At 71.8% G+C, this 57,193-nt stretch carries 49 protein-coding genes, 2 pseudogenes and 1 riboswitch (1 of these 52 cut by a window edge); of the genes and pseudogenes, 28 read left to right on the top strand and 23 right to left on the bottom strand.

The annotated features are described in order from the left end of the window. Positions 1-97 precede the first annotated feature (97 nt). Entirely contained in the window at positions 98-1,651 is a 1,554-nt protein-coding gene (locus ACVV2G_RS29575; RefSeq protein WP_453845848.1) for an MmgE/PrpD family protein, read from the top strand. 87 nt (positions 1,652-1,738) lie between these two features. On the opposite strand, the gene ACVV2G_RS29580 is transcribed toward ACVV2G_RS29575, so the two are convergent. Continuing rightward, a complete protein-coding gene (locus ACVV2G_RS29580; RefSeq protein WP_453845849.1) occupies positions 1,739-2,398 on the bottom strand; it encodes a ScbR family autoregulator-binding transcription factor in 660 nt (219 codons plus the stop codon). A gap of 334 nt (positions 2,399-2,732) precedes the next feature. Between ACVV2G_RS29580 and ACVV2G_RS29585 the strand changes: the two genes are divergently transcribed. Continuing rightward, positions 2,733-3,698 (top strand): ScbA/BarX family gamma-butyrolactone biosynthesis protein, encoded by a 966-nt coding sequence (locus ACVV2G_RS29585; RefSeq protein WP_453845850.1) that lies wholly within the window; start codon positions 2,733-2,735, stop codon positions 3,696-3,698. A 46-nt stretch (positions 3,699-3,744) separates the two neighbouring features. Here ACVV2G_RS29585 and ACVV2G_RS29590 read toward each other — a convergent pair whose 3' ends face one another. Next, positions 3,745-4,338, bottom strand: a complete 594-nt coding sequence (locus ACVV2G_RS29590; protein WP_453845851.1) for a TetR family transcriptional regulator — start codon at positions 4,336-4,338, stop codon at positions 3,745-3,747. Between the two features lie 98 nt (positions 4,339-4,436). Here ACVV2G_RS29590 and ACVV2G_RS29595 point away from each other — a divergent pair, with 98 nt between their 5' ends. Both ACVV2G_RS29595 and ACVV2G_RS29600 read left to right on the top strand, forming a co-directional pair. Then, positions 4,437-5,684 carry an acyl-CoA dehydrogenase family protein gene (locus ACVV2G_RS29595; protein WP_453845852.1) on the top strand — a complete coding sequence of 416 codons (1,248 nt, stop codon included), beginning with the start codon at positions 4,437-4,439 and terminating at the stop codon, positions 5,682-5,684. 106 nt (positions 5,685-5,790) lie between these two features. Then, positions 5,791-6,429 (top strand): HAD family hydrolase, encoded by a 639-nt coding sequence (locus ACVV2G_RS29600; RefSeq protein ID WP_453845853.1) that lies wholly within the window; start codon positions 5,791-5,793, stop codon positions 6,427-6,429. Between the two features lie 346 nt (positions 6,430-6,775). Here ACVV2G_RS29600 and rpsR read toward each other — a convergent pair. From rpsR to ACVV2G_RS29650, 10 genes and pseudogenes are all read right to left on the bottom strand, one after another. Continuing rightward, positions 6,776-6,874: pseudogene (rpsR, locus tag ACVV2G_RS29605) on the bottom strand (bS18 family ribosomal protein); the annotation flags it as partial. A gap of 837 nt (positions 6,875-7,711) precedes the next feature. Continuing rightward, positions 7,712-8,386, bottom strand: coding sequence for a lysophospholipid acyltransferase family protein (locus tag ACVV2G_RS29610; protein WP_453845854.1), 675 nt, complete (start codon positions 8,384-8,386; stop codon positions 7,712-7,714). After that, positions 8,383-9,960, bottom strand: a complete 1,578-nt coding sequence (larAH, locus tag ACVV2G_RS29615) for an NPN-dependent hydroxyacid isomerase, LarAH14/15/16 family (protein ID WP_453845855.1) — start codon at positions 9,958-9,960, stop codon at positions 8,383-8,385. The genes ACVV2G_RS29610 and larAH overlap by 4 nt, the downstream gene beginning before the upstream one ends. Beyond that, the gene (locus ACVV2G_RS29620; protein ID WP_453845856.1) at positions 9,957-10,733 is read right to left on the bottom strand and encodes an HAD family hydrolase; all 777 of its coding nucleotides are present in this window, start codon (positions 10,731-10,733) and stop codon (positions 9,957-9,959) included. Before ACVV2G_RS29620 ends, larAH begins: the two co-directional genes overlap by 4 nt. Positions 10,734-10,908: 175 nt before the next feature. Beyond that, positions 10,909-12,171 carry a nickel pincer cofactor biosynthesis protein LarC gene (larC, locus tag ACVV2G_RS29625; protein WP_453845857.1) on the bottom strand — a complete coding sequence of 421 codons (1,263 nt, stop codon included), beginning with the start codon at positions 12,169-12,171 and terminating at the stop codon, positions 10,909-10,911. After that, positions 12,168-12,947: a nickel pincer cofactor biosynthesis protein LarB gene (gene larB, locus ACVV2G_RS29630; protein WP_453845858.1), complete on the bottom strand. Its 780-nt coding sequence runs from the start codon at positions 12,945-12,947 to the stop codon at positions 12,168-12,170. The genes larC and larB overlap by 4 nt, the downstream gene beginning before the upstream one ends. After that, positions 12,944-13,843 carry an ATP-dependent sacrificial sulfur transferase LarE gene (gene larE, locus ACVV2G_RS29635; RefSeq protein WP_453845859.1) on the bottom strand — a complete coding sequence of 300 codons (900 nt, stop codon included), beginning with the start codon at positions 13,841-13,843 and terminating at the stop codon, positions 12,944-12,946. Before larE ends, larB begins: the two co-directional genes overlap by 4 nt. A 39-nt stretch (positions 13,844-13,882) precedes the next feature. Beyond that, on the bottom strand, positions 13,883-21,310 hold the full coding sequence (locus ACVV2G_RS29640) for an SDR family NAD(P)-dependent oxidoreductase (protein WP_453845860.1): 7,428 nt from the start codon (positions 21,308-21,310) through the stop codon (positions 13,883-13,885). 50 nt (positions 21,311-21,360) lie between these two features. Continuing rightward, complete coding sequence (locus ACVV2G_RS29645; RefSeq protein WP_453845861.1) at positions 21,361-22,524, bottom strand: SDR family oxidoreductase; 1,164 nt, start codon at positions 22,522-22,524, stop codon at positions 21,361-21,363. A 279-nt stretch (positions 22,525-22,803) separates the two neighbouring features. Next, positions 22,804-23,016 (bottom strand): hypothetical protein, encoded by a 213-nt coding sequence (locus tag ACVV2G_RS29650; RefSeq protein WP_453845933.1) that lies wholly within the window; start codon positions 23,014-23,016, stop codon positions 22,804-22,806. On the opposite strand from ACVV2G_RS29650, the gene ACVV2G_RS29655 reads away from it, so the two are divergent. Next, positions 22,985-23,224 (top strand): MMPL family transporter, encoded by a 240-nt coding sequence (locus ACVV2G_RS29655; RefSeq protein ID WP_453845929.1) that lies wholly within the window; start codon positions 22,985-22,987, stop codon positions 23,222-23,224. The genes ACVV2G_RS29650 and ACVV2G_RS29655 overlap by 32 nt on opposite strands. Before the next feature lie 22 nt (positions 23,225-23,246). Beyond that, positions 23,247-24,152: an SDR family NAD(P)-dependent oxidoreductase gene (locus tag ACVV2G_RS29660; protein WP_453845862.1), complete on the top strand. Its 906-nt coding sequence runs from the start codon at positions 23,247-23,249 to the stop codon at positions 24,150-24,152. Positions 24,153-24,378: 226 nt separating this feature from the next. Here ACVV2G_RS29660 and ACVV2G_RS29665 read toward each other — a convergent pair whose 3' ends face one another. Both ACVV2G_RS29665 and ACVV2G_RS29670 read right to left on the bottom strand, forming a co-directional pair. Next, a complete protein-coding gene (locus ACVV2G_RS29665) occupies positions 24,379-25,602 on the bottom strand; it encodes a class I SAM-dependent methyltransferase (RefSeq protein ID WP_453845863.1) in 1,224 nt (407 codons plus the stop codon). A gap of 802 nt (positions 25,603-26,404) precedes the next feature. Beyond that, entirely contained in the window at positions 26,405-27,130 is a 726-nt protein-coding gene (locus ACVV2G_RS29670) for a hypothetical protein (RefSeq protein WP_453845864.1), read from the bottom strand. Positions 27,131-27,915: 785 nt separating this feature from the next. On the opposite strand from ACVV2G_RS29670, the gene ACVV2G_RS29675 reads away from it, so the two are divergent. The 10 genes from ACVV2G_RS29675 to ACVV2G_RS29720 all read left to right on the top strand — a co-directional run bounded on the left by ACVV2G_RS29675 (position 27,916) and on the right by ACVV2G_RS29720 (position 37,414). Beyond that, a complete protein-coding gene (locus ACVV2G_RS29675; protein ID WP_453845865.1) occupies positions 27,916-30,579 on the top strand; it encodes a sensor histidine kinase in 2,664 nt (887 codons plus the stop codon). 1 nt (position 30,580) lies between these two features. Beyond that, positions 30,581-30,982, top strand: a complete 402-nt coding sequence (locus ACVV2G_RS29680) for a roadblock/LC7 domain-containing protein (RefSeq protein ID WP_453845866.1) — start codon at positions 30,581-30,583, stop codon at positions 30,980-30,982. After that, positions 30,979-31,347, top strand: a complete 369-nt coding sequence (locus tag ACVV2G_RS29685) for a DUF742 domain-containing protein (protein WP_453845867.1) — start codon at positions 30,979-30,981, stop codon at positions 31,345-31,347. The genes ACVV2G_RS29680 and ACVV2G_RS29685 overlap by 4 nt, the downstream gene beginning before the upstream one ends. A 26-nt stretch (positions 31,348-31,373) precedes the next feature. After that, a complete protein-coding gene (locus tag ACVV2G_RS29690) occupies positions 31,374-31,958 on the top strand; it encodes a GTP-binding protein (protein ID WP_453845868.1) in 585 nt (194 codons plus the stop codon). Positions 31,959-32,158: 200 nt separating this feature from the next. Beyond that, positions 32,159-32,557, top strand: coding sequence for a hypothetical protein (locus ACVV2G_RS29695; protein WP_453845869.1), 399 nt, complete (start codon positions 32,159-32,161; stop codon positions 32,555-32,557). Between the two features lie 4 nt (positions 32,558-32,561). Then, positions 32,562-32,723, top strand: a complete 162-nt coding sequence (locus tag ACVV2G_RS29700; RefSeq protein WP_453845870.1) for a hypothetical protein — start codon at positions 32,562-32,564, stop codon at positions 32,721-32,723. 81 nt (positions 32,724-32,804) lie between these two features. Further along, on the top strand, positions 32,805-32,948 hold the full coding sequence (locus tag ACVV2G_RS29705; protein WP_453845871.1) for a hypothetical protein: 144 nt from the start codon (positions 32,805-32,807) through the stop codon (positions 32,946-32,948). A gap of 69 nt (positions 32,949-33,017) precedes the next feature. Further along, complete coding sequence (locus tag ACVV2G_RS29710) at positions 33,018-34,505, top strand: APC family permease (protein ID WP_453845872.1); 1,488 nt, start codon at positions 33,018-33,020, stop codon at positions 34,503-34,505. Positions 34,506-34,812: 307 nt separating this feature from the next. After that, positions 34,813-35,442, top strand: a complete 630-nt coding sequence (locus ACVV2G_RS29715) for a TetR/AcrR family transcriptional regulator (RefSeq protein ID WP_453845873.1) — start codon at positions 34,813-34,815, stop codon at positions 35,440-35,442. Positions 35,443-35,803: 361 nt separating this feature from the next. Beyond that, positions 35,804-37,414, top strand: coding sequence for an MFS transporter (locus tag ACVV2G_RS29720; protein ID WP_453845874.1), 1,611 nt, complete (start codon positions 35,804-35,806; stop codon positions 37,412-37,414). Positions 37,415-37,435: 21 nt separating this feature from the next. On the opposite strand, the gene ACVV2G_RS29725 is transcribed toward ACVV2G_RS29720, so the two are convergent. The 6 genes from ACVV2G_RS29725 to ACVV2G_RS29750 form a co-directional block, all read right to left on the bottom strand. Continuing rightward, positions 37,436-38,293 (bottom strand): ATP-binding cassette domain-containing protein, encoded by an 858-nt coding sequence (locus ACVV2G_RS29725; RefSeq protein ID WP_453845875.1) that lies wholly within the window; start codon positions 38,291-38,293, stop codon positions 37,436-37,438. Beyond that, on the bottom strand, positions 38,290-39,039 hold the full coding sequence (cbiQ, locus tag ACVV2G_RS29730) for a cobalt ECF transporter T component CbiQ (protein WP_453845876.1): 750 nt from the start codon (positions 39,037-39,039) through the stop codon (positions 38,290-38,292). The genes ACVV2G_RS29725 and cbiQ overlap by 4 nt, the downstream gene beginning before the upstream one ends. After that, the gene (locus ACVV2G_RS29735) at positions 39,040-39,381 is read right to left on the bottom strand and encodes an energy-coupling factor ABC transporter substrate-binding protein (protein ID WP_453845877.1); all 342 of its coding nucleotides are present in this window, start codon (positions 39,379-39,381) and stop codon (positions 39,040-39,042) included. Further along, entirely contained in the window at positions 39,378-40,100 is a 723-nt protein-coding gene (locus ACVV2G_RS29740) for an energy-coupling factor ABC transporter permease (protein WP_453845878.1), read from the bottom strand. The genes ACVV2G_RS29735 and ACVV2G_RS29740 overlap by 4 nt, the downstream gene beginning before the upstream one ends. Positions 40,101-40,130: 30 nt before the next feature. Then, a riboswitch (cobalamin riboswitch) is annotated at positions 40,131-40,315 on the bottom strand. 140 nt (positions 40,316-40,455) lie between these two features. Continuing rightward, complete coding sequence (locus ACVV2G_RS29745) at positions 40,456-41,001, bottom strand: potassium channel family protein (RefSeq protein ID WP_453845879.1); 546 nt, start codon at positions 40,999-41,001, stop codon at positions 40,456-40,458. Beyond that, positions 40,998-42,353, bottom strand: coding sequence for a chloride channel protein (locus ACVV2G_RS29750; protein WP_453845880.1), 1,356 nt, complete (start codon positions 42,351-42,353; stop codon positions 40,998-41,000). The genes ACVV2G_RS29745 and ACVV2G_RS29750 overlap by 4 nt, the downstream gene beginning before the upstream one ends. Before the next feature lie 280 nt (positions 42,354-42,633). On the opposite strand from ACVV2G_RS29750, the gene ACVV2G_RS29755 reads away from it, so the two are divergent. The 10 genes and pseudogenes from ACVV2G_RS29755 to ACVV2G_RS29800 all read left to right on the top strand — a co-directional run bounded on the left by ACVV2G_RS29755 (position 42,634) and on the right by ACVV2G_RS29800 (position 51,615). Beyond that, positions 42,634-43,083, top strand: a complete 450-nt coding sequence (locus tag ACVV2G_RS29755) for a DUF7144 family membrane protein (RefSeq protein ID WP_453845881.1) — start codon at positions 42,634-42,636, stop codon at positions 43,081-43,083. A 215-nt stretch (positions 43,084-43,298) separates the two neighbouring features. Next, entirely contained in the window at positions 43,299-43,691 is a 393-nt protein-coding gene (locus tag ACVV2G_RS29760; RefSeq protein WP_453845882.1) for a cell division protein SepF, read from the top strand. Positions 43,692-43,786: 95 nt separating this feature from the next. Continuing rightward, positions 43,787-44,941, top strand: a complete 1,155-nt coding sequence (locus tag ACVV2G_RS29765) for an AAA family ATPase (RefSeq protein WP_453845883.1) — start codon at positions 43,787-43,789, stop codon at positions 44,939-44,941. Further along, the gene (locus ACVV2G_RS29770; RefSeq protein WP_453845884.1) at positions 44,938-45,291 is read left to right on the top strand and encodes a nucleotide pyrophosphohydrolase; all 354 of its coding nucleotides are present in this window, start codon (positions 44,938-44,940) and stop codon (positions 45,289-45,291) included. Before ACVV2G_RS29765 ends, ACVV2G_RS29770 begins: the two co-directional genes overlap by 4 nt. A gap of 184 nt (positions 45,292-45,475) precedes the next feature. Next, the gene (locus tag ACVV2G_RS29775) at positions 45,476-45,946 is read left to right on the top strand and encodes a DUF6099 family protein (protein ID WP_453845885.1); all 471 of its coding nucleotides are present in this window, start codon (positions 45,476-45,478) and stop codon (positions 45,944-45,946) included. A 426-nt stretch (positions 45,947-46,372) separates the two neighbouring features. Then, a complete protein-coding gene (locus ACVV2G_RS29780; RefSeq protein ID WP_453845886.1) occupies positions 46,373-47,296 on the top strand; it encodes an LLM class F420-dependent oxidoreductase in 924 nt (307 codons plus the stop codon). A gap of 157 nt (positions 47,297-47,453) precedes the next feature. Beyond that, positions 47,454-47,633 (top strand): annotated as a pseudogene (locus tag ACVV2G_RS29785) (3' terminal RNA ribose 2'-O-methyltransferase Hen1); the annotation flags it as partial. A gap of 126 nt (positions 47,634-47,759) precedes the next feature. After that, a complete protein-coding gene (locus tag ACVV2G_RS29790) occupies positions 47,760-48,983 on the top strand; it encodes an arginine deiminase (protein ID WP_453845930.1) in 1,224 nt (407 codons plus the stop codon). A gap of 60 nt (positions 48,984-49,043) precedes the next feature. Beyond that, the gene (gene argF, locus ACVV2G_RS29795) at positions 49,044-50,051 is read left to right on the top strand and encodes an ornithine carbamoyltransferase (protein WP_453845887.1); all 1,008 of its coding nucleotides are present in this window, start codon (positions 49,044-49,046) and stop codon (positions 50,049-50,051) included. Between the two features lie 115 nt (positions 50,052-50,166). Next, on the top strand, positions 50,167-51,615 hold the full coding sequence (locus tag ACVV2G_RS29800; RefSeq protein ID WP_453845888.1) for an amino acid permease: 1,449 nt from the start codon (positions 50,167-50,169) through the stop codon (positions 51,613-51,615). On the opposite strand, the gene ACVV2G_RS29805 is transcribed toward ACVV2G_RS29800, so the two are convergent. Then, positions 51,572-52,054: an ATP-binding protein gene (locus ACVV2G_RS29805; protein ID WP_453845889.1), complete on the bottom strand. Its 483-nt coding sequence runs from the start codon at positions 52,052-52,054 to the stop codon at positions 51,572-51,574. The genes ACVV2G_RS29800 and ACVV2G_RS29805 overlap by 44 nt on opposite strands. 246 nt (positions 52,055-52,300) lie before the next feature. Here ACVV2G_RS29805 and ACVV2G_RS29810 point away from each other — a divergent pair, with 246 nt between their 5' ends. Next, positions 52,301-53,128 carry an enoyl-CoA hydratase family protein gene (locus ACVV2G_RS29810; RefSeq protein WP_453845890.1) on the top strand — a complete coding sequence of 276 codons (828 nt, stop codon included), beginning with the start codon at positions 52,301-52,303 and terminating at the stop codon, positions 53,126-53,128. Further along, the gene (locus ACVV2G_RS29815) at positions 53,113-55,536 is read left to right on the top strand and encodes a bifunctional salicylyl-CoA 5-hydroxylase/oxidoreductase (protein ID WP_453845891.1); all 2,424 of its coding nucleotides are present in this window, start codon (positions 53,113-53,115) and stop codon (positions 55,534-55,536) included. Before ACVV2G_RS29810 ends, ACVV2G_RS29815 begins: the two co-directional genes overlap by 16 nt. On the opposite strand, the gene ACVV2G_RS29820 is transcribed toward ACVV2G_RS29815, so the two are convergent. Together ACVV2G_RS29820 and ACVV2G_RS29825 are read right to left on the bottom strand one after the other, a co-directional pair. Then, positions 55,524-56,414, bottom strand: a complete 891-nt coding sequence (locus tag ACVV2G_RS29820; protein ID WP_453845892.1) for a sulfotransferase family protein — start codon at positions 56,412-56,414, stop codon at positions 55,524-55,526. The two genes, ACVV2G_RS29815 and ACVV2G_RS29820, sit on opposite strands and share 13 nt — an antisense overlap. 83 nt (positions 56,415-56,497) lie before the next feature. Beyond that, positions 56,498-57,193, bottom strand: the 3' portion of a protein-coding gene (locus ACVV2G_RS29825) for a PaaX family transcriptional regulator (protein WP_453845893.1). The gene runs 150 nt beyond the window's last position; 696 of the gene's 846 nt are visible here — the last part of the coding sequence; its start codon lies beyond the right edge, outside the window; it ends in the stop codon at positions 56,498-56,500.

Below are 57,193 nucleotides of genomic sequence, written 5' to 3' on the forward strand. Positions count from 1 at the left end.
TTTTCCCCCCCCCCCCCCGCTTCCACCCGCCCGGAGTGACCAGCCGCCGACCACGGCACGCCCCGGTCGGCGTACGGCAAGAGAGGTGCCTCGCGCCATGACGGCAGTACTCGGTGAGAGCGTGGCCAGGGCGCTGTGCGACGACTGGGGGAGCACGGCGCCCAGGCGTCCGCGCCGACCCACCGACACCCCGCTGCGTGAACTGTCCCAGTGGGCGGCGACGCTGCGCCCCGAGCACATCCCGTGCCGGGTACTGAAGCTCGCCGCCAGTCAGGTGCTCTCGCAGGCCGCATCCATCAGGGCCGGGCTCCAGCACCCGCTGGGACGGCGGCTGGTGGCGGCCTTCGGGCACCCGATGCAGCGCGACCCGCGCACCGCCGCGGGCGTCTTCGCCGCCCTCGGGTCCTGGCTCAACCTCGACGACACCGCCTACGCCGGACACCTGTCGAACTCCACCGTCGCGGTACCGCTCGCCTTCGCCTACACCCGCCGGCTCGACGGGCTGTCCCTGCTGACCGCCGTCGTCGCGGCCAACGAGTGCGCGGCCCGCATCACCGCCTCGGCCACCCTCGGCCCGCTGCGCGGCCAGAGCGCCGTGCACACGCACCTGGCGGGCGCGGTGGCCGGCCGGCTGCACTGCGACCGGGCCCCGGCCGCGCTCTTCGAGAACGCCTTCGGGCTGGCCTTCGCCATGCCCAACTGGCCCCTGATGCGCGCTTTCCTGGCCAGCGACGCCCGTCTGTTCAACACCTTCACGCCGGTGCGCACCGCCATGGACGCCTGCGACGCGGCGTACGCGGGGCTGCGCGGCGCTCCCGACATCGTCGAGCACGAGGACGGCTTCCTCGCCCGGTTCGCCACCGTGCCGCTGCCGCAGGCGGTGGCCAAGGGACTGGGTCGGCGCTGGCACACCGACACGCTTTCCTTCAAGATGCACCCCGGCGGGCCGGGCATCGACGCGGCTGTGGACTGCGCCGCCGAGATCCACCGGGAACTGGGCGGCCTGCGGCCCGAGGACGTGGCCGAGGTGGTCGTCGAGGCGTCCCTGTACACCCTCTTCGCCGGTGAGCGTGCAGCCCGGTACGTGAACGGTCCGGGCTCCCCTCTCGGCGCCCTGGTCCTCGACGTGCCCTACCCCGTCGCGACCACCCTGCTCACCGGCGAGTTCACCGTGGACGACTTCTCCTCCCCGCACCTGGACGACCCGGCCCGCTGGGCGCTGGCCCGGCGGGTGCGCCTGGAGCACGACACCGAGATGACGCGCGAACTGTTCCTGTCCGACGCCCCGTTCGGCGAGGCGGTACGGGAGGCGGGGGAGCGTGCCGTGCCGTGGCTGCGCGGCTTCGGCGGGGACGAACTGGTCGACCTGCTGGGCCCGCCGAGCGCCGACGACCGGGACTTCTCCCGCGCCGCGAAGGCCACCGGTGCCCGGGTCACCGTCCGGCTGACCGACGGCCGTACGGTGTCGCGGACCCGGCTGATTCCGGTCGGTGCGGCCGGCCCGGAGACCCGGGTCCGGCACGCGGACCTGGTGCGGGAGAAGTTCCTGTCGGTCGGCGGCCCGCACGAGGTGTCCGACAGCGTGGACCGGCTGCACCGCATGCGTCCGGGCGCCCTGCGTCGCTGGATAGAGGCCGCCTTCCTGGACTGAACCGTCCGGCCCGCCGCCGGACGGCGTGACGTTGCGGCGACCGGAGCGGTTCACCGGCTCCCGCCACACCTTCCCGGCCACACGGTCCTACCGCGCCGGCACCGACAGCAGGGCGAAGGCGTCGAGGATCTCCTCGACCCGCTCTACGATGTCGGCCCGGTCGTTCTGCACCCAGGAGATGTGCTGGGCGCCGAACAGGGCGGAGACCAGGACCCTGGCCAGGGCCTCGGGCACCGCGCTCTCCGGCAGCCGGCCCGCGGCCCGGCACTCCTCGAGGAGTTCGACGATCAGTGACGTGAAACCGACGTACGGGACCGGCATCTCCGCCTTGATGTAGGGACGTTCGATCTGCAGGCGCGCCCCCGCCTTGACGTAGACGTCGTCGCGGAACCCGCCCGCGGTGCGCAGCAGCACGTCCACCACCGTCGAGGGCGAGGAGTGGTCGCCATCGAGCGCGGGGGAGACGATCTCGTTGAGCCTGCGGTAGAACTCCTCCGTCACGGCGACCGCGAGGGCCTCCTTGTTGGAGAAGTGGAAGTACACCGCTCCCTTGGTCATCTCCGCGCCGTCGGCGATGTCCTTCATGGTGACGTTCGGGTAGCCGTGCCGGGCGAAGACCTCCGCGGCCGCGTCGAGGATGGTGCGCCGGGTGCGGATGGCGCGCTCCTGCTTGAGGTGCGAGGTGTCGTCGGCCGAGGTGCTGCCGGAGATGTGCGAGGTCTGTGTCGCGTCGCTGTGTTCGCTCATGACGTCCATTCGTGCCGTGCCGTCCGCTGCTCTGGGTGGCCGGTTCGTGGGGGGACCGGGCCGGGGCAGGTGCGGACGCTTCGCGGGTTTCACCCCTCTGACCAGCAGGGATGACCGATCATCCGCCGTGCTCTGCCCGAGCCTTGCAATATACCTTCCCGAAGGTATATTAATTTCGTGCCGAAGGGCGCCGCACGTCTGTTAGTTCGCATGGTCCTGGTTCTTCCAGTGCGGGGGAGGCGAATCCCAGATGTCAGTCGTGCTCAATCATCCCAGCAACCCTCAGGTGTCAGCAATGGCCCACGCGCGCGATTCGTTGAGCTTTGCACGTCCCGTGACACGTGAGCTGGTGCACCGCAGCTCCGTCGCGGAGGTCCTCGTCACCGACGGCGCCCGTGTCGGTGACCGCGAGTTCGTCGTCGCCGCCCAGTGGCCGCGCGACCACGCGCTCTACCACCCGGACGAGAACGGTCTGAGCGATCCCCTGCTGTTCGCGGAGTCCCTGCGTCAGGGGATGGTGTACGTCGCCCACCGGCACTGCGGTGTGCCGCTCGGCCGCCGCTTCGTCGGCCGTGACATCGACTTCGAGATCACCGACCCCGCCGCCCTGCGGGTCGAGGGCGTACCGCTCTCGGTGTTCCTGGTGGGCGAGTGGACCTGGGACGGCGACGACGCGCGGGGCAGGAGCGGGGCCCGGATGGACTTCCGGCTCTTCGTCGGCGACCGCGCGTGCGGCTGGGGCACCATCAGCATGCTGATGGTGGACGAGCGGCGCTACCGCCTGCTGCGCCGGCTCGGCGGCGGTGCCGTGAACGCGCTGGGCACCGCACCGGCGCGGACGGCCGCGTCCGGGGCCCCGCGCACGCCCCCGCACAGGGTGGGGCGGCTGCGCTGGCGGGACTGCGTCCTGGAAGAGGCCGCGGGGCCCGACGGGTGGCGGTTGAGCGTGGACCGCGACCACGCGGTGCTCTTCGACCACCCCACCGACCACATCCCGATGATGGTGATGCTGGAGGGCTTCCGCCAACTCGGCCACCTCAAGGTGCACGAGGCGTGCGACGGCCCGTTCGCCGACCTCTCCTTCGCGCTGGCCCGGACCACGGTGCAGTGCCTGGCCTTCGGCGAGTTCGACCGGCCCACCCGGCTCGTGATCGACGAGTGCGCGTCGGGCGCCCGTCCGCAGGAAACGTTTCAGCTGTCCGTCTCGGCGGTCCAGGGCGACACCGTACTGGCCCGCGCACGGACCGCCTGGGCCTGCGTGGGCACCCGCCCGGCGGCGGCCGTCCCGGCCTCCTGGTAGCGGCGGCCCGCCGGCCCGGGCCCCGGGGCCGCACGGTCGTCGGAGCTCAGACGGATGCACGTGTCCCCACAACGCGCGTCAGCACGCCCCACATCGCGGCGACGCTGGGCCCGGGCCGGTCCGGGCCCGCGCAGGCGCCGGTCCACAGCGCGGTGCAGAACGCCGCGACGATGAGATCGGCCAGGGCGTCGGCCGGCGGCGCCTCGTCACAGTGCCGTCCCCGCTGCACCTCGCCCACGAGTTCGAGCGCGATGCCATGGGTGTCGCTCAGGAGAGGAGCCACCATGTCGGCCGCCCGAGCCGCCTCCACCTCCAGCCGCAGGGCCGCCTGCGCCCTGTGGTCGGTCTCGAAGAGCTGGCCGAGTCCGAGCACCAGGGCCTCCAGCCGGCTCCTGGCCGGCTCGGGCGAGGTCCTGGCCCCGTCCAGCAGCGTCCGCACGCTCCGGGACAGATGTTCCGTCAGCGCGGCGGCCAGCTTCTCCTTGCTGGAGAAGTGCCCGTACAAGGCGCCCTTGGTCAACCCGATCCGGTCGGCGATGCGCTGCAGGTTCGCGTTCACGTAGCCGTAGCGTGCGAACTCGTACGCAGCGGCGTCGAGGACGCGATCGTGCGTCCGAAGGGCACGCGCCTGCTTGACCACGCTGATCACCTCCTTCACCCCGGCCCGGTGGTGAAGGGCCGGCCAAGAAAAATTCGTTCCCGAACGAATTCTAGTCGTGGAGTAAAGGAGAGCGATAGGTGAACCGGCGTCAAATCTGCACAGGCCAGGAGGCACAGGGTGGCGCGCCGCGGGCGCGCGTACAGCTGGCGGGCGCCGTGGCCTCCGCCGCTGCACACGCGTCGGCGGTGGACGCCACCGGCCGGCTGTCCGCGGAGACCGTCGCGCTGCTGACCCGCGCCGGCTTTGCCCGTCACTTCGTGCCCGGGGTCTGGCATGGTACCGAGGGAACCTTCAGCGACCTCCTCGCCGAGGTGGCGGCCGTCGGCGAGGGGTGTGCGTCCGCCGCGTGGTGCGCCGCTCTGTGGGCGACCCACGGCAGATACGCCGCCCACCTGCCCCTCGATGGGCAGCTCGACCTGTGGGGCCGATCGCCCGATGTGCGGATCGCCGCCGGACTACGGCCCTCCGGCTCGGCCGCCCGCTGCTCCGGAGGCTGGCTGCTCAGCGGCGCCTGGGAGTGCGTCAGCGGGATCGCGGACGCAGACTGGCTGCTGCTCGCGGCCCCGGAACCGGACGAACCGCGGTTACCCGGCGGTCGGTGCCGGCTCTTCGCCGTCCCCGCCGCCGAGATCCACGTACGGGAGACGTGGAGCAGCACCGGAATGCGCGGCACCGGCAGCCACACCGCGGTCCTCGACGGCCCGGTGGTGGTCCCCGACCACCGTACCTGCTCGCTGTCGGACGTGCTGGCGGGCTCTCCCGGGCCCGGACGGTCCCGCTGCCACACCGCCCCGGCGCACCTGGGGACGGGACTCCTGCTGTGCGCGCCCGCCCTCGGGGCGGCCCGCCACGCCCTACGGGAGTGGACCGCGTGGGCCGCGCGCAGGGGAGCCGGCCGGCCCTCGGAGCGCGCCACGCTCCAGCTGACGCTGGCGCAGTCGGCTGACGACATCGAGGCCGCCGAACTGCTGCTCGGGGACGCGGCGCGGCGGGCCGACTCGGGCACCCGCGCAGAGCGGGACGTGGCCCGCAACCGCCGGGTCGCGGCGGCCGCCGCACAGCACCTGGTCACCGCCGTCGAGCGGCTGTTCCGCGCGGCCGGAACCCACGCATGCGGCGGCCCCGGGCCGCTGGAGCGCACCTGGCGCGACGTCCACGTGCTGGCCGCGCACCAGGCCGTGCGCCGGGAGACCGCGGCGGCCCTGTACGCCGACTCGGTGTTCGCCGACTTCGAAGGCCGTCCCGAGCAGGCGGCCGGGCCGGCGGCCGCGCCCCGGTTCGTGGCGCACTCCGCGCCGGCGGAGGTGGTCGCCGGTGTCCACTGACACCCGCAGCGGGCGCAACCGGTCCCCGCGACCCGCGACGACGCCTCCCCGTCCCACACCCTCCCGGCCCGCTGCGCGGGCACGCCCCGAGGGCCCCCGTCGGCTGGTGTTCTTCGACGTGGACGAGACGCTGATCGGCTGCAAGAGCGGCCCGGACTTCCTCCGCGACCACTTCGCGCGGATGCATGGCGCGGACGGAGCGCGCCGGGCCGGCGAACTGCTCGGTGCACTGGCCGGTCTGCCCCGCGCGGAGGCCAACCGCCGTTTCCACCGGGCCTTCCGGGGCTGCCCGGCCGCGGAGGCCGAGGCCGCGGCCCGCCGGTGGTACCGGGAGCACAGCCGGGCCGACGGCTTCTATCTCCCCACCACACTGGCCGCGCTGCGCCGGCACCGGGCCGAGGGCGCGTCCGTCGCCCTGGTCTCCGGCACCTTCCCGCCGCTGCTGGCCGTCATCGCCGAGGCGGTTGGGGCGCAGTTCGCCCTCGGCGCGAGACTCGAACGCTGCGGGCCGCTGCTCACCGGCGAACTGATCGGCCCCCCGGCCATCGGCGCGGGCAAGCGCACCCTGGTGCGCCAGCTCCTCGCCCGCCACCCTGACATCGACCCGGCCGACTGCTGGGCCTACGGGGACCATCCCTCCGACCTGCCCATGCTGCACAGCGTGGGACACGCGGTGATGGTCGCCCCGGACGGGACCCACACCACCGTGCCACCGCACGCCGCCGGGACCGACGGAGGCGGGTGACCGCGGCGGACCGCCGGCTCCGGCCGGGACCGGTGCGGTTGTCGATGCGGATCACCGTGACCTGCCCGCACGACGGTCACGCGGATGAGTGCGAGGTCGGCGTGCACCGTCAGCACGCCGATCACGCCCACGTGCACGGCGGGGCTGCGGGCACGTGACGGTGCCCCACGATGACCACATGGACTACGTGCACGACAGCCACCGTCATGCGGCTCAGGAAGGCCACTGGGGCGATCTACTTGGAGCATGCTCCCGGAAACTCGAGATGCACTCCGGCGTCCGGGGTGCATCTCGTGTGCTTCCGCAGCCCGGAGGAATGGCTCGGTGGCAGATGAATGGTCGGTTCTCACCGGCTCGAGCAGGGCAGGAGCGCCATCTCGGGAGCGTTCTTGATCGCCCTGACGATCCGCCGTTGCTGCTGGGCCGTGACGCGGGTGACGCGGCGGCCGGGTGCTGATCGCGCTGATGCCGTGACGGCCGGGCGGGCTGCTCACCCCTGCTTGTCGGAAGTGGTAGCCGAGCAGGTCGTCCGATGGCGCCACGCTCTTACGGATCAGCAGGCCGGCGGCGGCAGGCCGGTCGAAGAACTCTTCCTCTCGCGCCGCGCCGGCCACCGCGCGCCGGTCCATCCCGCGCGGCTCCCCCCGCGCGATGCGCTCGCACTGCGCGGGCGCCGAAGTTTTGTGCCCGCAAACCGAGCCCTCGGTGGTTGCCGCGGCCTGGGTCGCGCTGAGCAGGCGGACTGCCTGTTGGTGACGCTCGTATGACGCTCTGGATGTGCGTGCGCAGGGGAATGAGCCGAAGGAGCGGCTCTGGCCTGGAGGTTTACGCTGCTTGTTCAGGCCGACATCTTTCCGATGACGCGTCATGTGGAGTGCGTCGCCATCCTCGAACCGGCCGTAAAGGGCTCCTGACCTGCGGTTTTGTCCGTGCGCATTATGTGCGGTGTGGGCGTTAGCTCACGCCCTTGCGCAGTACGTAGACGATGCCGCGCAGTGCGGCCCGTGCCCCGAGTTCGCCTGACAGCCCATCAGGACGAGCGTCAAATGAGCGTCACGAGCGTCATTTCAGCGTCAAGCCGGCGCCGGCGGACGAGGAGGGAGCAACGGGGGCATGCGGTCCCACAGGTCATCAGGCACTAGACCATCCGACACCCGCAGAAGTCTGCCGTTGACTCAGCCCACAGCCAAGCCCTCCGCCAGGTTCATTCTGAAACGATCAGTTAGACGCTCGGACTACGCTTGTATGGGGGGCGATCCACTCGACGCTTTGTTGGCCGGCGTTACAGCTCGCTGATCCGTTGTCTCATGTGATCCCGCAGCTCCTGCCACGTTTCGTCCGCCGTCGGCACGATGGGTTGCCCGATCCGGATGAGAACCCGCCTCCTGCAGGGAGCAGGGAGTCTTGTGCCGCGGGGTATTACGGCGTGGGCGCCGGACAGTGCGACGGGAACAGCGGGTACACCCGTGTCCAAGCAGAGTCTGGCGGCGCCGCTCTTGAATGTGCCGAGTCTTCCGTCGGTCGACCGGGTCCCTTCGGGATACAGGAGCACGTTCCAGCCCTGGTTCAAGAGGTCCATGGCTACGCTGCGCGCTGCGCGCTGCCTCCCGTGCCGCTGGACGGGAAACGCGTTGAACAGCAGAGCCGTGGTCACGCCGGTCAGGAACGAGGTGAAGAAGTAGTCGGCTGCCGCCCCGACCGCTGTGCGGGAGGCGATGCGGGGCGGCAGGGCGCCGAGGATCAGCGGCGTGTCGAGATGGCTGGTGTGGTTTGCCACCAACACCGCTGGGCCGTTGAGCGTGTGCAGATGTTCTCTGCCCTCGATCCGGGGGCGGGCGCAGGCCCGGACGTAGGGATTGACCACGGTGCGGCGCATGGTCTCGCGTACGAGCTTGGCCGGGGTGGTGCGAGCCCAGGCGGTGGGGAAAGGCATCGGTGTTTCAGTGGCGACCTTCACCGGACGTCCGCCATGGTGATGGGCGGGGTACGCAGGCAGTTGATGCTCGGGCTGGATCCCACGGTGTGTGAGGCGATCTCCAGAGCGGACGACAGGTCGGGCGCCGCGTGGAAGCCGAGGCGGGCGGCGGTCTTCGGATCGGCGCCGACGAAGATGATGTCGCCGAGATGCTGCATGGCGTGTGCGCCCCAGTACCACATGTAGAACGGGTGCACTCCGTGGAATGCGTGGCTGGTGCGGTACAGGTGGATGTACCACGGGTCGGTGGCGAATTTCTCCTCGAACTTGCTCTCCATCTCCGCTGGATCCGTGGTCACCGAGAGCACCTCTTCGAAGAAGTCGATGTAGCTCGGGTGATGCACCGGGTGGAATGCATGCGGCAGCGGGTGGTAGAAGATCCCGACGCCTCCCTGCCGCACGATGGGCTTGTTCAGGTAGAAGTTGAACAGGTATCCCAGGGCCATGCACATGGCCAGCACCGGGTTCATGATCGAGTTCACGTTGTACGGTCCCACGTAGGGAACTCCGAAGACACCGACGTCGGCTTGGCCGTCGACCCGGGTGACCTGCTGGCGGTGCACGTTGCCGAGGGTGATCGGGTGCACCGCGCTCGGGGTGCCGGCGTTGATTCCGGTGATGCCGTAGGGGGCTTTGATGGCGTTGAGCACGTGACGCCGTAGCGTGTTCGGCATGGCGCGAGTTCCGTGACGGACTCCCAGAAATCCCGTCTTGTCGGCCAGGTTCCATTCCCACTCGTGCTTGCTGAGGAAACCCATGGAGGAGGGAAAGGAGGCGCCGTTTACCGTCGTCTCGATGGTGAAGATCTTGAGGTGGCCGCCGATCACGTCGTGCATGCGGTGGAAGGAATGGTGTAGGGCGGACTTGGCGGGGTCGTTGAAAGAGCGGGAGTGCCGCAGGGTATGTGTGTTGTGGTGGTGGCGCAGGCTGCGGTAGCTGGCCAGCCCGACAGCGACCGACTTGGGACCGCCGTTCAGTGCGATCAGGTTGACGTTGACGTACACCAACAGATCGCTCTCGGCGGCCCTGCGATTGATTTCGACGTCCTCGGCGGCGCCGGTCATTCCCAGGTGTGTCAGGTTGTCGCGGTCCTCGGCGTCGTGGTTGCGCAGGCGATCGGGGAAGTACGTGCGGAAGACGCGCTCGCCCACGACGTGTTCGAGCTCTGTGGGAGTCATCCGGCGATGCAGCGCGTTGGCCGCGATCAGTTCGATGTCCTCCACGCCCAGTCGTGTTGCCATGTCGACGACTTGTTCGATGACGCGCCCGCGTACATCCGGGCGGCGCATGGAGGGAAGCGGGAGCGAGACGTCGTCGAAGACGATGGTCAGTCGCATACCAGGCTTGAGCAGGTGAGGAAGAGGCTCGATGCCGTGGGGGTGCAGCAACGCGTGGTTGATCGCCGCGTCGACGTCCTGGATACCGGGGAGAGAGGCCGGCGGGTAGATGACCCTGCTGCCCAGCGGCAGCCGCTCGGCGCGAATCCCCTCGCCCTCGAAGAGAACCACTGGCGGTGTACGTTCATCGACTTCCCGCACGATACCTGGCTTGTTCATGGTGTCCTCTTGTCGTCGTCCGTGGTGGTGCCGGCGGTCGTGATGCGGTGATGACGGGGAGGCGAGGCGGCTGCGGCGAGCGCTTCCCACTGGGTGGTGGTGTGAACGCCCCAGATGACAACGGGCCATCGGCGCTGCGAGGCATGGCGCCGCAGTCGGCGGTCGGGGTTGACGGCGCACGGGTGCCCGACCGTCGCCAGGAGGGCTCGGTCCGAGTAACTGTCCGCGTACGCGTAGGAGCGCTGCACGTCCAGGCCGCGGTCGGCGCAGTACTTCCGCACCCAGGAGCCGCGGATGTCACCCACGACGGGCGGCGAGGGGACGTGTCCGGTCATGATCCCCTCTTGGGAAGCCATGCGGCAGGCGACGATCTCGTCGAACAGAGGGCGCAGTGGCTCCACGAGAAGGTCGAGGCTGCCCGTGACGAGCACCGTGCGGTGTCCTGCCGAGCGGTGCGCCCGGATCTGTCGTACGGCTTCCGGTCTGACCCGGTGCAGCAGTGCGTTCCCGACGGCTTCACGCACCAGGGCCCGCAGAGTCTCCTCGCGTAGCCCCTTGTAACGACGCAGGAAGCAGTGGACGAATTCCGGCCTGCCCCGGTGTTCGGCCAGCGCGTAACGGGGGGCATTGGAGAGCAGGCTCAGCAGTTCCAGAGGCCAGCCCCGGCGGGGCAGCGCTGCCAGCCGTGTCCAGACATACGATTCGACGAGGTTGGAGGCGAGGATCGTGCCGTCGAGATCGAAGACGGCGGCGACTCGGCTGTCGGCCGTCAAGGGCTTGGGCGGTTGCTCGTCTGTCCGGGCTCGCAGGGGCCCTTCAGCGGTGATCGGCCCGGTGCGGTCGCGGGGCTCGGTCGCCCGCGCGACTCCTGCGGTCCAAAGCATTCTCCACCTCGGTGTGAACCGCTGCTCGACGGCAGCAGGTGACGGTACGGGGGCAGGCCGGCACTCACGCCCCAACGGGCTCCACCGGCATGGCATGGGTTTGGCGGCAGCCGCTCACCGCTGCTTCGCACACGGTGCGGAGCGGCCAGTCCAAGGCGAGTGCCGCGCGTTCCGCTTCGGATACTTCCGGCTGCAGAGTGAGGTGGCCGTACGGCCCTTCCGCGATCTTCACGGTCACCGGTTGTGCGTGGCCCGGAGGGCCGACGGGCACTGTGACGGAACGGCGCGGGAGTACCACGCGCTGATGAGCGGACCAGCGGACTCCGAGGGTGGGAGTGTGACGGAACAGCGTCTCGGTGACGGCTTGCCGTACCTGCTCGGAACAGAGCGCGGTGACGACCTGGCCCGGCCGACCATGGCGACCGATGATGCCGGTGGTCCAACAGTCCCAGGCGCCCGCCTCCCGCAATGCGCGCAGCACCGACGGCCACAGGCGGGGATCCATGTCGTCGACGGTGCTCTCCAGGGTCAGCACCTCGCCCTGAAGCGGTGCAGAGACCGCTGTGGACTCCCCGATCACGACTCTGGTGATGTTGGGGCGGTCCACTGTGTCCCGGGACCCGCCTCCGGTGCCCACGGCACGTACCGTCATGGGGGGCAGCGCGCCCGGCTCGGCCAGAGAGGCCACCAGCGCTGCCCCGGTGGGGGTGGTGCGTTCGCCCGTCAGCTCACCGGAGGTCAGTTGTAGTCCTGCGTGGGCGGTGATGTTCAGGACTGCGGGAACGGGCACGGGCATGCGTCCGTGCGCACATCCGACGGTTCCACTCCCCGCGGCCAACGGTGAGCACGTGATCACCGCGCCGTCGTCGAGCAGTCCCAGACCCTCCAAGGCTGCGGCACAGCCGACCACGTCGGCCAGCGCGTCATAGGCGCCCACTTCGTGGAAGTGCACCTTGTCAGGGGTCGTGCCGTGGGCCTCGGCTTCGGCCTGAGCGAGAAGTTCGAACACGCGGTGAGCCAGGGAGTTGGCCTTCTTCCCGAGGCTGGTAGCCCCGGCGCAGAGGTCCAGCACGTCATGCAGATGTCTCGCCCGGTCCGGCGTGTCCGGTGACGCGACGCTCACGCGGGTGCAGGCGAATCCACCACGCCTGGCCTGGCTGACGGAGACGTCGAGACCGACAACACCGAGAGAACGCACTGCTTCGCTCACTACGCCGATGTCCGCACCGGCCGCGACAAGGGCGCCCAGGAGCATGTCCCCCGCAACCCCGGCCGTGCAGTCCAGAAACGCGACACGGGAGCGGGGACCGCCTCCGGACGAGGTCATTGCGCACCCCTCGCGCCGACCGGATCACCTGGCGGCCGCCGTTCGCCCTTCTGGGCGTTGTCACGGTTGTAGATCGCGTTGACGATCCTCAGGGCGTGTGCGGCGGCCCCGAAACCGTTGTCGATGTTGACCACGGTCAGGCCGGGGGAGCAGGAGGCGAGCATGGAGACCGCGGCGGCGAGTCCTCCGGCGGCGACCCCGTAGCCGATGCTCGTCGGCACTGCGATGACCGGGGCCCGCACCAGTCCGGTCACCACGCTGGGCAGGGCGCCGTCCATGCCCGCTGCCACGATGACGCAATCGGCGTTGTGCAGATGGGGCAGTTGGGCGAAGAGCCGACCGATACCTGCCACGCCGACGTCCTCGAAGAGCCGGCCCCCGACCCCCAGAGCGGAAAGCGTGGCCAGCGCCTCCCTGGCGACCGGCAGGTCCGTCGTACCGGCCGTCAGAACGGCGACCGTCCCCCGGGGAGGGGGCAGTTCCCCCAGAGTGACGGTGCGGGCGACACGGTCGACGCAGACCGGACGGTCACCGAAACGCGCCCCTGCTGCGTCGAGTACCGCATCCGGGCACCGGGTCGCCAGCGCGGGACCTGCGGGGTCCTTTTCGTACAGTTCGGTAAGGAGGCGCAGCGTCTGTTCGACTGTCTTGGACTGGGCGAACACCACCTCCGGTAATCCGGTTCGCGCCCGCCGCGAGGTGTCGAGTCGCGCGAAGTCCTCGACCCGGGTGATCTCGCAGTCCACCAGCGATGTCATGGATTCGTCCTCGGTCATGAGCTCGGCCTCTCTTCTGTGCCGCTGCCGAGAGCAGCGACGGTGCTTACTCCACCCGGCCTGTAGCGGGCGAGGGAGCCCGTCGAGGTGCGGGCCAGGGGGCTGATGCGGCTCAGCAGCTCAGCGGACTGGCCGGCCCGGTCGTTCAGCCATTGATGGGCTCCGGGGTCGAGATCGATGCGGAAGCTCTCTGCGAAGATCCTCACCCGCAGGTCCCGGACGGGCACATGGCGTTCGGCCAGGAATGCGCGTACGGCTTCCTCGGCGCGCTCGACGAGCTCCAGCCTCTCGCGTGTCACGGGTACGCCGACCGCGATCCTCGACGCCAGGCAGGGCGAGCTGGGCTTCTCGGCCACCGGCAGTCCCCAAGCCCTCGCCACGGCTCTCACCTGGGCTTTGCCCAGGCCGATGTCTGCCAGAGGCTCCACGACGTGGAGTTCCCTGGCGGCTCGCAGCCCCGGGCGGTGCGCGGAGCGCCGGTCGTCGCCGTGGGTGCCGGTTGCCACATGCAGGAACCCCCGGGAAGCGGCCTCCGCGGTCACCCGCGACAACACGGTCTGTTTGCAGAAGTAGCAGCGGTCGCCGGAGTTGGCCCGGTAGCCGGGCACCGCCAGCTCGTCCGTCGTCAGGACGGCCAGCTCGACGCCCAACTGTTCAGCCACGACGTGAGCCGACCGCAGCTCGTCACGAGCGAGGGCGGGGGAGTCGGCTGTCGCCGCGAGAGTCCTGGCCGGCCCGAGCGCGCGCACGGCGGCAGCCAGCACCACGGTGGAATCGACTCCTCCGGAGAAGGCGACCACCACACTGTCCAAACGGCTCACCGCCGCCAGCAGCGCCTCCGCGTTCCCGCGGGGAGGGATGGTGTCCTGATCTTGATGGATCACGTCCGGGTACATCGGTGTACGTACCTCACTTCGACTCGACAGGGCAACGGGTCAGGATCCGGTCAGGGCCCGGTCGAGACGCTGGGTCAGCCCATGGACGCTGCCTGCCGCCATCAGCTCCATGATGGGAAGGTCGCAACCGAACGTCCGATGCATCGCGACCTTCAGCTGCGTGCCCATCAGCGAGTCGAGCCCGAGGTTCGCCAGATTCGTCGCACGGTCGATGCGGTCCGGGGTGGTCTGCAGCACAGCGGCCGTCAGGTCCGTCAGGGTGTCAGCGATCAAGGCCGTACGCTCCTCCGCGCTGTCCGTCTTGGCCAGCCGTTCCCTGAAGTCCTCCGGCCCACCATGGCCGGTGAGGCTTTCCGCGTCGTCCACCTGCTGGGCGAACCGTGGCTTGAGCAGGGCGGGCAGCACCTTGGCCATCCGCCCCCAGTCCATGAGACCTACCACCGCGGCCTCGTCTCCCCTGCTCAGGAAGCGGCTCAACACCTGACAAGCGGTGGCAGGCGGGATCAGCCCGATACCGGAGCGGGAGATCGTGTCCGACATGACGGTTCGTGCGACGTATCCCGTCTCGCCGATGCCTCCCCACGCCAGCGCTGTGCCCGGTAGACCAGCGTTTCGTCGAGCCCGCACCAGGGACTCGAGGAAGAGATTGGCAGCCGCGTAGGGCGCCTGATGACTGTTGCCGACGAGAGCGGCCACGGAGGAGTAGACGGCGAAGAAGTCCAGGGAACGCTCGCGGGTGAGAGCGTCCAGCACCACACCGCCTTGTGCCTTCGCGGCATACACGGCGGCGTACCGCTCGGGCGTCAGTTCCGCCAACGGGGCGTCATCCAGGTGCATGGCGGCATGCACGATCCCCCGCACCGGCCGGCCTGCGGCGTCGTGACTCTCGAAGATCGCTCGCATGGCGTGGACATCGGTCACGTCAGCGGCGTACGCCACCGCGTCCACACCTTGTGCGCCGAACTCGTCGAGGAGCACCGGGGCTTCGGGCGAAGCCGCACCGCGGCGACCCACCAGGGCGAGGGACCGCGCGCCACACCGCACGAGGTGACGGGCTGTCGCCGCGCCCAGACCGCTGAGCCCTCCCGTGACGAGGTACGTCGCATCAGGATCGAGCTGCAAGGACTGCTCCCGCTCCGCCACGCGCACCGGCTCGCTCGGCTGAAAGGTGACAACGACCTTGCCCAGGTGGCGTGAGTGCCGCAGGCTCCGCAGGGCTTCGTCGATGCGGGGAGCGGGGTAGGTCTGATGCGGCAGCGGCCGGTACACGCCCTCCGTCACCCTGTCGGTCACTGTCGCGAAGGCCACGGCGGCTGCCTGCGGCTCGTCCGCGACCAGCCGGGTGATGTCGACACCGAAGTAGGCGAGGTTCTTACGGAAGGGACGCAGCAGCAGGGGTTGGTTGCCGTGGATGTCGCGTTTCCCGAGCTCGACGAAGCGGCCACCCGGCCGCAGGCATTCCAGGCCGCGGCTGATCGCCTCGCCGGCGAGCGAGTTGAGTACGACATCGACGCCCCGGCCCTGTGTGACGGCCTTGACCTCGTCGGCGAAGGACAGACTCCGCGAATCCAGGACGTGCTCCACACCGAGCATGCGCAGGAGGTCACGCTTGCCGGGGGTCCCCGCGGTCGCGATCACATGCGCGCCCACCTGGTCGGCGTAGCGCAGTGCGGCGAGGCCGATGCCGCCGGCACCCCCGTGGACGAGCAGAGTCTCACCGGGGGCAAGCCGTGCCAGGTCCTCCAGTGAGTGCTGCACCGTCAGGTAGACGGCGGGGATCGTCACCGCCTCGCTGTAGAGCATGCCGTCCGGCATACGGCCGGTCTGCTCGGCCCGCACCCGCACATGGGAGGCCAGAGTGCCGTGTCCGAAGGCGAAGACCCGGTCCCCTTCGGAGAGCCCGACCACCTCGGGACCGACAGCCACGACTTCCCCGGCACATTCGAGACCGAGGGCCGGCCCGCCGTCGACCGGAGGCTCCGCGCCGGGCGGCAACAAGCCCGCGGCGAGCATCACATCGCGATAGTTGAGGGCAGCGGCACGCACCTCCACGACCACCTCGCCCGCTCCGGGCACGAGGTCCTCGGACGGCACCCAGGCGAGCTGGTGTCGCAGCCCCGGTTCACGCAGCTCAAGTGTGTACGGTCGCCCACCATGATTCTCGTGGGTGAGGGGACCGCAGTCGGTCAGCCGTGGCACGAACCGCCCCCGCCGAGTGAGAACGACCTCGTCCTCGTCGGTGGGTTCGAGCAGTTCCCGTGCCAGCCGGACGGCGTCGCCGGCTGTGTCCGGCGTTCGGGCCAGTGACACGCGTCGGACGGCTAGGCCCGGCCGTTCGTTCGCGAGGACCCGCCCGGTGCCCCAGACGGCGGCACTTCCTCGGACACCGCCGTTGTCCGGCGCGGGAAACAGCCCCGTCTCCGCGGTGACCAGGTACAGCGCACCGACGCCGTCTTCCGCCATGGCGCCCGCGGCCCGCACGAGTCCGGCGCGATGGACGGCTTCGGCCACCGTTGCGCCCCCGGTTTCGTGCTCCCCGTCACTCGTGTGTTCGACGTCGACGTCGAAGAGCAGGACGGTGTTCGCTCCTCCGAGAGGCAGGCGGTCGGGCCATGCTGTGCCGGCACCAGGAGCCTCGACGACCGTGGCCTCGACAGCACCCGCAGCCTTCAGCTCGGACACCAGGGCTCGTGCGAAGTCGCTGTCCGTCCTGTCGGTGACCACGCTCCACCGGCCGCCGTTGGCTGAGGGGCGGGGCTGTGGAGCGGAACAAGGTCGGTTCCGGCGCGCCAGGAGAAGAGAGTAGTCGTCCCTGAACTCCGGACATGCGCTGCTCAACTGCGAGACGTCATCGAAACCGCACTGCCGGAGCAGCGGCGCCCAGTCCTCCCTGCGCAGCAACGGAGTGCTGCGCAGATGGGTGTCGCCGAAGGCCCAGAATCCGTCGAGCAGCCCGAAGCAGGGCCCGAGGATCTCCTCGTCGTGGCTCTCGACTGCCAGGAGCAGACCTCCATCGGCGAGCAGTGAGGCGGTCCGGTGCAGTGTGGCGCGCAGATCACTGGTCGCGTGCAGCACATTGGCCGCCACGACGATGTCGTAGTAGCCGTCCTGGTAACCCTGTTCACTGAGGTCCTGCTCCAGGTCGAGGGTGCGGTACTCCACGAAGTCGTACGTCGAGAACCGGGCCTGGGCCCTGGGGAAGAAGGCTGCGGACACGTCGGTGTACAGGTACTGGGTGAGGTGCGGAGGGAGGAGGGGGAGGAGAGCACTGGTGACGCCTCCCGTGCCGGCGCCGACCTCCAGGACGCGCAGGGGACGGTCCGCAGGCCATGCCGCGACCGCCTCGGCCAGGACCGCTCGGGCGTAGCGACCCTGCAGCCGAGCCTGCGGCGTGTCGGTGTAGAACGCCTCGACGTGGTGCCGGTCGGCTTCTGAGAAGAGCAGTTCCCTGGGATCGATGTCTCCCCGGAGCACGCCGGTGAGGTGGGTGCCGAACCTGGTGTAGACGGCGAGGGCGGAGATCCATTCAGGGAACTGCGCCACGCAGTCCTGGGCCCACTGGAGTGGGCGAGGAGTGCGGGTGAACCGCCAACGCGACGCATCGGGCACCGAGGAGTCGACCTGCTCCAGCAGGCCGGCCCGCTCGGTCATGCCGACCAACAGGCTCACGTACGACGCGTGCTTCGGCTGGACAGCGGCCAGTAGATCGTCCATGTCGAATTCCTGGACCGCCGGCAGCAGTTCCCTGAACGTGGACGCCGCCCAGTGGCCCACGGTCTGCTTGATCCGCGGAACGAACGCCGCGTAGCGGTCGCCGAGGGTGGCCTCGAGCGCGGCCCGCTCGTCGGCGGTCGCGACGGCGAGCGCACTCGGTGCGGGCAGAGGGACGGAACCGGCCGCCCGGTCGCCCGGTCGCGGGGCGGCCCGCAGGACAGGGGCCATCTGCTGGAGGTCCTGGGCCGGTCCGGTGGCGATGCCGCGCAGGCGGCATCCTCGCAGTTCGGCGATGACCACTCCGTCTTGGCCGGACACGGTCACGTCCAGTTGGGCGTACTGAGGGTTCATCTCCCGTACGCCCACATGGATCAGGCCATGCTGTGGCAGACGGTCCCAAAGGCGTGCCGAGCCGATGGCCGTGGGGAGGTACATCCGGCCGTCCGCCATGGTTGCCAGGAGCGGTGAGGCAGCCTGCAGCGCGGCGTCCAGTAGCGCCGGGTGAGCCTCATAGGCCGTGCTCTCCGCTGGTGCAGGATCGGTGTACGTGGCCAGAACCTCCCCGTCCCCGACCCACAGCTCGGTGAGCCCCTGGAAGCGGGGGCCGTAGTCCAGGCCCCGGCGGGCCGTCTCCGCGTAGTGGTCCTGCCCTTCTACTCGGCGCGCGTTCAGTCGGGAACGCAGGAGGTCGACGTCCAGCGGGGCCGGTGGCGGGGAGAGCAGGCGGCGCACCCGGCCGCGAGCGTGTGTCTGCCACTCGCTCGCCGTGTCGGTTCGGGAGGCGATCCGTGTGACGCCGTCCTCCTCGGACAGCGAGGTCTGCAGTACGACCTCGCCCGTCTCGTCGTCGTGCGGCTGGACCAGGGGCCGGAGGATGTCGAGGTCGGTGACTTCGGCGGCGCAGCCCAAGGCGTGGCGGCCGGCCGCGAGAGCGGCCTCGACGTACGCGGTTCCTGGCATGACGGCGGCGCCGCCGACACGGTGGTCGTACAGCCAGGGCATGCGAACGCCGTTCACACGCTGGTGCCAAGCGGGTCCGGCCACGGCGGCCCGGCGCCCCAGGATCGGATGTACCACGGTCCTGTCCTGGGGGACGCCGGCCCACCAGTCCGGGGACCCGTTCCAATGGCGTTCCCGCTGCCAGGGGTAGGCGGGCAAGGACACGACCCGGCCAGGTCGGGGGAAACATGGCGCAGCTGCCCGGATTCCGGTCGCGAGCAGGTGGGCTGCCGCGCGGCGCACCGCCTCGGGGCCGCTGCGGTCGCGTCGACCGGTGCCGACGATCGTCCCTGCCGGTGCCAGTCGGCGCAGGTAGGGAGTGAGAACGGTGTGCGGGCCGATCTCCACGAAGGCGGTGCAGCCGTCGTCTGCGAGGTGGCGCACGGCATCCGCGAAGAGCACGGGCTCGCGGACGTTGCGCCACCAGTACGTGGCATCGAGCTGCCCACCAGACAGGCGACCCCCCGTCACGGTGGAGGCGAACGTGATGTCGGGGGAGCGTGGGCGCAGGCGTCCGAGAGATCCCTCGACGAGATGCCGCACCGGGTCCATGGTCTTGCTGTGAAAAGCGTAGTTGAGATCGAGTTCCCGGAAGAAGATGTCCCGGACGGCCAGCGCCCGGCCCAGTTCCTTCAGCGCGGCGGGGTCGCCCGCAAGAGTGACGTCGTTGCGGCTGTTGATGCCGGCCAGCTCCAACCGCCCTTGCATCGCCGCGAGTTCCTTGTCCGCCTCTTCGCGGGACAACCCGGCGGCCGCCATCCGGCCCTGGCCAGCGGTCAGGGCTTGAGCTCGACTGCGTTCGGTCACCACCAGGCATGCGTCGGCCAGGTCGAGGACACCGGACACGTGAGCGGCCGCGATCTCCCCCACACTGTGCCCCACGACCGCCTCGGGCCTGATCCCGTACACCTCGTCGAGCACCCGCACCAGACCGATCTGTACGGCGAAGAGCAGAGGCTGCGCGACCTCGGTCAGCCCCAATCGGGGTTCGTCGCGGGTCAGTTCGTCAGCCACCGACCACCCCAGGCGTGGCCTGAGTTCAGCGTCGACGGACTCCAGGGCGGCGCGGAAGACCGGCTCGCTGTGGAGCAGATCAGCCCCCATGCCGGGCCACTGCGATCCATTGCCGGAGAAGGCGAAGGCCACCTTACCGGGGCGGCCTCGAGCCGCTGTCGCCACCGACGCCGGCTCTTTGCCCTGCGCCGCGCCGTGCAAGGCCTCTGCTGCTTCGACCGGACCGTTGGCCAGCACGGCGATGCGCTGTTCGTGGTGGCCGCGTCGCACGGTCGAGGTGTAGCAGATGTCGTAGAACTCTTCACGGTCGGCGAACTCAAGGTGCTGCGCCATCCGTCCGGCTGCCTCCCGCAGCGCCCCGGCGGTCCGGGCGGAGACCATGACCGGCATCCGGCTCCCAGCGGGAGGTGTGTCGCGCGCCTCGTCCTCGGCGGGTGCCGCCGCGAGTACGACGTGGGCGTTGGCTCCACCGAATCCGAAGGAATTGACGCCGACGAACACCCGTCCCTCGGCCTCGATCGGTTCCGTCCGGGTCACGGGGCGAACGTTCCAGCCGGCGAAGTCGATCTTCGGGTTGAGCGGTTCGGCGTGGAGGGTCGCCGGCACCCTCCGGTGCCGCAGCACCAACAGTGCCTTGAGCAACCCGGCGATCCCCGAGGCTGCCTCCAGATGCCCGACATTGCTCTTGACCGAACCGATGGGCAGTGCGCCGAGACTTCGGCCACTCCCCAGGGAGCGGCCGACGGCCTCGCATTCGATGGGATCGCCCGCCTGGGTGCCGGTTCCGTGCGCCTCCAGATAGACCAGGTCGTCCGGCGAGATCCCCGCACCTCGGTAGACCTCGCTCAGCAGCGCCTGCTGGGCCGTCGCACTGGGAAGTGCGAGTCCCGGAGTGCGACCGTCGTTGTTGGTGCCGCTGGCGACGATCACGCCGTGGATCCGGTCGCCGTCGTCGAGAGCGTCGGCCAGGCGCTTCAACAGTACGAGCCCGCCGCCTTCGGACCGGACGAAGCCGTCAGCATGTGCGGAGAAGGCGCGGCAACGCCCGGTCGGTGACAGCATCGAGGCACTGGAGAAGCCCGCGTACCCCTGTGGGTTGATCAGGATGTTGACGCCACCCGCCAGCGCGGTGCGTGAGCGTCCTGACCGCAGGTGCTCACACGCCTGGTGCAGGGCGGTCAGAGCGGAGGAGCACGCCGTGTCCACCGCGACGCTCTGCCCGTGCCAATCGAAGAAGTGGGAGAGACGGTTGGCGGCGATGGAACTCGCCATTCCGGTCAGGGTGTAGGCGTTCCCGGTCTGTGGATCACAGGACTGCAGCTCCCCGTAGTCACGGCTGGAGCAACCGATGAAGACCGCGGTGTCGGATCCCCGTGAGCGGGCGTGGTCGATTCCGGCGTCGTCCAGGACCTCGGCCGCGAGTTCGAGCAGTAGACGCTGTTGCGGGTCCATTCGGGACGCCTCACGCGGGGAGATCCCGTCGAAGAAGGAGGTGTCGAATCCGGCGATGTCCTCCAGGAAGCCACCGGCCGCCGTGTAGCTCATGCCCGGCCGAGGCCGGCGGCTGTCGATGAAGTCGGCTACCGCGAACCGGTCAGCCGGGACTTCGGTCACCACGTCACGGCCGACGAGCAGCACGCCCCACAAGTCCTCCAGGGTGTGGACGCCGCCAGGAAGGCGGCACGCGGCACCGACGACCGCGAGGGCGTCTGCGGGCAGGGGCGGAGGGGGCTGGGACAACAGGGGTCTCCCGAAGAGAAGCTGAGGTGAGGCTGAGGGGTCCGCCGATATCAGGCGGAGACGACGCAGGTGTCCGTCCCCGTGGGCTCGAAGGGTGCGAGGCCGGGACCGGGAAAGCCCAGGGCGCGCGTCAGGTAATCCTGGTCGATGGCGGGTGGGTCGCCCAGGTCCCCGGTCAGCGCGGCCGCGCCGGCCCGGTCGTAGCGACGGGTGTGGTGGCAGTAGCTCAGGAATCCGGGGAGGTGCGAGGCGATGAAGCGCTCCGTCGCCGTCGGATCCGGAATCCGATCCGTGCATTCCAGCCGCAGTCCCGGATACCGCGCCTGGACGGCACTCGTGATCAGGCGCATCGGGGTGTCCACCGGGTTCACGATGTGGAAGGTGCGTGTGCCGGGATCGCTGTGCTCGGCGTCGTGCCCGATGCGGAGCATCGCCTCGGCGGCGTATCCGTCCTGGACGATGTTGAACGTCGCGTCGGCGGGCACGCGCAGCCGGAGGCGCAGCACTTCCCCGTTCAGACCGCCGGCGGGAACGCCGGGTGCTCCGCCACGTGCGACGGCGTCGATCATCCCGCCCAGCACTCCGAGCGGGTGGCCCGGCGCCTTCTCGGGAAGGTGAGCATCGGAGGCGACGATGCTCGGACGGAGAACGACCGCGGACCGGCCCAGTCTCCGTGCCCAGTCCCTGACCAGCATTTCGCTGTGGTACTTGGACTCGTCGTAGTGGGTTTCGAAGCCGTAGCAGTCGACGAGGTCGTCTTCGGCGATCCGTCCCGTCCTACGGGCACCGGCTACCGCCACGGTGCTCATGTGCACCAGTCGGCATGTCGGAGGGGCGGTCTCTGCCAGCCGCAACAGATGCTGGGTGCCTAGCACGTTGGTCTGGAAGAGCCGTTCGCGTTCGCCGGTGAGAGCGATGTCGCCCGCGCAGTGCCAGATGGCATCGGCCTCTTCGGTCAGACGTCCGTACACCGCCGGGGCCAGACCGAGCCACGGTCGGCCGACGTCTCCACTGACACAGCGCAAACGGGCGCGAGCGCCGGCGTCGACGCCCCCGGGAGGCGCGACGCACTCCAGCGCGTCCAGAACGCGAGAGCGCAGAGCGGAAGAGGCTCCTCGGCCCAGCACGGTGACATCCCGTTCCCGGGTGGTCAGCAGACTGAGGAGGAGACGCGATCCCAGAAACCCGGTCGCACCGGTGAGGAGGACGGTCACCGGAGCAGGATGGACCAACCGCCACCGAAATCCAAATGCGCTCCGCGTTCAGGGTGTTACTTTGCGTGGGCGTCCACGGTGTCTGTAGCGTCTCCCCTCTGTGGAAACGATCGGCCACCGGAGCGTCCCCGCTGATTCCCCTGCCCGCGACCCCACCGGATTCGGCCGATGCCTCGCGCCTGGCCGCGGACTTGTCCCGCACCCGCCATGTCGTCTCCGTCTCCGGCCCCGCCGGCGCCTTCGTCGGCGGAGCGGAACAGGTCCGCCATCCTGGGGCGACTACGAGAACCGCGCACCGAACGGTCTCACCGGGCCGCGCCAACGGGACACGGCTTCTTCATCGCGGCGCGCATCCGCGACGAGCATCTCCTCGGCGCAGACAATCGCCGGGCGATCGCGACCGGCCTTGCGCAGCACCGGCCCCGTCGCCACGGCATGCAGTCTCGCGCTCATCACTGCCGTGGCCCCGCTGACGGCCTCTTCCGTCACCATGACGCAGGTGCGGGGAACAGTGCTCGTCGTCGGGGCCCTGGTCGATGCCACCGTGGTCCGCTGCCTGCTTGTCCCGTCGGCCATGACGCTCGCCGGCAGTGCCAACCGGTGGCCGCCCTTCACCGCCCGCCGACGGCGAACCGCTGATGACCCGCCCACCGGCTCAGCGACCCTGGCGGCTCCCGTCCGGCGCGGCGAAACCAACTGAACCACTTTCCCTGGGAGCGATCATGCCCACTGCCCTGGTGACCGGTACAACCTCCGGTATCGGCCGAGCCTTCGCCGAGAGACTGGCCCGCACAGGCCACGACCTCATCCTCGTCGCGCGCACCCGGGATGCTCTGGAGAGGCAGGCCGAGGCGCTCACTTCCGAGACCGGCATTCACGCGGAGACGCTGTCGGCCGACCTGTCCACCATGGAGGGATGCCGGCTCGTCGAGAAACGCATCACTGCGGGAATGCCGATCGATCTTCTCGTCAACAACGCGGGTGTCATGCTGAACAAGCCCTTTCCCCTCAGCCGGGTCACTGATGAAGAGCTGCTGATCAACGTGAACATCCGGGCAGTGCTGCGGCTCACCCATGCCGCCCTGCCCGGGATGCTCGTGAAAGGGAGTGGCCAAGTAATCAATGTGGCTTCCTTCAGCGCACTCGGCCCCGGCGGCCTCGCCACGACCTACCCGGCCAGCAAGTCCTGGGTCCTGACCTTCACGGAATCCGTGGGTAGGTCGGCACAGGTACGCGCATCAGGCGTCCAGGTCATGGCGCTCCTACCCGGATTCACCAGGACCGAACTCTTCGACCGGTCAGGCAACGATCTGGCGAACCTGCCTGGGTGGGCCTGGCTGAGAGCCGAGCATGTGGTGGCAACCGCGCTGCGTGATGTCAGTCGTGGCCGATACGTCAGCGTGCCCAGTCTCCGCTACAAAGTGGCGGCATGGGGTCTGCGTCACCTGCCCCGGCCGCTGATCCGCCCTCTCTCCTGGGACTTCTCGTCGCCCGGCAAGTACTGGACCGGAGACAAGGGGCGAGATGCGTCCTGGGACATCCAACCGGGTGCCGGCCCGACAAGCGCAGCACGTCCTGCTCCTTCGGTCGGCATCGCCGAGACGCGGCACGAGCACACCGGGACATGAGCGACTTGCGGGGAAGTGGCAGCGGGCCGGTCGATCGATCCTTTCGCCGCGATCAGTCGGCCAGGAAGTCTCCCTGACCTTCCACGGCCCGCTACGACGGTGCCCCATCAGCTGCAACGGGGTCGGGGTCCCTGGCCTGACCGCGACCTTCCCTGCCCTCGACGCCATGCTGCACGGGCGACCGAGGCGCGGGGCACCGGAGGGCCGGCCGAGGAGGACCAGACCGTCAGGAGTGCCGGGGCGCCAACAGGTCGTCTCCGGCCCGATGGGGACGGACGGCAAGAATGTGGTTCACCCCCATCAGCCCCGCGTCCAGGGAAGCGACGCACAGGGCCAGGTAGAGGCGCCATGTGCGAGCGCGTTCCGCGCCGACGAGGGCGACGGCCCTGTCCCAGTTCTCTTCGAGGTTCTGCAACCAGGCTCGCATGGTTGCCGCGAAGTGGGTGCGCAGGTTCTCCACTTCCTGGATGTCGAACTGTGCCCCGGCAAAAGCTGTCATCGTCTGATGCAGTGGCGCCATGCCGAGTCCAGGCGTGATGTACCGGTGAACGAGCGGGCCGTACTGCTGCCGGATACCTTCTCCCGCTACGCTGATGTGTTGATCCAGCAGTAGCCCGCCGGGCGCCAGAAGCCCGTAGAGGGACGCGGCATAACCGGGGAGCGCGCGTACACCTAGGTGCATGGCACTCTCAATGGCACTGACGGCGTCGTACGGACCATCAGTGACGGAACGGTAGTCGCAGTGACGGATCTCAACCTGCTGCTCCAGCCCACGCTCCCGCACCTCACGCCTTGCGTACGTGGCCTGTTCCTGCGACAGGGTGACCCCGACTGCCGTCACGCCATACTTTTCAGCGGCGTAGCGCACCAGCGAACCCCAACCGCAGCCCGCGTCCAACAGGCGCATACTCGGCTTCAGTTCGAGCTTCCGGCAGATGACGTCCATCTTCGCCTCCTGGGCCGCATCCAGTCCGGTCCCGGAGTCCCAGTTCTCGGGATGCGGCCAGTAGGCGCCCGAATACACCATGGACGGTCCGAGAAGGAGACGGTAGAAGTCGTTCCCCACGTCGTAGTGATGAGCGATCGCCGCGGGCAGGCCCATCTTGCCCCGCACCTCTTGCGTCGGCCGCGGCGGCGGTCCCTGCACGATGCCGAGCCGGTAGGCGGCACGCAAGGCATGCGTGAGGTCCCGCAACCGGGACCGTCCTTCGGTGCACGCGGGCGCCATATGCCGCACGAACGCGGCCAAGTCACCCTCGACCTCCATGTCGCCCGAGACAAAGGCCCTGGTGAAGCCGAGTTGACCGGGCCGGTAGAAGCCGTGCGCCAGCGCGCGCGGGGAACGCAGGGCAAGCACGGCGCCGTCGTCCGGTCCGACGAGGCTGCCGTCCCACGCGCGGATACCGATCTTCAGGGGAGCGCGCGTCGTGCGCTCCAAGTACTCGGCCATGACGGGGGCGGCTGCTGTTCGGGGTGAAGTGCGAAAGAGTGCCAACGAGTTCTCCTGGCTGCGTTCCAGCGTGAGGATTCTGGAATCACGGATGCGGGGGGCGACGCAAGGACGAAGGTGGTAACTATATGCGCCCATGTGGACTCGAAGAGTAATCACCGTGGTCGCCCCCGCGGTCCTTTCGGCTCGGTCACCCAGCTCGCCGACGCCGATGGAACCCCGCAGGAGGGCCCCACTGCGACCCGTTCGGCGTCGCTGCCGCTGCTACCGCCACCTCCGCCGACGGCGTCACGCGAAACGGCGACGACTTCGCCTCCACAGGTCAACTCGACGACGGGGACCCTGTTCGGGGGGTGTGAAGGCGCCGGTCGCCGACGGCGCCGCCCTTCGCGTCTCCGGCCCGCTGCCTGCTCTGTGCGGGTCTCCTCCTCGCCCGTTGCGCTGAACTGGGCGACCGACACGTCATGGCTGACTGGACTGCAGTTCAGGACGCGGCGACCTCGAGCTCGCGATCCCGAAACCACGGGCCGGGAGCTTCTTCTCGGCTCGGGCTCGAGTGGAGGCGAGGCGGTAGGAGTCGGTGCCGGTTTCGCCCCACCGAGCTGTTACGCCGGTGTCGTCCTCGGCGCCGACGCGTTCGCCCTGGACTGCTTGAGGAGGAGAGGCCGCGCCGGACCAAGAGGGCGGAGCGCACTCTCGAGCGTCATGCCTACGTCGAGAACCTGGGTCGTGTGGACCGGTTCCATCGGTACAGGGCGGGAACGTCGGTTCGAGCGTCTCGTGCACTCGGCCCGATACGGTGTCAGTCTCCCTGTTCCATCCAGACGATCTCGTCGTAGCGGGCCACTGTCGTGTCGGTCCGGTGGATCAGCCAGAAGGATTCGATGCCGTTGTCGTTGTGCGCGTGGCCGAAGAGTCTCCAGGCGGAGACCTTCCGGAGCACTTCGTCGTTGAAATCCCAGTCCCAGTCGTCCCCGAGGTCGACCAGGTTCAGTTCCGGCGGATCCTGGGGCGTCCTGAGCAACGAGCCCCCGAGTTGCAGGGAGCCGCCGGAGGGCACGTAGTCGTCGTCCAGCAGTTCCATCGGCCCGACGTGCCGCCGGTATTCCGCCATCGCCTCTTCGAGGGCCGGGTGCATCTTTGCGGGGTGCGGGTCCTCGGAGGGCGCCCACCACTCGGGGTGGGTCCACGCGGCGTAGCCGTGGAGGTCTCCGTTGTGCTCCGATTCCGGGTCCGACGGTATGTGACCGTCGGGCTCCGCACGCCACCGCGGCGGTCCCTCGGCGGGCACCAGCAGAGATCCGGCGTCGGGAAGTCCGAGCCCCAGGTCCAGGTGCCGATGGGGCAGGGCGGCGCAGTCGAGGACGATCGTCATCTCATCCTCGCCCTCCCAGCGCCCGACCCGCTTACCCACCTTGTCCTTGTTGATGACCACGCATGGCCGCAGACACCGCAGAACCTCCTCGACGGCGCCCTGTGAGACCCCCTTGGCGCGCGCGGCTTCCATGAATTCCTGGTTGTTCGGCATGCGGCACATCCTGGCAGGCCCCACTGACAACCGCGCGGGCAACTGGCTGCAGGGCAAGGCACTTTGAAGGTTCCGGGGTTCGACGAAACACGGCGTGAGGCGCACGGTGTGCCGGAGCGCGAACCGCGTCGTCCGCGTGCCGTGCCCGGGGAGGAGTTCATGCGACCGGCGCCGGCCCTGCGATCAAGATCAGCCCGGAATGCGCAGTCCCCGGTGAACGCGCCACGGCGGTTCGGAAGAGCCCACGGACGCAGCGGAACCTCCGCTGCGGCGCCACCCGGACAACCACCACAGTCCGACCGTCGTCACGAGGGACGGCCTCGGTGACGGCCACGGTCTCCTCGTGCTTGCCGGTGGCCGCGATCGCGCGGGAACTCGGTATCGGCTTCGAGCCCCTGCCGGACTGGTGCCGCGAGGCGAAAGCGCTCCCGGCGAGTCGAGCGGCACCGAGTGCGAGAAGGCGAGGCCGGCCCCGGGCCTGATCGGCCGCGACCGAGCCCTCCATCGGTGAAGGGCCGGCAGCCTCGGGCTGCGCCGGGACCGCCGGTGTGACCTGTCAGCCGGGATCTTGACTGGTGTTAAAGAGAATGTCGAACAAATTTAAGTAACGATGCGTCAGATGCGGCCTAACATGATCTGGACGTGGAGATTCCGCCATGGCCTTGGGGTCACCTCTTACTCGGCCCGCACATGAGCCACACATCTCGTTCATGTAGTGGAGGAAAGACTCTCCGTGTCGCGTCCGCCGGCAGCCGCGCGCCACCGCGCCACTCGACAGGGCCTCAATGAATCGTCAGGGCTGGTCCATCAGACGAAAGTTCACCACGCTTCTCCTGCTCCCCCTGGTGTCGTTGGCCGCGCTCTGCGGCTACGCCGCCTACTTGGCGCTCGGCAACGCGTTAACCCTCTCGCGCGTCGACACCATCGGCAATCACCTCGCCGCCCCCCTCGGCCGCGCAGTGGTGGCCCTCGAGACCGAACGGCGGGACGCGGTCGTGACGGCCACCGTGTCGGACGGCGACACCGCGTCGCTGGCCGCCGGGCGTGCGGCCAGCGACGCGGCGATAGCGGCGTTCCTGAAAGAGGCGCACACCGACGAGGTGCGCCGCGCGGAGAGCGACTCGGTGCGTGAGGGCGTCGACCGCGCCGAGGAGTCCCTCGCCGCCTTGGCCGGCATCCGACGCGGGATCGACGCGGGCACCAGCTCACCGGATCAGATCATGGCCGCCTACACAGGTATCAACGACGACATCGCCGAGGCGCTGCGCGCCATGACGATCCTCCCGGACCAGGATGCCCAGGAGTTCGGCCAGGCCCTCTACACCCAGGTGCCCGCAGGCGACCTCCTTTCCCAGGAGGACGCGCTGATCTCGGCCACCGCCGCCACCTCCGACCGCCGGCTGAGCCCCGCCCACTACCGCACCCTGGTGCAGGCCATCGGTGCCCGGCGGGTGCTGAGCGCCGAGGTGATCGCCCGGCTGCCCGTCGAACAGCGCAAACCCTTCCTGGAACTGGCCGCCCCCGGCGGGACGATGGCCAAGGTCGCCGCCCTGGAGGACAGCCTCATCGACGCGGGCCCGAACGCCCGCACGCTCCCCTTCACCCTCGCGCAGTGGCGTGCCGCCTACGACACCACGGCCAAGGTGACCAGCACGACCGCCCTCGACTACATCGACCTGGTGTTCACCCGCACCGGCCCTCCGGCCCGCCGCGCCTTCATCGAACTCATCGTCGCGGGCACACTCAGCCTCGCCTCGCTGATCGTCTCGGTCGTGATGTCGATCCGCATGGCACGCTCCCTGGTCGGCGACATCAATCGCCTCAAGACATCCTCGCGCAACCTCACCGACGACCAACTGCGTGACGTCGTGGGCCGACTGCGCCGAGGGGAGACGGTGGACGTCCACACCGGCATGAAGAGCCCTGCCTTCGTCAACCGGGAGATGGCGGAACTGGGCGCCGCCTTCGGCGCGCTGCAACGCACCGCCGTGGAACTCGCCCAGGAAGACGTCCGCCTGCACCAGGGCATCAACCAGCTCTTCGTCAACCTCGCCCGCCGCAGCCAGGTCCTCATCCACCGGCAGCTCAGTCTGCTCGACGTGATGGAACGCCATGAGGAGGACGCCAACGCCCTGGACCGGCTTTTCGAACTCGACCAGCTCGCCACGCGCATGCGGCGCTACGCCGAGGGCCTGCTGATCGTCTCGGGTTCCGCGCCGGGCCGGTTCTGGCGCCGTGCGGTCCCCGCCGTGGACGTCGTCCGCGGCGGCATCGCGGAGACCGAACAGTACGCGCGGGTCGTCGTACTGCCCGTCCCCGCGGTGGGCATCCAGGGCCGTGCCGCCGCCGATGTCATCCACCTGCTCGCCGAACTCATCGAGAACGCGGAGATGTTCTCGCCCTCCGACAGCGAGGTCCGGGTCAGCGCGGGGCACGCGGCCAGTGGCCTGGTCATCGAGATCGACGACCGCGGCCTCGGTATGCCGCCGGAGGAACTGGCCGCGGCCAACCGGCGCCTCAGCGCTCCGCTGGACATCACTGCCCTGGACAGCACCCGCCTCGGCCTGGTCACCGTGGGCCGCTTGGCCCATCGCCACGGCATCGAGGTGACCCTGCGGCGCTCGCCCTACGGTGGCGTCAACGCGGTGGTCCTCATCCCGGACGGCCTGCTGGAGCAGGCCCCGCCCCCGGCGGAGCCCCCGGCGCCCCCGGCCCCGTCGGCCATCGAGGCCCCGGCCCCGTCGGCAACGGACCAACCCGCGTTCGCGCCCGCCCACGCGGCACCGGCGCCGGTCCCGGCGCCCGTCCCGATGGCGCCTCCGCCTCCGCCCCCGCCCCCGGCGCCCACCCCGGCCCCCATGGCGGCCCCGCCCGGCCCGGCCCCGGCGCGCTCCCATCCCGCCCCCGCGCCTCACCCGGCCCCGGCGCGCTCCCATCCCGCCTCCGCGCCTCACCCGGCCCCTGCCGCGGGCCCCGCCCCGGTGCACGGCGGCATGATCGACGGCCTCCCGGTCCGCGTACCCCAGGCGAATCTCTCGGACGGGACTCCCGCGGTCGGTGACACCGGCGGTCGCGGACGACTCATGGACTGGGGCCGCACCGATTACGAGCGGCGCGTCGGTCCACCGGCACAGGCACAGGCACAGGCACAGGCACAGACATCGGGACGGGCAGCGGCACCGGCAGTGGCTGGGAAGGCGACGCGCGGCCCCGCCGGCCCCGCCGGCCCCCGGCCCTCCCCGGGCGAACGGCTCCGTGACCGTGTGGTCGAACGCCCCGATCAGGTCCGTTCGATGATGTCCGCCCTCCAGGCGGGCGCGGCCCGCGCCCGGGTGGAACAGTACGCCGCCCCGGGCGATCCGGCGGGCCGTCCGCGTGGGGACGCCCTCGGTCATGACGCGCACACCGCCTTCCCCGCCCACATCCCCACTTCCAGAAAGCGTGGTTGACATGACCCAGGTCGACCTGTCCGAGACGGGCTCCCAACTCGACTGGCTGCTCAGCGACATGGTGCGCAACGTGCCGGAGATCGGCCACGCCGTCCTGCTGTCCACGGACGGGCTGCTGCTCGGCGCCTCCGAGGCACTCGACCGCGACCACGCCGAACGGCTCTCCGCGGTCGCCTCCGGTTTCCACAGTCTCGCCAAGGGCGCCGGCCGGCACTTCGGCGGTGGCGCGGTGCTCCAGACCGTGGTGGAGATGGAGGGCGGCTTCCTGTTCGTGTGCGCGGCGGGCGACAACTCCTGTCTGACGGCGCTGACCCGCCAGGGTGCGGACATCGGCGTCGTCGCCTACGAGATGGCCATGTTGGTCAAACGACTCGGCTTCCACATGTCGGTCGAATCCCGATGACCCGCGCGCAATGGGTGGACGAGGCGGCCGGTCCGGTGGTCCGCCCGTACGCCATGGTGCGGGGACGGACCCGTAACGAGGGCTACTTCTTCGACCTGGTGGCCTTCGTGGTCACGACGGTCGACGCCCTTCAGCACGAGGTGGACATGCAACCCGAGCACCGGGCGATCCTCGCCCTGTGCCACAGACCGCGCCCGGTGGGCGAGGTGGCGGCCCACATGAACCTGCCGGTGGGAGTCGTGCGCGTCCTGCTCGGGGACCTCTTCAGCGCCCGGGCCATCCGGGTACGGCAGCCCGCCGATCCGGCGGCGCGGCCCAGCGTCCGCATGATCAGAGAAGTACTCGAAGGACTGCGTGCACTGTGAGTGTGAGACGGAAAGGCAAGCCCGCCATGTCTGATATGCCGCGAACGGAGTTGCCGGACGCCGCGAAAATCCTGGTGGCCGGGGGGTTCGGGGCGGGGAAGAGCACGCTGGTCTCCACGGTCAGCGAGATCGTCCCCTTCCACACGGAGGAGACGCTGACGCGGTCCGGCATCGACGTGGACGATCTGTCGGGTGTCGAGCGCAAGGGCACCACCACGGTGGCCCTGGACTTCGGCCGGATCACCATCCACAACCGTCTCGCGCTCTTCCTGTTCGGCACCCCCGGCCAGGACCGCTTCTGGTTCATGTGGGACGAACTGGCGGCCGGGGCGCTCTGCGCGGTCGTCCTGGCCGACACCCGACGGCTGCCCGACTGCTTCTCGGCCGTCGACTACTTCGAGCGCAGCGGCCTGCCCTTCGTGGTCGCCGTCAACTGCTTCGAGGGCGCCCGCCGGTACCCGGCGGAGACGGTGCGTCAGGCACTGACGCTGGACCCGCACGTACCGGTCCTGCTCTGTGACGCCCGTCTGCGCACCTCGGTCAAGGAGACGTTGATCCAGGCGGTGGAACACGTGCTGACGGTGGAGACTCAGCGCGAGGCCGCCCTGTAGGCGACGAACGCACTCCGGGACCCCGTACGACAGGACGAGCCGGGCACCGCCGCGCCGCCCCGGCCCGCGCCGCCCCGGCCCGCGCCGCCCCGGCCCGTGCCCCGCGGCACCGCCGTCGCCGTCGCTGCCGCGGGGCACCTGCCTCCTGCTCCACGCTGCCGGACGACCCGCGCGAGCGCATCGTCACCGCCGCCACCGCGATGCACGACGCCCTCGCCGGCTGGCCGTGGGCCGCGGAGATCCTCACGGTCGACGGGTTCGTCGGCCTGCTCGACGAGTCCGCGCTGTGGATGGTCGAGGCGATCCTGTCCGGCGCCGGCGACCGCGGCTGCACCCCGGAGGAGGCCGTGGAGGTGTTCCGCAGCGTCTGGTACTACACCGTCGGCGAGATCCTCGTCCGCACCCACTCCGGCGGCCGGGCCCCCGCCCGCGGGAACGCCTTCAGCGGCCTCGACGCTTCCCGGGTGCCGCACCTGGCCGCCATCGGCGTCCGCTGGACCACGCTGGCCGCCCGGGACACCTACCGCAGCGGACTGGGCGCCTTCGTCGACGGCCTGCTCGCCCGGGCCGACGGCCCCGCCACCGGCCCGGAGAACTGAGACCGTGAGAACGCTCCGTGTCTTCCGGCGGCACAACGGCGTGAGCACCGGTACCGTCCCGCCGCCCGTCTCCGTTGCCGGTCCGTTCGTCGAGGAAGCCGCGCAGGACGGCGTCGACGTACCGGCCGTCGCCAGGCGTCCGTCGGCCTGGTTCCCCGTCATGTGACGTCCGGCTGCGGGGTTGGGCGAATACCCGCGCCGCTGGTAACGCTTCCCCCATGACGCGTACGACCTGCTGGGCCGGCTGGTGAAAGAGGGCGGCCTCGCCCGTGCTTCCACGTTCGACGCGGCGACGGCGCTGGCCAACGGATACTTCGTGAGCGGCGTGTACCGGCTGTGCTTCGTCGACGGGCGGCTCGCGGCCAGGCACGAGCTGTCGGACGACCGCTAGCCGGGAGGCCACGGTGGCCCGTGGGACTCGGGGGGCTTGTTCTCCGTCCTGCGGGAAACCTGAGGCGTCATGGCGAGACTCGGAACACGACGGCCGGCGGACCCTCAGGGCAGTCCGGCGCTGAAGCGGGCACTGACCACCCCGCTGCTCTACTTCTTCATCCTGGGCGACGTGCTCGGCGCCGGGGTGTACGTCCTGGTGGGACAGGTGGCCGCCGATGCCGGGGGAGCGGTGTGGGTGCCGCTGGCCGTCGCGCTGCTGCTGGCTCTGCTGACCGCGGCCTCCTATGCCGAACTGGCCACGAAGTACCCCCGTGCGGGCGGCGCCTCCCACTACGCCACCCGGGCCTTCGGGCCGTTCGCCGGGTTCGTCGCGGGCTTCTGCATGCTCGCCGCCGGCATCGTCTCCGTGGCCGCCCTGGCCCGCGGCTTCGGGGGCGACTACCTGTCGGCCTTCGTGACACTGCCGGTGGGCCTCGTCGCCGTGCTGTTCCTCGCCCTGCTGGCGCTTGTCAACGCGCGGGGCATCAAGGAGTCGACCCGCGCCAACGTCGCCGCCACCGTCGTCGAGGTCGGCGGCCTCCTGGTCATCGTGGCCCTCGGCGCGTGGCTGCTGCTGCGCGGCGACGGCGACGTGGCGCGGCTCGGGCAGCTCGGGACGCCGGAGAAGGGCGCCGCGGCGGCCGTACTGAGCGGATCCGTACTGGCGTACTACTCCTTCGTCGGCTTCGAGACCTCCGTGAACGTCGCCGAGGAGACCCGCGATCCCCGCCGCTCCTACCCGCGCGCCCTCTTCGGCGCCCTCGCCACCGCGGGTGTCGTGTACGTGCTGGTGGGCCTCGCCGCGTCCGTGGCGGTGCCGACGGACCGGCTGGCCGCGTCGAGCGGGCCGCTGCTAGAGGTCGTCGAGGCGGCCGGCGGTGTGCCGACCCGCCTGTTCAGCGCCATCGCCCTCGTCGCCGTGGCGAACGGCGCGCTGCTCACCGGCATCATGTCCTCCCGCCTGGCCTACGGCATGGCCCGGGACGGGCTGCTGCCCGCCGTGCTGACCAGGGTGCTGCCCGAGCGTCGTACGCCGTGGGCCGCGATCGCGGTCACGACCCTGCTGTCGATGCTCCTCGCGCTCACCGGCAGCGTCGCGACCCTGGCGTCCACCCTGGTCCTGTTGCTGCTCGTGGTCTTCCTCATGGTCAACACGGCCGTGCTCGTGCTGCGCCGCGACCGGGGCGAGGCCGACCACTTCCGGGCCCCGACCGTGCTCCCCGTGCTGGGCGCGGCGTCCTGCGTCGCCCTCGCCACCCAGATCGAGGCCGAGGTGTGGCTGCGCGGGCTGCTGGTCGTGGCCGTGGGAACGGTGTTCGCCGCGGTCGCCGCCGTACGGCGGGGAGGACGGGCGAAGACGCCCGGACCCGCGGGCGGGGAGGGTCACGCGGGTGAGGCGGGCTCTGCGGGCGGGGCGGGTCACGCGGGCGATGCCGGCCCTGCGGCCGAGGCGGGGCGGGCGGACGGGGCCGGGCCCGCGGACGGACCGGGCGGGCGGACCGAGCGAGGCGGGTGAACGAGGCAGGGCATGTGGACGACGCCGGGCGGGGCGGGAGGCCGGCCGTCGCCGGTCGCCCGGGCGTCGTGCTCCTTCGGCTGGTGGGCTGCTGGTCAGGAGATCCGGAGGTCAGGTCGTCGGCCGGGGCACCGGGACGCCGGAGGCCGGGGCGCCGGTCGGGGCGCCGGGGCACCGGGACGCCGGAGACCGGAGCGCCGGTCGGGGCACTGGGACGCCGGGCCGTCGGCCGGGTCCGGGCGCGGCCCCCGTGCCAGAATGGACGCCCCGCAGCCCCTCGCCCCGTCGTCCGCCCCAGAGGTGCCCCGTGACCAAGCCCGCCGCCCGTGAGCCGCAGCGGCGCAACGCGCGGTCCAACCGGGCGCGGATCCTGGCCACGGCCCGCCGTGAGCTGGGCCGGAACCCCGACACCACCCTGGAGGAACTGGCCCGGGCCGCCGGTGTCGTACGCCGTACCCTCTTCGGGCACTTCCCGGGACGCGCGGCGCTCCTGGAGGCCCTCGCCGAGGAGGCCTCCGAGGTGCTGCGGAGCGCGATGGCGGCCGGTGCGGAGCGCGTCGGGCCCGAGGAGCCGGCCGAGCGGGCACTCGCCTACTTCGTGCTGCTGATGTGGCCGGTGGGCGACCGCTACCGGATGCTCCTGGCGCTGGCCCGGCACGATCTGGGCGTGGAGCGCGTGTCGGAGATCCTGGCACCGGCCCGGGCCGAGGTCACCGCCATCCTGGAGCGCGGTCAGCGGGACGGCGCCTTCCCCGCGCATCTGCCCGCCGCCGTGCTGAGCGCCGGGCTGGAGGCGATGACGGTCGCGCTGCTCGAGCAGGTCAACGCCGGGGCGCTGGAGGACGACGGCACCCGGGTCGCCGTGGCCCAGCTCATCGCGGCCGGTGTGCCGGAGCGGCGGGCCCGGATCGTGGTCGAGGACGTCGCCGCGACGTGACCGCGAGGGCCGCCTCGGGCGCGTGACCCGCCGCCCGCACCTCCGCACGCCGCGTACGTCCCGGTAACTCCTGTCCGTCACCGCGCGCCTCCCGGCCCCCGGCCCCCGGCCCCCCGGCCTCCGGCTCCCCAGGCCCCCAGCCTCCGGCTCCGCGGCCCCTGACCGTCCGGGCCCCCGGCACCCCCGCGAACCCCCTCGCCCCACGCCCGGAAGACGGGTGCGAACGCACGCGCGAGCACGCACGCCACCGCGCGGGACGCCCCGCACCCCTCGTATTTGCACATGGATGTGCAACAAACTACGCTCCTTTGGTCTGCACATCAATGGGCAAACAACTCGCCCTCGTCCCCCGGGAGCCCTGATGCCCGTCCTGGCCACCACCCCCGTCGAGAAGATGACCGGGCCCTACGCGCGGCGCTGGTGGGCCCTCGTCGTCCTGTGCCTGAGTCTGCTGATCGTCGTCATGGCCAACACGTCCCTGATCGTGGCCGCGCCGGACATGACGGCCGACCTCGGCCTGAGCAGCAGCGACCTGCAATGGGTCATCGACGGTTACACCGTCCCGTATGCCGCGCTGATGCTGGTCCTCGGTTCGATAGGCGACAAGTACAGCCGCCGCGGCGCCCTGATCACCGGCCTGGTGGTCTTCGCCGGCGGTTCGGTGATGGGCAGCCTCGTCGACGGGACCGGCCTGGTCGTCGCCGCCCGGGCGATCATGGGCGTCGGCGCCGCCGTCGTCATGCCGGCCACGCTGTCCCTGCTGGTCGCGGTCTTCCCGAAGGAGGAGCGGGCCCGCGCCATCACGGCCTGGACCGCCACCTCCGGCCTCGCCATCGCGGCCGGCCCGCTGGTCGCCGGCTGGCTCCTGGAGGACCACGCCTGGGGTTCGACCTTCCTGGTCAACGTCCCCATCGCGGTCGCCGCCGTCGCCGGCGCGCTGGTCCTCGTCCCGCCGTCCAGGGCGGCCGGCATGGGCCGCATCGACTACGTGGGCGGTCTGCTCTCCATCGTCTCCGTCGGCAGCCTGGTCTACGCGAGCATCGAGGGCCCGCACTTCGGCTGGGGCGCGGGCCCGGTCGCCGCGGCCGTCGTCGCCGGCGTCGGCCTGGTGGCCTTCGTGGCCTGGGAGCTGCGCCACCCGCACCCGATGCTGGACGTGCGCAGGTTCCTGCAGCGGCCGTTCAGCGGCTCGATGCTGGCGGTGCTGTTCTTCTTCTTCGGCACCTACGGCGCCATCTACTACGCCACGCAGTTCCTGCAGTTCGTGCTCGGCTACGGCGCCCTGGAGACCGGCGTACGCCTGCTGCCGCTGGCCGGCGCCGTGTTCGTCGGCGCCGCGGTGACCGGGAGGCTGACCCCGAAGCTGGGCGTGCGGGCCACGGTGGGCTCCGGCATGGCGCTCGGCACCGTCGGCGTCCTCCTGCTCGTCCTCATCGAGAAGGACTCCGCGTACGCCGACTTCCTGGCCCCGATGCTGCTGCTCGGCCTGGCGATCGGGCTGAGCGTGTCCCCGGCCACCGACACCATCATGGGCACCTTCCCGGAGAGCGAACTGGGCGTCGCCGGCGGCGCCAACGACACCGCGCTGGAACTCGGCGGCTCGCTCGGCATCGCCGTACTGGGCTCCCTGCTCGGCACCGCCTACCGGGACGAACTCGCGGACCTGGTGGGCAACCGGCTCCCGGCCGCCGCGCTGGACACCGCCCAGGACTCCGTGGGCGGCGGACTGGCCGTCGCCGAGCGTCTCGCGACGAGCCCCGACGCCGGCCCGCGGCAGGCCGAGGCCCTGGCCGGCGCCGTGCACCAGTCCTTCGCCCACGGCGTCGCCACGACCAGCCTCGTCGGCGGGATCATCATGGCCGCCGGCACCCTGATCGTCCTCGCCGTCCTGCCCGGCCGCGGCGCCCGGCCCCGGACGGAGGGCGACCCGGCCGGGGCCCGGGACGCGGAGTACAGCGAACCGGCACGGTGAGCCGGGCCGGCCGGCTCCGCGTCACTCCGTCAGGGCGGCCAGCTCCTCCGGTGTGCGCGGACCGGCCGCCTCGTCCGCCAACAGGCCCCGCGCGCGCAGCAGTCGCGCCACCGCCACCCCCCACGGCAGCCGCAGCCCCGCCTGCCGCAGCAGCTCCGTGCGGGCCAGCGTCGGGGCCGTCGGGCCCGTGTGCACACCGGACGGGGTGAGCAGGGCGGCGTCGTCGGACCAGCGCAGGGCGAGGTCGACGTCGTGGGTGGCCATCACCACCGTGGTGCCGCCGGCGCGCAGCCGGTCCAGGGTGGTGAGCAGCCGCTCCTGCCCGTCCGGGTCGAGTCCGGCGGTCGGCTCGTCGAGGACCAGCACCCGCGGCCGCATCGCGACGGCGCCGGCGATCGCCGTCCGCTTGCGCTGGCCGTACGACAGCAGGTGGGTGGGCCGGTCGGCCAGCGCCGAGATGTCCAGGGCGGCCAGCGCCTCCTCGACCCGCGACCGGACCTCCGCGTCGGACAGGCCCAGGTTCAGCGGGCCGAAGGACACGTCCTGCCCCACCGAGGCCGCGAAGAGCTGGTCGTCCGGGTCCTGCACCACCAGCTGCACCGTGGTCCGCAGCCGGGTCAGCCCCTTGCGGTCGTGGACCACCGGCTCGCCGTCGACCGTCAACGTCCCGGTGCGCGGCCTGAGCCCGCCGCTGAGCAGCCGCATCAGCGTGGTCTTGCCGCTGCCGTTGCGGCCCAGCAATGCGAGCGCGCGCCCCTCGCGCACCTCGAAGTCCAGGCCGGCGAGCACGTCCGGGCCCTCCTCGTACGCGAAGGACGCGCCCCGCAGGGCGACCGGGCACGCCGCGGCCGTCCCGGCCCTCCCGCACGTCTCGCTCACGACAGCGGCCCTTCCAGTACGAGGGTGAGGGCGGCCAGCGCCGCCAGCAGGACGAGGCTCGCCGCCGTGAAGGGCACCGAGACGCGTGCCTCGGGCACCAGGACGCGCAGGGTGCCGTCGTAACCGCGCCCCGCGAGTCCGGACTGGAGCCGCGCCGCCCGGTCGAAGGCCCGCACGAACGCCGTGGCGCCGAGCCCGCCCAGCGAACGCCAGGCGGCGGCCCGGGTGGTGTGCCCCAGCCGCGCCGCCTGTGCCTGACGGATCCGGCGCACCGAGTCGAGCAGCAGGAAACTCATCCGGTACGTCACCAGCGCCACGTCGACCACCGGCGCGGGCACCCCGGCCCGTGCCAGGCGGGGCAGCAGGTCGGACATCGGTGTGGTGAACGCGAACAGCAGCACCCCGAGGGAGGCCGCCGAGGTGCGCAGCAGCAGCTCACCGGCGCGCGCCGGGCCGCCGCCCGCCGCCGTCAGGAACCCGTCCGGGCCGCCGACCTGCACCAGCAGCGGCAGCGCCCCGGTCGCGCAGAAACCCAGCGGCACCCGGTACGCGCGCCACAGCCGGCGCCCCGGTACCCGGGCCGGGCCCAGCAGCACCGTGAGGGCCGTCACCAGCACCAGCGCCGCGCCGGGCCAGGGCGGCAGCGAGACGGCGAGCACGGTCAGCCCCAGCCCGAGCACGGCCTTGTCCACGGGATGGCGGCGGCGCCACCGGCTGCTGTGCGCCGCCGCGTCGATCGGCAGCACTCAGTCCCCTTCGGAAGCGTCCCGCCGCGCCGTCGCCACCGCCCGCTCCGCACCCTGCCGCCGGCCCCGGCGCAGCCCGAAGTAGTAGGCCAGTACGCCCGCGCCGATCGCGGCCTGCACGGCGAACAGCGCCGACTCGATCTCCCCGGAGGGCGGCTCGTACAGCGGCGAGAACCACGGCTCGTAGTCCGGCTCGATCTCGGTGATCGCCGTCTCCGCCTCGGCGTCGGCACCGGCGAACGGCTCCTCCTTGTGGTCGCCGAGCCCCAGCACCAGCGGCAGCACCGCCAGCGCGGCCACGGCGAGCAGCAGCAGGGCGTTGATCCTCGTGTTGCGGCTCACCGGGCCACCGCCCCCGGCTCGTCGGACGTGCTCCGGCCGGACCGGGTCCCGCCGGAGCCGGCGGGCAGGACGCCCAGCCGGGTCAGTTCGCCCTTGCTGGACTGCACCAGCAGCCGCATCACGACGACCGTGAGCAGGCCCTCGCTCACCGCCAGGGGGATCTGCGTGACGGCGAAGATGGAGCCGAACTTGCCGAGTGCGCCCAGGAACCCGCTGCTCGGGTCCGGGAAGGCGAGCGCCAGCTGCACACTGGTGACGCAGTAGGTGGACAGGTCGGCGGCGAACGCTCCGGAGAACACCGCGACCATCAGCGGCGCCCCGGAGCGGCGCAGCAGCCGGTAGACGGCGTATCCGGCCCAGGGGCCGACGACCGCCATCGAGAAGACGTTGGCGCCGAGCGTGGTCAGCCCGCCGTGGGCGAGCAGCAGCGCCTGGAAGAGCAGGGTGATCGTGCCCAGCACCGCCATGACCGGCGGCCGGAAGAGGACGGCGCCCAGACCGGTGCCGGTCGGGTGCGAACAACTTCCGGTGACGGACGGCAGCTTCAGGGCCGACAGCACGAACGTGAAGGCTCCGGAGGCGCCGAGGAGCAAGGTGCTCTCCGGGTGCTCCCTGACCTCACGGGTGAGTGACCGTACTCCGTGGACGACGAACGGCGCGGACGCGACACCCCAGGCGATCGCGTGCGCCGGAGGCAGAAAGCCCTCGGCTATGTGCATGACTCAGCAGACCCTCTCCAGCACCTCGTGGATGGACGACGCGCCTTGGCCGGTCTCCTGGCTTACGGGTACCACCGCCCGTGCTCCGCCTTCCCGGGTCGCAAGGACCCAGTGGCTGCCCGCGAGGGCCGGAGCCGGACTTCCCGATTCACAGTGGCGAGGGCCGCACCGGCATCACACCGGATTTCCCGTTCACCAAGGCGTGGTGACAGTAGTGCTCCCACCGGGGCGGTGACAAGCGGCCCTCCAGGGGGCGCACGCCGCACGGACACGGTCGGTCCGCGCGGGCGCCCCCCGGCGCGCGTTCACCCCGGTGCCGTCAGCCGTGCCGGTGCCGTCAGCCGTGCCGGTGCCGTCAGCCGTGCCGGTCCCGCTCCGTCCGCCGGACCACCATCTCGCGCAGCCGCTGAGTGAGCGCGGTCGCGGCGGCGGTCAGGAACACGAAGCTGTAGGCGATCTGCAGGACGGTCACGATGCGGGCCGTCTGGCCGCGCGGGGTGATGTCCCCGTATCCGACGGTCGCCAGCGTGACCACGGTGAAGTACAGGGCGTCGACGCGGGTGCCGAGGCCGGTGAACTCGCCCTGCTGCTTGGCGAGGGCGTAGTAGGCGGCCGAGAAGATGTGCACGGTCAGGACGATCAGCAGGGAGAGCACCGCTCCGGGCCGGGAGTCCGTCCGGTTGGTGAACACGTGGTGGATCTGCCGGAGCAGCAGCGCGGCCACGACGGTCAGGACGAGGGTGAACAGCACCCAGCTCAGTACGGGACGCCGCGGGCCCAGGTGGTCCAGGGGGAGGAGGAAGTAGGCCACGACCACGGCCACCGCGGAGCCGGCCCGCGTCAGCCAGGGGCGCGCCGGGTGCCGGACGCCCCGCGGGCGGCCCGCCCGGTGCTCGCTCACCGTTCCGCCTCGCCGCGCGGGCTCCCGCCCGCCGCCGGCCGGGTCGGGCGCACCAGCTGGGCGACGACGAAGGCGACGACCGACGCGACGACGATCAACGGCATCTGGTCGTGGGCGTCCTCGCCCACCAGCAGCACCGCCAGTACCGCGCTGGCCAGCGGCAGCCCCGTCACCGCCGCCGCGGCGGCGGAGATGCCCAGAGCGAGGGCCGGGGTCGCACCGAAGCCCGGCAGACCGGAACACGCCACGGCCGTCGCCGTGCCCAGCAGTACGGCCGGGAAGATCGGCCCCCCGCGCATGCTGCCCAGCGCGATGCCCCAGGCCAGCCCCTTGCACGCCACCAGCGCGACCAGCGCCCCCACGGACCAGGCGTGCGGGTCCGCGGCCAGCCGGCCGAGCGTCGCCTGACCGGACAGCGCCGCCTCCGCCGGGGAACGGCCGGTGATCAGGGCGTACGCCGAGAGGCAGACGCCGACGGCCGCGGCGCACAGGACGGTGCGCGGGGCCGTGTGCCGCCGCGTCCACGAGACGGTACGGTGCCCCAGCTCGCCGCCCAGCGTGACCAGCACCGCGATCAGCGCCGCCGTGGGGACGCCCCACAGGAAGTCACCGGCGTCCGGAGCGGCGGGCGGCGGAAGGTGCCGCAGGCCCAGGGCACCGATCTCCAGCCCGGTCCACTGCCCGAACCCGGTGAAGACCAGGGCGCCCGCCGCGCTGGCCAGCAGGCAGGGCAGCAGCAGGGCGACCAGCTGGACGCCGGCGAGGCCCGCCCCCTCGACGAGCAGCACGGCCGCCGCCACCGGGCCGCCGAGGATCGTGGAGATCGCGGCGGTGGAACCGGCCGTCGCGAGGACCGCGCCCGCCCTCGGGTCACCGGCCGCGCCCGCCCGCCGCACCGCCAGCAGGGCGAGTCCGCTGCCGACGGCCATCAGCGGGGCCTCCGGACCCAGCACCACACCGAGCGGCAGCGTGGCCAGCGCGGCCAGGACGGCACCGGGCAGCGCACGGGGGCCGACGGGCGCCCCGCCCAGCCCGTTCACCGGCAGATGGCCGCCGCCGCCCGGCATCCTGGTCACGACCGGCGCCAGGATCAGCCCGGCCAGCACCAGCGCGGGCAGCGGCCACCACCAGGGCGGGGCGTCGTATCCGGCCGCCTCGGGCAGCGACGTCCACACCCAGTGCTGGAACCGGTGCTGGAGACCGACGAAGAAGAAGCAGGCCAGCGCGATGGGCACGCCCAGCAGCACGCAGAGCAGCAACAGCCGCGGACAGCCGGGGCTCACCAGCACGCGCCGGAGGGACCGCTCGGCCCGGTCCGGCACCGCGTTCGCCGGCGGGGGCTGGGTCGCCACGGGCCCTCCTCCGTCCACCTCGCCCCCGGCACCCGGTCCGACGGGCCCGAAGCGCGCGTTCGCACGTGCGCTTCAGTAAACGCGAGGCGGGCCGGGGGCGCATGCGCACGGAACGCCCCGGCGAGCGGGCGGCGGGAGGACACGGGCAGGCCGGTCCACCCGTTCGGCGGACCCGCATGGCGGGGCGGAACGGGCGACCGCAGGCTCGGAGTGACCTGTCGGTGCCCCGAGGCGCCGGTGGACCGAGGCCCGTACGGGGGACACCAGAAAGGACTCGCTCATGAGCCAGCACGCCGCACCTTCCCCCGGCAGGCCGACGCACGGCGCAGGCGCCCCGCGGTCGGCGGACCGCTCCGGCGGCTGGGTGACCGGAGGGGTCGTCTTCGCGGGCGTCCTGATGCTGCTGAACGGCGCCCTCGCCGTCCTGCAGGGCATCGCGGCCATCGCCGAGGACGACGTGTACGCCCGCGTCGGCAGCTACGTCTACGAACTGAACCTCACCGGCTGGGGCGTCATCCACGTCATCCTGGGCGCCCTCGTCCTCGCCACGGGCTACGGACTGCTCAAGGACATGCCGTGGGCGCGATTCGCGGGCATCTTCCTCGCCTCGCTCAGCCTCGTCGCCCAGTTCCTGTTCCTGCCGTACGCACCCGTCTGGTCCGTGATCGTGATGGCGATCGACGTCTTCGTGATCTGGGCGCTGGCCAGCCGTCAAAACCGGGCGGACTAGGGCCTGAGCGGTCCCGCGGAGCCGGGCGGGGGCACGGTCCCCCCGCCCGGCGCACCAGGAGTACGGGGGAACCGGCCGGCCCCCGCACCGGGTTTTTCCCCGGCAAACACCGGGCACCGGGCGTGGCGCATCGTGTCGCTGTTGGGCCGAACGGGTGACTTGGCGTAAGAATTGGCTGGTGCACGTATTGAAGGCGAGTGAAATCGGGGGAGCCGGTGAACAGCCACGACGTCACCGATGAACAGTGGGAAGGGCTCGCCCAGGTCGTTCCGTTGCGCGGGCGAGACGCCTGGCCGTCCGCGGTCGGCCACCGGGCGCTGCCGGATGCGGAGACGGAGACGCGCCGCCGCTTCGTCGTCCTGCGGGTCAACGTGTTCGCGGACGCCCGCGAGGTCGCCGAGACGCTGATGGCGGGCATCCCCGTCCTCCTGGACCTGACCAGCGCCGAGGGCGAGGTCGCCAAGCGGGTTCTGGACTTCAGTACGGGCGTCGTCTTCGGCCTGGCCAGCGGCATGCACCGCGTCGACCGCAACGTCTTCCTGCTCACCCCGGCCGGGACCGAGGTGAACGGGCTGATGGAAGGGATGGCCGGGGTGCCCGGAGTGTGACGGGCCCCTGCGGCCCTGACGGCCCCGTCCCCCGAACGTGGGAACGGCGTCCGGGCAAAACGGTTCGTCGTGCGGCGGAGTTCTACGGTCCGCACATGGCAGTGCCACCCGCGCCGACGGCGTCCGCCGCCCTCCTTCCGGACCGTCCCCGCATCACGGAGCTGCGGCTGTCCGCCTTCGCCGGGCACCGGCGCGCCGTGCTGCGGTTCGGGCCGCTCACCGTGCTCGCCGGGCCCAGCGGCTGCGGCAAGACCACCGCGCTCAGGGCGTACGACGCCCTGGCCCGGCTCGGGGGCGGTGCCCGGCTCGGCGCGGCCTTCCCCGACCCGGGCGCCTGCGTGCCCGAGCGGGCCAGACCGGACGCCCAGCACCGCCGCGGCTTCCGCATCGGCTGTACGGCCGACGGCGCCGAGGGTCCGGTGCACCTCGACGTCGCCGTACAGGCGGAGCCCGAGCTGCGCGTCGTGGGGGAGCGGCTGACGGCGGACGGGGTCGTACTGCTGCAGACGGCCCTGCGCGACCCCGGCCGCCGTGCCGTCCAGGCCGCCTGGCACACGGCGGGGGCGGCACCGGTGACCCGCGCCCCCCTGCCGGACGACCGGCTCGGCACCCCGCTGCTGCCGCTGCGGGTGGCCGGCAAGACGGACGGGCAGCGCAGGGTGCTCGCCGCCGCCGAGCAGATGGTGGTCGCGCTGCGCTCCGTCTTCGCCTGCGATCCGAGGCCCGGCCGGATGCGGGAGCCCGTGCCCACCGCCTCCGGGCACCTGCTCGGCGGCTGCGACAACCTCGCCGACGTACTGCGGCGCACCCGCGCCGAGTACGGCCGGCGGCACGCCCGGTTCGTCGCGGCGGTGCGGACCGGGTGCGCGGGTCCCGTCGCGGACGTCCTGGCCGAGCCGGCCGCCGGGGGCACGGTCCGCGCGCTGCTGGACCGGGGCGACGGCGTGCGGACCGGCCTCGCACGGCTCGGCCACGGCGAACTGCGCTACCTCGCCCTCGCCCTGGTGCTGTGCACCGGCCCCGGAGTGCTGGAGGCCGACCCGGCCGGGGAGGTCCCCGCCGCGCTGCGGACGCTGACCGTGCTCGCCGACGGCTTCGACCGCGGTCTGGACGTGCGGCAGCGCGCGGAACTGCTGCGGCTGGCGGCGCGGATGTGCGACCGCGGCCACATCCGCCTGGTCGCGGCGGTCGCCGACGCCTCGTGGGCGGCCGGGGTGGACGGGGTCACGGTGGTACACCTGGACCCGTGACCGATCTTCCCCACCCGCCCCCCGACCTGCCGGCCCTGCAGCGCAGGCTGGCCGAGTTCGCCGCCGCGCGGGACTGGCAGCCGTACCACACGCCCAAGAACCTCGTCGCGGCGCTCAGTGTGGAGGCCGCCGAACTCGTCGAGATCTTCCAGTGGTTGACGCCCGAGCAGTCGGCCCGCGTCATGACCGAGCCGGACACCGCGCACCGGGTCCGGGACGAGGTCGCCGACGTACTGGCGTACCTGCTCCAGTTCTGCGAGGTGCTCGGTGTCGATCCGCTGGCCGCGCTGGCGGCGAAGATCGAGCGCAACGAACTCCGGTTCCCGGTACGCGGCGAGCCGGACGCCTGAACGAGAGGAGCCATCAACTCCGTTATCACTCTCCGCAGTCGTTAACCCGCCGGATATCTTTTCGTTGTCCGAAGATTTCCGCCTTGCTCTGGCTTTTCGCCCCACACACCTTCACTCTGGGTAGTGGACAACGGAGTTCGGGCGGACGCGTCGCGAGCGCGTCGGAGACGGACGGGGGCAGCGCATGGACGCTGTGCGGCTCATCGTGACGAGTGGGCGTGCCCTGGCGGCCGGCGGCGAGGTGCCGGACATCCTGACGGAGGTCTGGCAGGTGCAGGCCCTGGCGCAGGCGATCGGCAGCCGGCTGGCGGTCCACGGGCCACCGGAGCTGCGCGGCGAGGCGATCGGGCTGACCGAGCTGGCGGGCCGCGGCTGCGGAGTACTGCGCACACCGGAACTGGCCCCGCAAGAGCCGCGCGCCGCCCAGCTCACCGAACTGGGCGACGCCCGCCAGGCCCTGATGCGCCTGGGCACCCTGCTGGGGGAGACGGGCATCGCCCTGGTCGGCATCGCCTGCGCCGCCGCCGACGACGCCACGTACTGGCAGTGCATGGAGGCCATCGACGCGGCGGACGAGTCGCGGGACCGGGTCCTGGAGATGCTGCGCAGACTGGCGGACCGGGACGCGGGGTTACCGGAGCGGGAGGCGGGCTGACCGCGTCGTCGTCGCGCCCCGCCGACCGCCCCCCGCACCGTTCAGCCGGTGTGTCCCCGCCCGTCCACCGGAGACCCGGGACGCCCCGGCGCACACCGGCCGGCGCGAAGGCCGGGCACCCCGGCTCCGCCCCGGCCAACGGTCACCGCCCTGCCTGGTGACCGTCCTGCCGGGGCACCGTCCCCCCGGGGCGCCGTCCTGCCTGGTGACCGTCCTGCCTGGTGACCGTCCCGCCGTGCGCCGGGCCGCCCGTGCGCCGGACCGGCCGGTCGCCGTCCCGCGGTGCGCCGGGCCCACGACGGACGCGGGCTGACCGCGTGCGCCGGGCCCGTGACGGACGCGGATTCACCCGCCGATGGCCGGGGAATACGCCGGGCCGGCCGGAGCCTGTGCGGCACGCCCCCGCCGAGCAGGCAGGATGGAGGCATGGATCTGCGCATCTTCACCGAGCCCCAGCAGGGGGCCACCTATGACACCTTGCTCACCGTGGCCAAGGCCACCGAGGACCTCGGCTTCGACGCCTTCTTCCGCAGCGACCACTATCTCCGCATGGGCTCCGCGGACGGCCTCCCCGGCCCCACCGACGCCTGGATCACCCTGGCCGGCCTCGCCCGTGAGACCAAGCGCATCCGGCTCGGCACCCTCATGACCGCCGGCACCTTCCGGCTCCCCGGTGTCCTCGCCATCCAGGTCGCCCAGGTCGACCAGATGTCGGGCGGACGCGTCGAGCTGGGCCTGGGCGCGGGCTGGTTCGAGGACGAGCACAAGGCGTACGGCATCCCCTTCCCGAAGGAGAAGTTCGCCCGTCTGGAGGAGCAGCTGGAGATCGTCACCGGTCTGTGGGCCACCGGGACCGGCAAGACCTTCGACTTCCGCGGCAGGTTCTACGAGCTCACGGAGTCGCCCGCGCTGCCCAAGCCCGCCCAGGCGAGGGTGCCCGTCCTCATCGGCGGCCACGGCGCCACCCGCACGCCCCGCCTGGCCGCCCGGTACGCCGACGAGTTCAACATCCCCTTCGCCTCGATCGAGGACACCGAGCGCCAGTTCGCACGGGTGCGGGCCGCCGCCGAGGAGGCCGGCCGCCCGGCCGACGCCCTCACCTACTCCAACGCCCTCGTCGTCTGCGTCGGCAAGGACGACGCCGAGGTGGCCCGCCGTGCCGCCGTGATCGGCCGCGAGGTCCAGGAGCTGAAGGCCAACGGCCTGGCCGGCTCCCCGGCCGAGGTCGTCGAGAAGATCGGCCGCTACGCCGAGGCCGGCGCGCAGCGGATCTACCTCCAGGTCCTCGACCTCGACGACCTGGACCACCTGGAGCTGATCTCCTCCCAGGTCCAGTCGCAGCTGGCGTGACGCGGTGACACGGGCCTTCGGATAACGAAGGCGCCGGCCACCCGCCCTGTCGAGGCTGTGGCCGTCGTCCTGCCGGAGCCCCCGGGGATCCACACCCCCGGGGGCTCCCGCGCGTACGGCTCCTCATCGGCGTCCACCGGCCGGAGCGACCCTCCGCGTGTTCCTGACCCGCACCACCACCGGTGCTCCCGACCGCCCCGCGACCGGCCCCGGCTTCCCGCTGCACGAGCATCCCGACAAGGCGCGGGCGTTCTCCACCTCCTTCGGCACGGCCCACGGGCTCCAACCGGAGGCCGAGGGGCAGCGCGGCACGGCGGCGCCGCTGATGGAGGCCGACGCGGTGGCGCTCCGCCCGCCGCCGCCCGCCCCGGGCCGTCCCCGTCGCGGCCCGGTGGCCGCGGTGCGGAGCACGGGTCTGCCCGGGCAGGGGGTGAACAGGCGCCCGAATGGTCAGGATGAAGGCATGGGATTCCACGTCGACTCCGAAGCCGGGCGGCTCACCCGCGTCATCCTGCACCGGCCGGATCTCGAGCTCAAAAGGCTCACCCCCAGCAACAAGGACGCTCTCCTCTTCGACGACGTGCTCTGGGTGCGCCGGGCGCGCGCCGAGCACGACGGGTTCGCCGACGTGCTGCGTGATCGCGGGGTCGCCGTGCACCTCTTCGGCGACCTGCTCACCGAGACCCTGGACCTCCCGGCCGCCCGGCGGCTCGTGCTGGACCGGGTCTTCGACGAGAAGGAGTACGGAGTGCTGGCCACGGACCACCTCCGGGCCGCCTTCGAGACCCTGCCCGCCCGTGAACTGGCCGAGGCCCTGGTCGGCGGCATGACCAAGCGGGAGTACCTGCAGGCGCACCCGGAGCCGACCTCCGTGCGCTTCCACGCCATGGAGCTGGACGACTTCCTGCTCGGACCGCTGCCCAACCACCTCTTCACCCGGGACACCTCGGCCTGGATCTACGACGGCGTCTCCATCAACGCCATGCGCTGGCCCGCCCGGCAGCGGGAGACGGTCCACTTCGAGGCGATCTACCGGCACCATCCGCTGTTCCGCGACGAGATCTTCCACCTGTGGTCCGAGGGCCAGGCGGACTACCCGTCCACCATCGAGGGCGGCGACGTCCTGGTCATCGGCAACGGGGCCGTGCTCATCGGCATGAGCGAGCGGACCACGCCCCAGGCCGTCGAGATGCTCGCGCACAAGCTGTTCGCCGCCGGCTCCGCCCGCACCATCGTGGCCCTGGACATGCCCAAGCGGCGGGCCTTCATGCACCTCGACACCGTGATGACGATGGTCGACGGCGACACCTTCACCCAGTACGCCGGGCTCGGCATGCTCCGCTCGTACACCATCGAGCCGGGCGTGGGCGAGAAGGAGCTGAAGGTCACCGACCATCCGCCGGAGCACATGCACCGTGCGATCGCCGCCGCGCTCGGCCTGAACGAGATCCGGGTGCTGACCGCGACGCAGGACGTCCACGCCGCCGAACGCGAGCAGTGGGACGACGGCTGCAACGTCCTGGCCGTCGAGCCGGGGGTCGTCGTCGCCTACGAGCGGAACGCCACCACCAACACCCATCTGCGCAAACAGGGCGTCGAGGTGATCGAGATACCGGGCAGCGAGCTGGGCCGGGGCCGGGGCGGACCGCGCTGCATGAGCTGCCCGGTGGAACGACAGGCCGTATAAGAATTCCACTCCTCGTATACTGTTCCACAGTCCTGTTTCCCGTACCCCTGGAGCGCCCCCATGGCGACAGTCCCGACCGCCCTCGCCGGCCGCCACTTCCTCAAGGAACTCGACTTCACCGCGGAGGAGTTCCGCGGCCTGGTCGAGCTGGCCGCGGAGCTGAAGGATGCCAAGAAGGCCGGGGCCGAGACACCGTACCTGCGGGGCAGGAACATCGCGCTGGTCTTCGAGAAGACCTCGACGCGCACCCGCTGCGCGTTCGAGGTCGCGGCCGCCGACCAGGGCGCCTCGACGACGTACCTGGACCCGGCGGGCTCGCAGATCGGCCACAAGGAGTCCGTGAAGGACACCGCACGCGTGCTGGGGCGCATGTTCGACGGGATCGAGTACCGGGGCGACAGCCAGCGGAAGGTCGAGGAGCTGGCGGCCTTCGCCGGCGTGCCCGTCTACAACGGCCTGACCGACGACTGGCACCCCACCCAGATGCTCGCCGACGTGCTGACCATGACCGAGCACAGCGACCGGCCCCTCACCGGGATCGCCTTCGCCTACCTCGGCGACGCCCGCTTCAACATGGGCAACTCCTACCTGGTCACCGGTGCCCTGCTCGGCATGGACGTGCGCATCGTCGCCCCGAAGTCCTACTGGCCCGCCCAGGAGGTCGTCGACCGGGCACGGAAGCTCGCCGAGTCCAGCGGGGCGCGCATCACGCTCACCGAGTCCGTCGAGGAGGGGGTGCGCGGCGCCGACTTCGTCGTCACCGACGTCTGGGTCTCCATGGGCGAGCCCAAGGAGGTCTGGGACGAGCGCATCAAGGCCCTCGGCCCGTACGCGGTGACCATGGACGTCCTGCGCGCCACCGGAAACCCGGACGTGAAGTTCCTGCACTGCCTGCCCGCCTTCCACGACCTGGGCACCAAGGTCGGCCGGGAGATCTTCGAGACCCACGGCCTGGAGTCCCTGGAGGTCACGGACGAGGTCTTCGAGTCCGCGCACTCGGTCGTCTTCGACGAGGCGGAGAACCGGCTGCACACCATCAAGGCGGTCCTGGTCGCCACGCTGGCCTGAGCGGCCGGCGAGCAGGCCGTTATTCTGGCCGGCGGTCCCGGAGCCACCCCTTCCGGAGCCGCCGGCCGCGACCACCGTCGCGCCCCCGCACCACCAGAAACGAGCACCACCCGCAATGCCCGCTTCCCGCGTCAAGTCCCCGCACCTCCTCGTCGCCGAATCCGGCGCCGACCGCGAGGGCCACGGCCTCCAACGCACCATGGGGCTGTTCCAGCTCGTCTGCTTCGGCGTCGGCGCCATCGTCGGCACCGGCATCTTCGTCGGCCTGTCCGACTCGGTCGCCGAGGCCGGCCCGGCCGTCGTCGTCTCCTTCGTGCTCGCCGCGATAACCTGCGTGTTCACCGCGTTCGCCTTCGCCGAGCTGGGCGGCGCGATCCCCGTCTCCGGGTCCTCGTACTCCTTCGCCTACGCCGGACTCGGCGAGCGGACCGCGTTCCTGGTCGGCTGGTGCCTGCTGCTGGAGTACGGCGTCTCGGTCTCCGCGGTCGCGGTCGGCTGGAGCCAGTACGTCAACGAGCTGCTCGACGGCGTCCTCGGCCTCCGGCTGCCGCAGGCACTCTCCGCGGGCCCCGGCGACGGCGGCGCGGTCAACCTGCCCGCGGTGATCGTCATCGCGCTGGCCTGCGTGCTCCTGGTGCGCGGGGTGCGCGAGAGCGCCCGGGCCACGGCCGCGATGGCCGTCCTCAAGCTGGCCGTGCTCCTCGCCTTCTGCGCCATCGGCTTCTCCGCCTTCCGGGACGGCAACCTCAGCCCGTTCTCCCCGGCCGGCCTCGGCGGCATCGGCGCCGGCACCACGGCCGCCTTCTTCTCGTACATCGGCTTCGACGCGATCACCACGGCCGGCGAGGAGGCCAGGAACCCGCGCCGGGACGTCCCCGTCGCGATCCTGGTCTGCATCGGCCTGGTCACCCTGCTCTACTGCGCGGTCGCCGTGGCCGCGATCGGCGCCGTCGGCGGTGACGCGGTCGGCGACCGGCCCGCCGCGCTGTCGTACGTCGTGAACGAGGTCACCGGCTCCACCGTCGGCGGCGGCGTGGTCGCCTTCGGCGCGGTCGTCGCCATCGCCTCGGTGGTGCTCGCCGTGATGTACGCCCAGACCCGCATCCTGATGTCGATGTCCCGCGACGGCCTGATCCCACGGGTGTTCGAGAAGGTCTCCCCGCGCACCGCGACCCCCGTCGCCGGCACCCTGATCGTCGGCGCGGTCTTCGCCCTCCCCGCGGCCTTCGCCCCGCTCGACGCGGTGGTCGACCTGTGCACCATCGGCACCCTCGCGACCATGGCCGCCGTCAACGTCTCGGTGATCGCGCTGCGCCGCCGGGAGCCGGGCCTCGCCCGCACCTTCCGGGTGCCGCTGTACCCGGTGACGCCGCTGCTCGGGGTCGGCTTCTGCCTGTACCTGATGTACGAGACGGGCGGGACGACCTGGCTCCAGTTCGCGGTGTTCCTCGCGGTGGGCCTGCTCGTGTACACGGCCTACGGCCGCCGGTACTCCCGCCTCGGCCGGGCCGGCGCGGAGGTCACTCCGCGGGACGACGCTGAGCGGGTATCGCGGGGAGCCTGAACCAGACCGCCTTGCCGGACCCGGCGGGGCGGTGGCCGCAGGACGAGCTGAGGGCGCGGATCAGCAGCAGACCGCGCCCGTGCTCCTGCCAGGGGTCGGGCGGCTCCGCGCCCGGACGGGTGAGGTCGCCGGGGGGTGACGGGTCCGGGTCGTGCACCTCGACCTGGCAGCCGGTCGGCATCAGCTGCACGACCAGCTCGATCGGCGACCCGCCGGGGGTGTGCTCCACGGCGTTGGCGACCAGCTCCGCCGTGAGCAGCTCCGCGGTGTCACCGTCGGCCGTGTGCTCCAGCCCGGCCAGCGCCGTGCGGACCAGGGCACGGGCGACCGGCACGGCCGCGGCGGAGTGCGGCAGTGCGATGCGCCAGGAGGCGGGGGCGGGGAAGCGATCGTGCACGGCGAGTCCGTTCCGGAGCAGGCGGTCCTGTCCTGCTTTCAACTTTATGCATGGTACGGGGCCGCCGGCAGCGCCGTCCGACGGGCACCGCGCGGGACCTCCGCTCCGCCGACGGGCGGCGTACCTCGCGGGACGCCGCCCCTCGCGCGGGCGGTCCCGCCGCTGGCGGGGCGCCGACCTGCCGTGACACATCGGCTGTCGCGGTATCGTGACGACGGTCATGGACGGGTGATAACTTCGGGGAGTAGTGCTCGGTGATGCCGTGCCCGCCCCAGGAGGCCGCCCGTCATGAGTCCCTTCACCGGCTCCGCCGCCCCCACCCCCGCCTGGCGGCACCTGCGCGTCGATCTCACCGGCGGTGTCGCCACCGTCACCCTCGCCCGCCCCGACAAGCTCAACGCCCTCACCTTCGGCGCCTACGCCGACCTGCGCGACCTGCTCGCCGAGCTGTCCCGGGAGCGGTCCGTGCGCGCCCTGGTGCTGGCCGGGGAGGGACGCGGCTTCTGCTCCGGCGGCGACGTGGACGGGATCATCGGCGCGACCCTGTCCATGGACACCGCCCAGCTGCTGGACTTCAACCGGATGACGGGCCAGGTGGTGCGTGCCGTACGGGAGTGCCCGTTCCCGGTGGTCGCCGCGATCCACGGCGTCGCGGCGGGCGCGGGCGCGGTGCTGGCCCTGGCCGCCGACTTCCGGGTCGCCGACCCGTCCGCCCGCTTCGCCTTCCTCTTCACCCGCGTCGGCCTCTCCGGCGGCGACATGGGCGCCGCCTACCTGCTGCCCCGCGTCGTCGGCCTGGGCCACGCCACCCGCCTGCTGATGCTCGGCGAACAGGTGCGGGCGCCCGAGGCCGAGCGGATCGGCCTGATCAGCGAGCTGACCGACGAGGGCCGCGCCGACGAGGCCGCCCGGTCGCTCGCCCGGCGCCTCGCCGAGGGCCCGGCCCTGGCGTACGCCCAGACCAAGGCCCTCCTCACCGCCGAACTGGACATGCCGCTGGCGGCGGCGGTGGAGCTGGACGCCTCGACCCAGGCCCTCCTGATGAACGGCGCGGACTACGCCGAGTTCCACGCCGCCTTCACGGAGAAGCGCCCCCCGACATGGCGGGGGCGGTAGGAGTGGCCCGGGGGAGCAGGCCGGCCGCAGGGGCGCCGGACGACGGCGGCCCGCTGCCGCGCCACGACCCGCGACCCGCGACGGCGACGCCGCTGCCGCGCGGCGTGAGCGGCCGGCCCGACCGCGTCGCCGTTGTCGGCGGCGGCCCCGGCGGCCTCTGCACCGCCGCCCTCCTCAAGCGCCTCGCCCCCGACCGCGAGATCACCGTCTGGGAGCGCAACGCCCCCGACGACACCTTCGGCTTCGGAGTCGTCCTCTCCGACGAGACCCTGGGCGGCATCGAGCACGCCGACCCGGTCGTCCACGAAGCCCTGCGGCGCCACTTCGTCCGCTGGGACGCCATCGACATCGTCCACCGGGGAACCCGCCACACCTCCGGCGGGCACCGCTTCGCCGCCCTCGGCCGCCGCCGTCTCCTCGAGATCCTGCACGACCGCTGCCACGCCCTCGGCGTCGACCTGCGCTTCCACACCGAGGCCCCGCCCCCCGGCCGGCTGGCGCGGACGTACGACCTGGTCGTCGCCGCCGACGGGGTGCACAGCACCACCCGCGGGACCTACGCCGACGTCTTCGGACCGCGCCTCACCCGCCACCGCTGCCGCTACATCTGGCTGGCCGCCGGCTTCGCCCTCGACGCCTTCCGCTTCGAGATCGCCGAGACCGAGCACGGCGTGATGCAGCTGCACGGCTACCCGTACGCGGCGGACGCCTCCACGGTCATCGTGGAGATGCGCGAGGAGGTCTGGCGGGCGGCCGGCTTCGACGGACCGGACCCGCGCGCGTCGGCCGAACGCTGCGCCGAGATCTTCGCCGACGCCCTCGGCGGCCGGCCGCTGAAGTCCCACAGGTCGGCGTGGACCACGTTCCGCACCGTCGTCAACGACCGCTGGTCGCACGGCAACGTCGTCCTCCTCGGCGACGCCGCCCACACCGCCCACTTCTCCATCGGCTCCGGCACCAAGCTCGCCGTGGAGGACGCCCTCGCGCTCGCCGCCTGCCTGGAGGAGCAGCCGACCCTCCCCGGGGCGCTCGCCGCCTACGAGGCGGAGCGGCGCCCCGTCGTCGCCTCCACGCAGCGGGCGGCACGGGCCAGCCTGGAGTGGTTCGAGGACCTGCCCCGGTACCTCGGCCGGCCGCCCCGCCAGTTCGCCTTCAACCTGCTCACCCGCAGCCGCCGCGTCACCCACGGGAACCTGCGGCTGAGGGACGCCCGCTTCACCGAGTCCGTCGAGCGCGAGTTCGGCTGCCCGCCCGGCACGCCCCCGATGTTCACCCCGTTCCGGCTGCGCGGCCTGACCCTGCGCAACCGCGTCGTCGTCTCCCCGATGGACATGTACTCGGCCACCGACGGCGTGCCCGGCGACTTCCACCTGGTCCACCTGGGGGCCAGGGCCCTGGGCGGCGCCGGACTGGTGATGACCGAGATGGTGTGCGTCAGCGCCGAGGGCCGCATCACCCCCGGCTGCGCGGGCCTGTACACCGGCCGGCAGGGCGGGGCGTGGCGGCGGATCACCGACTTCGTGCACGCCCAGGCACCCGGTACCGCCATCGGCGTGCAGCTCGGGCACAGCGGACGCAAGGGCTCCACCCGGCTGATGTGGGAGGGTATCGACGAACCGCTGCCCGACGGCAACTGGCCGCTGGTGGCCCCGTCCCCGCTGCCGTACAAGCCGGGCAGCCAGGTCCCGCGCGCCCTGTCCCGGGCGCAGCTGACCGACATCAGGGAGCAGTTCACGGCCGCCGCGGGCCGGGCCGCCCGGGCCGGCTTCGACCTGCTCGAACTGCACTGCGCCCACGGCTACCTGCTCTCCGGCTTCCTCTCCCCGCTCACCAACCACCGCACCGACGCGTACGGCGGATCACTGGAGAAGCGGCTGCGCTTCCCGCTGGAGGTCTTCGACGCCGTACGCGACGCGTGGCCGCAGGAACGGCCGATGACCGTGCGCATCTCCGCGACCGACTGGGCCGAGGGCGGCACCAGCGGCGAGGAGGCGGTGGCGATCGCCCGCGCCTTCGCGGCCCACGGCGTCGACGCCGTCGACGTGTCCACGGGGCAGGTGGTGGCCGACGAGCGGCCGGAGTTCGGGCGGTCGTACCAGACGCCGTACGCGGACCGCGTCCGCAACGAGGCGGGCGTCCCGGTGATCGCCGTCGGCGCGATCTCCTCCTGGGACGACGTCAACTCGCTGATCCTGGCCGGGCGCGCGGACCTGTGCGCCCTGGCCCGCCCCCACCTCTACGACCCGCACTGGACGCTGCACGCGGCGGCCGAGCAGGGGTACGAGGGGCCGGGCGTCGTGTGGCCCGCGCCGTACCGGGCGGGCAGCCGACGTCCGGTGACCGGGCGCACCGACGCCCCCGGGCCCAGGCCCGGGCTCACACCGCGCGGCGGGTCTCAGGACGTGTAGCCCCAGGTCGCGCACACCGCGCGCAGCGGCTCGGGGATCGCGTCCGGCGCCGGCAGCGCACGGCCCGGCTGGACGGTGCCGGTGCGTATGTTCTCCCGCCAGTCGCCGAGGCCCCGCACGAGATCGGGTCCGCTCTTCTTGCCGTAGTTCAGCATGGCCGGCGCGTAGTCGACGCCGAGGAACGCGCACAGGCGGCGCATCTCCCGCTCGGGGTCGTCGGTGATGTCCTCGTAGCGCACGGTGAAGCCGTCGGTGTCGGCCGTGCGGGCCTCCTCGACGGCCTTCAGATAGGGCAGCACGTCACCGACCGCCTTGTCGTAGGGCCGCTTGACGGGATCGCTCTCGTGCCAGGAGCGGGCGATCGACTCGGGGTGGCGCAGCAGGAAGACGAAGCGCGCGTCGGGCCAGCAGTCCTTCAGGCGCTGGTACATGTAGACGTTGGCCGGGGTCTTCTCGACGACGAAGTCCTTGCCGGACCTGGTCAGTTCCCGGTGCATGACGCGGTCCCACAGCAAGTGCTCCAGGTCGCCGCGTTCCAGGCCGAGGGCCCCCATCGCCCGCTGGGAGAACCAGTTGGTGCAGACGACCTCCAGCCGTCCCAGGTGCAGCTCGTGCGGAGCGTGCAGCCGCGGGTGGGCGCCCATCATCATGCGCAGCAGGGTGGAGCCGGAGCGGATGGACGAGATGATGAAGACGGGCCGGCGCAGCAGCCTGTCGGGCGCCGGCTCCCCGGCGGGCGGACACCGGTAGGGGGCCGCCGGCCGCTCCGCCGGTTTGGGGGCGGCGGCTGTCCTCCCCTTCGCCGCCGCGGGGGCTCTCCGTACCTGGAGGCCGGTGGTGGCGGTGAGGGCCCGGTTCAAGTGACGCGCGAGACTCATGCGTCAGTACGGTAGGGCATGAACCTGAGAAGAGGGTCTGAGGGGACTGAGGGTTCCCTGAGCGCGGAGAAGTGTGACGCGAGTCACTGATCGGCGGGACGTGGGGGCCGCGGTGCCGCGTAGAGCGCCCCCGCGTCGCGCAGCCGCTCGTGCAGGGCCCGGAAGACGGCCGCCGACCGCGAGCCGGGCCAGTCCCCGGGCAGCAGCCGGGCGGGCAGGCCCGGGTCGGCGTAGGGCAGGTGGCGCCAGGAGTCCAGGGCGAGGAGGTAGTCGCGGTAGGCCTCCTCGGGCGGGGTGTCCGCCCGGCGCTCCCACGCGTGCAGCACGCGCGCGTGCCGGTCGAGGAACGCCTCGTGCTCCTCGGCGATCGCGGCCAGGTCCCACCAGCGGGCCACCGCCTCGGCGGTCGGCGTGAAACCCAGGTGCTCACCGCGGAAGAGGTCCACGTAGGTCTCCAGGCCGAGGCGGCCCAGCGCGTGCCGGGTCTCCTCGTACAGCCGGGCCGGGGCGATCCACACGCCGGGGGCCGCGGTGCCGAAGCCCAGACCGGCCAGGCGGGAGCGCAGTACGTGCCGCTTCTGCCGCTGCGACTCCGGGACGGAGAACACGGCGAGCACCCAGCCGTCGTCCTCGTGCGGCGCCGTGGCGTAGACGCGCCGGTCCCCGTCGTCGAGCAACTGCCGGGCCTCGGCGGACAGCTCGTACCCGGCCGCGCCCTGGGCGGTGCGGGCGGGCAACAGCAGCCCGCGCCGCTTGAGCCGGGACACCGACGAGCGTAC

It is taken from the genome of Streptomyces sp. JK94 (assembly GCF_053613315.1).

Bases quoted from the DNA above. Each gene is read 5' to 3' on its own strand.
- ACVV2G_RS29670 (WP_453845864.1), bottom strand. From the start codon at position 27,130: ATGCCGAACAACCAGGAATTCATGGAAGCCGCGCGCGCCAAGGGGGTC.
- larAH (WP_453845855.1), bottom strand. From the start codon at position 9,960: ATGAACAAGCCAGGTATCGTGCGGGAAGTCGATGAACGTACACCGCCA.
- ACVV2G_RS29800 (WP_453845888.1), top strand. From the start codon at position 50,167: ATGCCCGCTTCCCGCGTCAAGTCCCCGCACCTCCTCGTCGCCGAATCC.
- ACVV2G_RS29575 (WP_453845848.1), top strand. From the start codon at position 98: ATGACGGCAGTACTCGGTGAGAGCGTGGCCAGGGCGCTGTGCGACGAC.
- ACVV2G_RS29790 (WP_453845930.1), top strand. From the start codon at position 47,760: ATGGGATTCCACGTCGACTCCGAAGCCGGGCGGCTCACCCGCGTCATC.
- argF (WP_453845887.1), top strand. From the start codon at position 49,044: ATGGCGACAGTCCCGACCGCCCTCGCCGGCCGCCACTTCCTCAAGGAA.
- ACVV2G_RS29660 (WP_453845862.1), top strand. From the start codon at position 23,247: ATGCCCACTGCCCTGGTGACCGGTACAACCTCCGGTATCGGCCGAGCC.
- ACVV2G_RS29665 (WP_453845863.1), bottom strand. From the start codon at position 25,602: ATGGCCGAGTACTTGGAGCGCACGACGCGCGCTCCCCTGAAGATCGGT.
- ACVV2G_RS29775 (WP_453845885.1), top strand. From the start codon at position 45,476: ATGGACGCTGTGCGGCTCATCGTGACGAGTGGGCGTGCCCTGGCGGCC.
- ACVV2G_RS29815 (WP_453845891.1), top strand. From the start codon at position 53,113: ATGGCGGGGGCGGTAGGAGTGGCCCGGGGGAGCAGGCCGGCCGCAGGG.
- ACVV2G_RS29820 (WP_453845892.1), bottom strand. From the start codon at position 56,414: ATGAGTCTCGCGCGTCACTTGAACCGGGCCCTCACCGCCACCACCGGC.
- ACVV2G_RS29690 (WP_453845868.1), top strand. From the start codon at position 31,374: ATGTCTGATATGCCGCGAACGGAGTTGCCGGACGCCGCGAAAATCCTG.
- ACVV2G_RS29765 (WP_453845883.1), top strand. From the start codon at position 43,787: ATGGCAGTGCCACCCGCGCCGACGGCGTCCGCCGCCCTCCTTCCGGAC.
- larE (WP_453845859.1), bottom strand. From the start codon at position 13,843: ATGTACCCGGACGTGATCCATCAAGATCAGGACACCATCCCTCCCCGC.
- ACVV2G_RS29720 (WP_453845874.1), top strand. From the start codon at position 35,804: ATGCCCGTCCTGGCCACCACCCCCGTCGAGAAGATGACCGGGCCCTAC.
- ACVV2G_RS29755 (WP_453845881.1), top strand. From the start codon at position 42,634: ATGAGCCAGCACGCCGCACCTTCCCCCGGCAGGCCGACGCACGGCGCA.
- ACVV2G_RS29650 (WP_453845933.1), bottom strand. From the start codon at position 23,016: ATGGTGACGGAAGAGGCCGTCAGCGGGGCCACGGCAGTGATGAGCGCG.
- ACVV2G_RS29580 (WP_453845849.1), bottom strand. From the start codon at position 2,398: ATGAGCGAACACAGCGACGCGACACAGACCTCGCACATCTCCGGCAGC.
- larC (WP_453845857.1), bottom strand. From the start codon at position 12,171: ATGACCTCGTCCGGAGGCGGTCCCCGCTCCCGTGTCGCGTTTCTGGAC.
- ACVV2G_RS29740 (WP_453845878.1), bottom strand. From the start codon at position 40,100: ATGCACATAGCCGAGGGCTTTCTGCCTCCGGCGCACGCGATCGCCTGG.
- ACVV2G_RS29685 (WP_453845867.1), top strand. From the start codon at position 30,979: ATGACCCGCGCGCAATGGGTGGACGAGGCGGCCGGTCCGGTGGTCCGC.
- ACVV2G_RS29695 (WP_453845869.1), top strand. From the start codon at position 32,159: ATGCACGACGCCCTCGCCGGCTGGCCGTGGGCCGCGGAGATCCTCACG.
- ACVV2G_RS29710 (WP_453845872.1), top strand. From the start codon at position 33,018: ATGGCGAGACTCGGAACACGACGGCCGGCGGACCCTCAGGGCAGTCCG.
- larB (WP_453845858.1), bottom strand. From the start codon at position 12,947: ATGACCGAGGACGAATCCATGACATCGCTGGTGGACTGCGAGATCACC.
- ACVV2G_RS29780 (WP_453845886.1), top strand. From the start codon at position 46,373: ATGGATCTGCGCATCTTCACCGAGCCCCAGCAGGGGGCCACCTATGAC.
- ACVV2G_RS29675 (WP_453845865.1), top strand. From the start codon at position 27,916: ATGAATCGTCAGGGCTGGTCCATCAGACGAAAGTTCACCACGCTTCTC.
- ACVV2G_RS29680 (WP_453845866.1), top strand. From the start codon at position 30,581: ATGACCCAGGTCGACCTGTCCGAGACGGGCTCCCAACTCGACTGGCTG.
- ACVV2G_RS29810 (WP_453845890.1), top strand. From the start codon at position 52,301: ATGAGTCCCTTCACCGGCTCCGCCGCCCCCACCCCCGCCTGGCGGCAC.